Source organism: Streptomyces sp. NBC_00667 (genome assembly GCF_036226825.1).
Taxonomy (GTDB): Bacteria; Actinomycetota; Actinomycetes; order Streptomycetales; family Streptomycetaceae; genus Streptomyces.
In genome coordinates this window covers 6,540,064-6,597,388 of record NZ_CP109022.1, presented here as the reverse complement: position 1 = coordinate 6,597,388, position 57,325 = coordinate 6,540,064, and the positions used below count along the sequence as shown (strand labels likewise).

The 57,325-nt window shown below is 72.3% G+C and carries 47 protein-coding genes (1 of these 47 cut by a window edge); 16 read left to right on the top strand and 31 right to left on the bottom strand.

Translation table 11 applies throughout. The features are described from left to right. The 4 genes from OHA81_RS29905 to OHA81_RS29890 form a co-directional block, all read right to left on the bottom strand. Positions 1–1,540, bottom strand: partial view of an amino acid adenylation domain-containing protein gene (locus OHA81_RS29905; RefSeq protein WP_329201071.1) — the beginning only. The gene continues 2,600 nt to the left of window position 1, outside the view; only the first 1,540 of its 4,140 coding nucleotides appear in the window; the start codon lies at positions 1,538–1,540; the stop codon falls past the left edge of the window. 39 nt (positions 1,541–1,579) lie between these two features. Further along, positions 1,580–8,263 carry a non-ribosomal peptide synthetase gene (locus OHA81_RS29900; protein WP_329201069.1) on the bottom strand — a complete coding sequence of 2,228 codons (6,684 nt, stop codon included), beginning with the start codon at positions 8,261–8,263 and terminating at the stop codon, positions 1,580–1,582. Positions 8,264–8,329: 66 nt separating this feature from the next. Beyond that, entirely contained in the window at positions 8,330–11,740 is a 3,411-nt protein-coding gene (locus OHA81_RS29895) for a fatty acyl-AMP ligase (RefSeq protein ID WP_329201067.1), read from the bottom strand. Position 11,741: 1 nt separating this feature from the next. Then, positions 11,742–12,812 carry a GntG family PLP-dependent aldolase gene (locus tag OHA81_RS29890; RefSeq protein WP_329201065.1) on the bottom strand — a complete coding sequence of 357 codons (1,071 nt, stop codon included), beginning with the start codon at positions 12,810–12,812 and terminating at the stop codon, positions 11,742–11,744. Positions 12,813–14,082: 1,270 nt separating this feature from the next. Between OHA81_RS29890 and OHA81_RS29885 the strand changes: the two genes are divergently transcribed. After that, positions 14,083–14,430 carry a VOC family protein gene (locus OHA81_RS29885; RefSeq protein WP_329201063.1) on the top strand — a complete coding sequence of 116 codons (348 nt, stop codon included), beginning with the start codon at positions 14,083–14,085 and terminating at the stop codon, positions 14,428–14,430. 61 nt (positions 14,431–14,491) lie between these two features. Here OHA81_RS29885 and OHA81_RS29880 read toward each other — a convergent pair whose 3' ends face one another. Then, positions 14,492–15,517: a polysaccharide deacetylase family protein gene (locus tag OHA81_RS29880; protein WP_329201061.1), complete on the bottom strand. Its 1,026-nt coding sequence runs from the start codon at positions 15,515–15,517 to the stop codon at positions 14,492–14,494. Positions 15,518–15,706: 189 nt separating this feature from the next. Here OHA81_RS29880 and OHA81_RS29875 point away from each other — a divergent pair, with 189 nt between their 5' ends. Both OHA81_RS29875 and OHA81_RS29870 read left to right on the top strand, forming a co-directional pair. Next, positions 15,707–17,332, top strand: coding sequence for a putative glycoside hydrolase (locus tag OHA81_RS29875; protein ID WP_329201059.1), 1,626 nt, complete (start codon positions 15,707–15,709; stop codon positions 17,330–17,332). 127 nt (positions 17,333–17,459) lie between these two features. Further along, positions 17,460–17,855, top strand: a complete 396-nt coding sequence (locus OHA81_RS29870) for a hypothetical protein (RefSeq protein ID WP_329201058.1) — start codon at positions 17,460–17,462, stop codon at positions 17,853–17,855. Between the two features lie 110 nt (positions 17,856–17,965). Here OHA81_RS29870 and OHA81_RS29865 read toward each other — a convergent pair whose 3' ends face one another. From OHA81_RS29865 to OHA81_RS29850, 4 genes are all read right to left on the bottom strand, one after another. Then, positions 17,966–18,985 carry a M48 family metallopeptidase gene (locus tag OHA81_RS29865; protein ID WP_329201056.1) on the bottom strand — a complete coding sequence of 340 codons (1,020 nt, stop codon included), beginning with the start codon at positions 18,983–18,985 and terminating at the stop codon, positions 17,966–17,968. A gap of 121 nt (positions 18,986–19,106) precedes the next feature. Next, a complete protein-coding gene (locus OHA81_RS29860) occupies positions 19,107–19,982 on the bottom strand; it encodes an alpha/beta fold hydrolase (protein ID WP_329201054.1) in 876 nt (291 codons plus the stop codon). Then, positions 19,979–20,728 carry a TetR/AcrR family transcriptional regulator gene (locus tag OHA81_RS29855; protein ID WP_329201052.1) on the bottom strand — a complete coding sequence of 250 codons (750 nt, stop codon included), beginning with the start codon at positions 20,726–20,728 and terminating at the stop codon, positions 19,979–19,981. Before OHA81_RS29855 ends, OHA81_RS29860 begins: the two co-directional genes overlap by 4 nt. Before the next feature lie 17 nt (positions 20,729–20,745). Continuing rightward, positions 20,746–21,603 carry a class II aldolase/adducin family protein gene (locus OHA81_RS29850; RefSeq protein ID WP_329201051.1) on the bottom strand — a complete coding sequence of 286 codons (858 nt, stop codon included), beginning with the start codon at positions 21,601–21,603 and terminating at the stop codon, positions 20,746–20,748. 337 nt (positions 21,604–21,940) lie between these two features. On the opposite strand from OHA81_RS29850, the gene OHA81_RS29845 reads away from it, so the two are divergent. After that, the gene (locus tag OHA81_RS29845; RefSeq protein ID WP_329201049.1) at positions 21,941–22,504 is read left to right on the top strand and encodes a hypothetical protein; all 564 of its coding nucleotides are present in this window, start codon (positions 21,941–21,943) and stop codon (positions 22,502–22,504) included. Positions 22,505–22,620: 116 nt separating this feature from the next. Then, entirely contained in the window at positions 22,621–23,469 is an 849-nt protein-coding gene (locus tag OHA81_RS29840; RefSeq protein WP_329201048.1) for a polysaccharide deacetylase family protein, read from the top strand. 39 nt (positions 23,470–23,508) lie between these two features. On the opposite strand, the gene OHA81_RS29835 is transcribed toward OHA81_RS29840, so the two are convergent. Further along, positions 23,509–25,347 carry a serine/threonine-protein kinase gene (locus tag OHA81_RS29835; protein ID WP_329201047.1) on the bottom strand — a complete coding sequence of 613 codons (1,839 nt, stop codon included), beginning with the start codon at positions 25,345–25,347 and terminating at the stop codon, positions 23,509–23,511. A 160-nt stretch (positions 25,348–25,507) separates the two neighbouring features. Continuing rightward, a complete protein-coding gene (locus OHA81_RS29830; RefSeq protein WP_329201045.1) occupies positions 25,508–25,852 on the bottom strand; it encodes a hypothetical protein in 345 nt (114 codons plus the stop codon). 225 nt (positions 25,853–26,077) lie between these two features. Between OHA81_RS29830 and OHA81_RS29825 the strand changes: the two genes are divergently transcribed. Further along, positions 26,078–26,743 carry a DUF4142 domain-containing protein gene (locus tag OHA81_RS29825; protein WP_329201043.1) on the top strand — a complete coding sequence of 222 codons (666 nt, stop codon included), beginning with the start codon at positions 26,078–26,080 and terminating at the stop codon, positions 26,741–26,743. Between the two features lie 41 nt (positions 26,744–26,784). Here OHA81_RS29825 and OHA81_RS29820 read toward each other — a convergent pair whose 3' ends face one another. The 3 genes from OHA81_RS29820 to OHA81_RS29810 all read right to left on the bottom strand — a co-directional run bounded on the left by OHA81_RS29820 (position 26,785) and on the right by OHA81_RS29810 (position 31,341). Further along, entirely contained in the window at positions 26,785–28,956 is a 2,172-nt protein-coding gene (locus OHA81_RS29820; RefSeq protein ID WP_443056716.1) for a prolyl oligopeptidase family serine peptidase, read from the bottom strand. A 19-nt stretch (positions 28,957–28,975) separates the two neighbouring features. Continuing rightward, positions 28,976–30,757, bottom strand: coding sequence for an N-acetylglutaminylglutamine amidotransferase (locus OHA81_RS29815; protein WP_329201041.1), 1,782 nt, complete (start codon positions 30,755–30,757; stop codon positions 28,976–28,978). 197 nt (positions 30,758–30,954) lie between these two features. After that, complete coding sequence (locus OHA81_RS29810) at positions 30,955–31,341, bottom strand: VOC family protein (protein WP_329201040.1); 387 nt, start codon at positions 31,339–31,341, stop codon at positions 30,955–30,957. Between the two features lie 208 nt (positions 31,342–31,549). On the opposite strand from OHA81_RS29810, the gene OHA81_RS29805 reads away from it, so the two are divergent. Continuing rightward, positions 31,550–32,461: an SAM-dependent methyltransferase gene (locus OHA81_RS29805; protein WP_329201038.1), complete on the top strand. Its 912-nt coding sequence runs from the start codon at positions 31,550–31,552 to the stop codon at positions 32,459–32,461. Further along, the gene (locus OHA81_RS29800; protein ID WP_329201037.1) at positions 32,458–33,555 is read left to right on the top strand and encodes a terpene synthase family protein; all 1,098 of its coding nucleotides are present in this window, start codon (positions 32,458–32,460) and stop codon (positions 33,553–33,555) included. Before OHA81_RS29805 ends, OHA81_RS29800 begins: the two co-directional genes overlap by 4 nt. Positions 33,556–33,648: 93 nt before the next feature. On the opposite strand, the gene OHA81_RS29795 is transcribed toward OHA81_RS29800, so the two are convergent. The 10 genes from OHA81_RS29795 to OHA81_RS29750 form a co-directional block, all read right to left on the bottom strand. Then, positions 33,649–35,043, bottom strand: coding sequence for a cytochrome P450 (locus OHA81_RS29795; RefSeq protein WP_329201036.1), 1,395 nt, complete (start codon positions 35,041–35,043; stop codon positions 33,649–33,651). Further along, positions 35,040–35,660, bottom strand: coding sequence for a GTP-binding protein (locus OHA81_RS29790; RefSeq protein WP_329201034.1), 621 nt, complete (start codon positions 35,658–35,660; stop codon positions 35,040–35,042). The genes OHA81_RS29795 and OHA81_RS29790 overlap by 4 nt, the downstream gene beginning before the upstream one ends. Then, on the bottom strand, positions 35,641–36,000 hold the full coding sequence (locus OHA81_RS29785) for a DUF742 domain-containing protein (RefSeq protein WP_329201032.1): 360 nt from the start codon (positions 35,998–36,000) through the stop codon (positions 35,641–35,643). The genes OHA81_RS29790 and OHA81_RS29785 overlap by 20 nt, the downstream gene beginning before the upstream one ends. Further along, positions 35,997–36,401, bottom strand: a complete 405-nt coding sequence (locus OHA81_RS29780) for a roadblock/LC7 domain-containing protein (RefSeq protein WP_190184310.1) — start codon at positions 36,399–36,401, stop codon at positions 35,997–35,999. Before OHA81_RS29780 ends, OHA81_RS29785 begins: the two co-directional genes overlap by 4 nt. A gap of 6 nt (positions 36,402–36,407) precedes the next feature. Beyond that, complete coding sequence (locus tag OHA81_RS29775; RefSeq protein WP_443056715.1) at positions 36,408–37,949, bottom strand: sensor histidine kinase; 1,542 nt, start codon at positions 37,947–37,949, stop codon at positions 36,408–36,410. A gap of 331 nt (positions 37,950–38,280) precedes the next feature. Continuing rightward, positions 38,281–40,617 (bottom strand): Orn/Lys/Arg decarboxylase N-terminal domain-containing protein, encoded by a 2,337-nt coding sequence (locus OHA81_RS29770; RefSeq protein WP_329201027.1) that lies wholly within the window; start codon positions 40,615–40,617, stop codon positions 38,281–38,283. A 226-nt stretch (positions 40,618–40,843) separates the two neighbouring features. Next, on the bottom strand, positions 40,844–42,379 hold the full coding sequence (gene proP, locus OHA81_RS29765) for a glycine betaine/L-proline transporter ProP (protein WP_329201025.1): 1,536 nt from the start codon (positions 42,377–42,379) through the stop codon (positions 40,844–40,846). A 209-nt stretch (positions 42,380–42,588) separates the two neighbouring features. Beyond that, complete coding sequence (locus OHA81_RS29760) at positions 42,589–43,035, bottom strand: peptidase inhibitor family I36 protein (protein WP_329201023.1); 447 nt, start codon at positions 43,033–43,035, stop codon at positions 42,589–42,591. A gap of 112 nt (positions 43,036–43,147) precedes the next feature. Continuing rightward, positions 43,148–44,170 carry a winged helix-turn-helix domain-containing protein gene (locus tag OHA81_RS29755; protein ID WP_329201021.1) on the bottom strand — a complete coding sequence of 341 codons (1,023 nt, stop codon included), beginning with the start codon at positions 44,168–44,170 and terminating at the stop codon, positions 43,148–43,150. Positions 44,171–44,322: 152 nt separating this feature from the next. After that, positions 44,323–45,555 carry a serine hydrolase domain-containing protein gene (locus tag OHA81_RS29750; protein WP_329201019.1) on the bottom strand — a complete coding sequence of 411 codons (1,233 nt, stop codon included), beginning with the start codon at positions 45,553–45,555 and terminating at the stop codon, positions 44,323–44,325. 300 nt (positions 45,556–45,855) lie between these two features. Between OHA81_RS29750 and OHA81_RS29745 the strand changes: the two genes are divergently transcribed. Both OHA81_RS29745 and OHA81_RS29740 read left to right on the top strand, forming a co-directional pair. Next, on the top strand, positions 45,856–46,050 hold the full coding sequence (locus OHA81_RS29745; RefSeq protein ID WP_329201017.1) for an antitoxin: 195 nt from the start codon (positions 45,856–45,858) through the stop codon (positions 46,048–46,050). 94 nt (positions 46,051–46,144) lie between these two features. Next, positions 46,145–47,344 carry a glycosyltransferase 87 family protein gene (locus OHA81_RS29740; RefSeq protein WP_329201016.1) on the top strand — a complete coding sequence of 400 codons (1,200 nt, stop codon included), beginning with the start codon at positions 46,145–46,147 and terminating at the stop codon, positions 47,342–47,344. 24 nt (positions 47,345–47,368) lie between these two features. Here OHA81_RS29740 and OHA81_RS29735 read toward each other — a convergent pair whose 3' ends face one another. After that, positions 47,369–47,692, bottom strand: a complete 324-nt coding sequence (locus tag OHA81_RS29735; RefSeq protein ID WP_329201014.1) for a nuclear transport factor 2 family protein — start codon at positions 47,690–47,692, stop codon at positions 47,369–47,371. Between the two features lie 114 nt (positions 47,693–47,806). Here OHA81_RS29735 and OHA81_RS29730 point away from each other — a divergent pair, with 114 nt between their 5' ends. Continuing rightward, positions 47,807–48,787, top strand: a complete 981-nt coding sequence (locus OHA81_RS29730; RefSeq protein WP_329201011.1) for a TAXI family TRAP transporter solute-binding subunit — start codon at positions 47,807–47,809, stop codon at positions 48,785–48,787. A 6-nt stretch (positions 48,788–48,793) separates the two neighbouring features. On the opposite strand, the gene OHA81_RS29725 is transcribed toward OHA81_RS29730, so the two are convergent. From OHA81_RS29725 to OHA81_RS29715, 3 genes are all read right to left on the bottom strand, one after another. Then, positions 48,794–50,182, bottom strand: a complete 1,389-nt coding sequence (locus OHA81_RS29725) for a HAMP domain-containing sensor histidine kinase (RefSeq protein ID WP_329201009.1) — start codon at positions 50,180–50,182, stop codon at positions 48,794–48,796. After that, entirely contained in the window at positions 50,179–50,892 is a 714-nt protein-coding gene (locus OHA81_RS29720; RefSeq protein WP_329201007.1) for a response regulator transcription factor, read from the bottom strand. Before OHA81_RS29720 ends, OHA81_RS29725 begins: the two co-directional genes overlap by 4 nt. Positions 50,893–50,963: 71 nt before the next feature. After that, entirely contained in the window at positions 50,964–52,322 is a 1,359-nt protein-coding gene (locus tag OHA81_RS29715) for an MFS transporter (protein ID WP_329201005.1), read from the bottom strand. Positions 52,323–52,521: 199 nt separating this feature from the next. On the opposite strand from OHA81_RS29715, the gene OHA81_RS29710 reads away from it, so the two are divergent. Beyond that, entirely contained in the window at positions 52,522–52,746 is a 225-nt protein-coding gene (locus OHA81_RS29710) for a hypothetical protein (protein ID WP_329201003.1), read from the top strand. 4 nt (positions 52,747–52,750) lie between these two features. On the opposite strand, the gene OHA81_RS29705 is transcribed toward OHA81_RS29710, so the two are convergent. Then, positions 52,751–53,989 (bottom strand): MFS transporter, encoded by a 1,239-nt coding sequence (locus OHA81_RS29705; RefSeq protein ID WP_329201001.1) that lies wholly within the window; start codon positions 53,987–53,989, stop codon positions 52,751–52,753. A gap of 114 nt (positions 53,990–54,103) precedes the next feature. Beyond that, positions 54,104–54,622 (bottom strand): GNAT family N-acetyltransferase, encoded by a 519-nt coding sequence (locus tag OHA81_RS29700; protein ID WP_329200999.1) that lies wholly within the window; start codon positions 54,620–54,622, stop codon positions 54,104–54,106. 165 nt (positions 54,623–54,787) lie between these two features. On the opposite strand from OHA81_RS29700, the gene OHA81_RS29695 reads away from it, so the two are divergent. The 4 genes from OHA81_RS29695 (at position 54,788) to OHA81_RS29680 (ending at position 56,595) form a co-directional block, all read left to right on the top strand. Further along, the gene (locus tag OHA81_RS29695) at positions 54,788–55,201 is read left to right on the top strand and encodes a rodlin (protein WP_329200997.1); all 414 of its coding nucleotides are present in this window, start codon (positions 54,788–54,790) and stop codon (positions 55,199–55,201) included. A gap of 206 nt (positions 55,202–55,407) precedes the next feature. Next, complete coding sequence (locus tag OHA81_RS29690) at positions 55,408–56,013, top strand: GNAT family N-acetyltransferase (RefSeq protein WP_329200995.1); 606 nt, start codon at positions 55,408–55,410, stop codon at positions 56,011–56,013. A 17-nt stretch (positions 56,014–56,030) separates the two neighbouring features. Further along, entirely contained in the window at positions 56,031–56,321 is a 291-nt protein-coding gene (locus tag OHA81_RS29685) for a DUF6817 domain-containing protein (RefSeq protein ID WP_329200993.1), read from the top strand. Further along, a complete protein-coding gene (locus OHA81_RS29680) occupies positions 56,239–56,595 on the top strand; it encodes a DUF6817 domain-containing protein (RefSeq protein ID WP_443056804.1) in 357 nt (118 codons plus the stop codon). Before OHA81_RS29685 ends, OHA81_RS29680 begins: the two co-directional genes overlap by 83 nt. A gap of 13 nt (positions 56,596–56,608) precedes the next feature. Here OHA81_RS29680 and OHA81_RS29675 read toward each other — a convergent pair whose 3' ends face one another. Then, a complete protein-coding gene (locus OHA81_RS29675) occupies positions 56,609–57,100 on the bottom strand; it encodes a flavin reductase family protein (protein ID WP_329200989.1) in 492 nt (163 codons plus the stop codon). Positions 57,101–57,325 lie beyond the last annotated feature (225 nt).

Sequence of the window (57,325 nt, the reverse complement as noted above, 5' to 3'; positions counted from 1 at the left end):
TGGGCAGCGAGTCGAGCGGGATGAACACGCTGGGGAGCATGTACGGGGGCAGCGCTGCCGAGAGCTGCTCCCGCAGCGACACCGCGGTCACGCCGGGCGCGCGGGGGACCACGTAGGCGATCAGGCTCGTGCCCAGCCCGGGGAGGTCCCGCGTGGTGACGGCGGCCTCGCCGAGCGAGTCGAGCGCGCGCAGGGCGCCCTCCACCTCGCCCGGCTCCACCCGGTACCCGCGGATCTTGACTTGGTCGTCCTTGCGGCCGAGGTAGGCGTAGTCGCCCGCCCCGGCCGACTGGACGAGGTCACCCGTGCGGTACCCGCGCCCGGCTCCGCCGGGCAGCTCCACGAACCGTTCCCGGTTCAGCTCCGGACTCGCCAGGTAGCCCTGGGTGACGCCGGGCCCGGTCACCACGAGTTCGCCGGTCTCACCCGGCGGGACCTCACGCATCTCCTCGTCGACCAGCAGGAAGGCCAGGTCCGGAAGGGGGCCTCCGATCAGCGACCGGGACTGTGCGAGGTCCGCCTCGCGCACCCGGCGGTACGACGCGTACACCGTCGTCTCCGTGGGCCCGTACTGGTTGATCAGCTGGGGTTGGGCGTCGCCGTACTTGGCGACCCACGGCCGCAGGTCGGAGAAGTGCAGGGCCTCGCCGGCAAGCACGACCCGGCGCAGCGGCAGCCGCTCCGCGCGCCCGGCGTCCTCGGCGATCAGCTGGTTGAAGGCGGTGGGAGTCTGGCTCATCATCGTGACCCGCTCCCGCTTGAGCAGTTCCCACAGCGCCCGCGGGTCCTTGGCCACCTCTTGCTCCACCACGACGACGCAGCCGCCGTACAGCAGCGCCCCCCACATCTCCCAGACGGACACGTCGAAGGCGAAGGTGTGGAACAGCGACCAGACGTCGTCGGCGGTGAAGTCGTAGAGCGCTTCCGAGACGTGGAACAGCCGCAGGACGTTGCCGTGTGACACCTGGACGCCCTTGGGACGGCCGGTCGTACCCGAGGTGAAGATGATGTAGGCCCGGGTGTCGCGTCCGATGCCGGTGGTTTCCGGGAGGTGCCCGGGCGCGGGCAGCTCGCCGTCCGCGTACACGACGGGGATGCCGGCGGGTACGGACCGGGCCAGCTCCCGCGAGGTGATCACCACGGACGGAGCGGCGTCCTCCAGGATCAGCGCGAGACGCGCCGGTGGTGTCGCCGGGTCGAGCGGCACGTAGGAGGAGCCGGTGCGCAGCACCGCCACCGCGGCGGCCACCATGTCCGCCGAACGCTCGAGCAGCACACCCACGGGGCGGGAGGCGTCGCCGCCCCGCGCCAGCACCGCGGAGGCGAGCACGTTGACCCGGTCGTTCAGCTGCCGGTACGTCAGCGACCGGCCGCCGCACCGCACCGCGTCACGCTCGGGGAAGGCCGTCACCGTCTCGGCGAAGGCCTCTACCAGGCTCTTCGCACCGGCGAGGGAGCGCGCCGGCACCGGGTTCACCCGACCGGAGCTGCCGCGGAGAGCCACTCGGCGGCGGAGAAGGTCTGCACGATCTGAGGTCATGGTTGGTTTCCTTCTTGGACCAGCGGATTCGCTGCCATGTCAGAGGGCCAGGAGCAGGGCTGAGAGGAGGCCCTCCGCCTCCACCCGGGCGAGGAAGTCCGGCCATTGCGGGGACTCGACGGCACGCGCCGCCTGGTGCGCGAAGTCCACTTCCTCGCGGCTGACCGCCTGCCAGGCCGCCTGGAGGGCGGCGAGGTCTTCCGCACCGGTCAGGACGATGTCGCCGAGCTCGGTGTCCGGCTGCTCCAGCAGGGCTTCCAGGACCCTGTCGACGGCGTCGACGAGACGCTCGACGGTGGCGGGGGTGAACAGGGTCGCGTCGTACTGGACCGTGAGGTGCAGCCCGGAGGGGTCCTCGACGAACCGGAACAGCAGATCGAAGAGGGCCGTTGCGGGCGGAACCTGCTCCAGGGCGGCCGAGATCCCGGGAAGGGCGTCCAGGTCGAGGGGGAAGTTGTCCACGGTGACGAGCACCTGCACCAGGGGGGAGACCCCGGGCGTCCGTTCGCCGCCCGCTTCCCGGACGATCTCCTGGAAGGGCATCTGCTGGTGTTCCAGGGCGGACAGCGCGCTGGAGGCGACCGAGTCGAGCAGCCGCGCGCCCGTCGTCTGCGGTTCGACGTGGTAGCGGAACGGCAGGGTGTCGGCGAAGTAGCCGATCAGGTTCGCCGTTTCCGGGAGCCCGCGTCCGGCCACGGCGGACCCGATCACCAGGTCCGACTGCTGGGCGAAGCGCGACAGCACGGCCGCGGTGGCCGCGTGGAACACCATGAACGGGGTGACCCCGCGCGCTCGGGCGAGCTCGCCGACGCGCCGCGTCATCCGGGGCTCCCAGTCCTTGACCTGGTGGCCCGAGGTCCGGCTGCGGTCTTCGGTGCGCTCCTGGTCGGTCACCAGGGCGAGTTCGCCCTGGTAGCCGTCCAGGTAGGTGCGCCAGAAGGCGGCCTCCGCGGAGCCCGCGCCGGACGGCTGCTCCTGCTGCCACAGCGCGTAGTCCCCGTACTGGACGGGAAGTTCGGGCAGCCGTGGGGTGCGGCCCTCGCGGTGCGCCAGGTAGGCCTCGGTGATCTCGCGGATGGCGACGTCGGTCGACCAGCCGTCCGACACCACGTGGTGGCTGCTCCACTGCAGGACGTGCTGCGTGGGCGTGAACCGGTACAGACGCGCCACCACGAGTGGCCCGCGCTCGAGGTCGAAGCGGAGAGCGCCGGTCTGCCGGCGGACGTACTCCTTCATCGCTTCGGCGTCGGCCGCCTCTTCATGCGACGCGTCGACGACTTCGAGCCGGACGGCCGCCCCGGCCCGCGGGGTCTGGTACGGAACGCCTTCCCGGTTGCCGAAGCGCATCGAGAGGATCTCGTGGCGGCCCGCCAGGGTGTCGACAGCGCTGCGCAGCGCTTCGACGTCGAGGTCGCCCCGCAGGTGCAGCAGCGTGGTGTTCTCGTAGGAACGGTCCTGCGGGTCGACCTGGTTCAGGAACCACAGGCTGGCCTGGTTGCGGGCGAGCGGGAACTCCCGCGGCCGTCGTTCGAGGGGGGTGATGCGCGAGGGGGGCGTGGCGCCGGCCGCCGGGGACCCGACGAGTTCCTCGACCTGCTGGGCCAGTGCCCTCGGGGTCGGGTTCTCGAAGAGCAGGCGCAGCGGAAGGTCCACGCCGAACCGGTCCCTGAGGCGGGCCATGACCTGGGCGGCGTGCAGCGAGTGTCCGCCCAGGGCGAAGAAGTTGGACAGGGCCGCCGGCGGACGGGCGGTGCGGAGCACACCGGCCCAGACCTCGATGACCGCGGCTTCGGTCGGTGTGGGCGGAAGACTGTCGTCCTGCGTGGTGGTGTCCAGGTCCGTGAGGTCCCACGCCGCGAGAGCCTTGGTGTCGACCTTTCCGTGCGGGGTACGGGGCAGCTCGCCCAAGGCGATCAGGTAGTCGGGCACGGCGTAGCGCGGCAGGAGCGAGCCCAGCCGGTCACGCAGTTCGACGGGCGAGACCTCCAGCCTCAGCAGCGTGTCACCGGCGGCCGCGCCGGAGTTCTGCACGGCCTTGGGGACGTAGAAACCGACGAGCTGCTTGCCGTGTTCGCCGTCGGCCCGCACCGTGACGGCGCTCTCCTGCAACGTCTCCACGGTGGCCAGGGCCCGTTCCACCTCGCCCAGTTCGATGCGGTGGCCGCGTATCTTGAGCTGGGTGTCGATCCGGCCGAGGAACTCGAAGCCGCCGTCCGCCAGTTGCCGGCCCCGGTCGCCGGTGCGGTAGGCGAGGACCTCGGGTGATTCCCCGAACGGGTCCGGCACGAAGGCGGCGGCGGTGCGCTCCGGGTTGTTGACGTAGCCGCCGCCGACGCACAGGCCGCCGACGTAGAGCTCGCCGGGGGTGCCGACCGGCACCGGCTCGCGGTTGTCGTCCAGGACGTAGACCTTGGCGTTCCTGATCGGCCGGCCGACCTGCACGGAGGCGGCCCGCTCGTCGGCCACTGCGACCACTTCGTAATGCGTGCAGTCGTCGGAGACCTCGGTGGCGCCCCACATGTTGAGCAGCCGCACGTCGGGAAGCTGCGCACGGAAGGCGTTGGCGCACTTGGGGGTGAGGGTCTCCCCGCTGGAGACCACCCAGCGCAGGGCGAAGGCACCGAACGCGTCGTTGCCGTAGTGCGCCAGTTCCGCGGCGAACACGCTCAGCACGGTGGGGGAAACCTCCAGCACCGTGATGCCGTCCTCGGCGACGGCCCGCAGCAGCCGCGAGGGGTCCTGGCTGACGGCGTCCGGGTAGATCACCGCGGTCGCGCCGGCGGCGAGCGGTGCGAGCATCTGCCACACGGAGATGTCGAAGGTCGCCGCGGCGTCCTGCGACACCCGGTCCCCGGGACGGATCTCCAGCGCGTCCAGCTTCGCCTGGATGTGGTTGAGCATGCCGTCGTGGCGCAGCAGTGCTCCCTTGGGCTCGCCGGTGGAGCCCGAGGTGAAGATGATGTACGCGTCGTCCCTGCCGCCCGGCAGCCGGCCCCGGTACGGTGCGCTGCCCTCGGCGGAGGCCAGCAGGGGCCCCAGTTCCGCCACGCGCACCGAACCGCCGGTGGCCTCTTCGGCCGCGGTCCGCGTCTGCCCGTCGCACAGGACGAGGTCCGCGCCGCTGGTCCGCAGCATGGCGGCGACGCGTTGTACGGGTCCCGCGGGGAGGGGCAGGTAGATCGCGCCGGTCCGCATGACGGCCAGCGTCGCCACGAGGTAGTCGATGTTCCGCTCGGCGACCACGCCGACGACCGTCCCGGGTCCCGCACCGAGCTCGTGCAGCACGGTCGCGGCGGAGCCGGCCCGCTCGGCGAGCCGCTCGTAGGTGATGGTCTCGGTTCCGCACAGGGCCGCGATGCGGTCGGCGTGGGTGGCGGCCCTCTCCTCGAACACCGGGAAGAAGCCGTCCGCGCGGAGCGCCTCGGCCGGCTCGCCGTACCCGTCGAGCAGCCGGTGCCACCGCTCCTCGCCGAGCAGGGTGCGCTGGCTCGGCACCGAGCGGGGGTCGGCGGCCAGGTCGTCGAGTGCGTTGCGGTAGACCTCGCCGACGAGGCGCAGCTGGTCCTCGGTCATCCGCCGCATGTTGGCTTCGAGGTCGAGGGACAGCAGTTTGGTGAAGGGGTCCTTGTTGAACTCCGTGCGCAGCGTGAAGTGCGTCTGGATGTAGGCCTTGGCGTCGAGCACTTCGAGCGCGGTGGCCGAGGCGAGCTGCTCGTAGCTGTGGAAGTGGGTGTAGTTGAAGCTGATGTCGGTGAGTTCCCGCACGTCGATGAGCCGCTGCAGACGCGCGTAGGGGAACCGGCGGACGGGAAGGAGCTGCTGCTCCTTGGCGAAGGCTGCGGCGATCAGGTCGTTCCAGGCGCCCTGCCGGCTGTTGAGCTTGTACGGCACGACGTTCAGGTGGACCCCCATCACGTCGGCGCCGCCCTCCTCTTCGGAGCGGCCGTTGGACTCGACGCCGAGCACGACCTCGCTGCTGCCGGTGAGGCAGGACAACACCCTGGCGTGCACGGCGAGCAGCACGTGCTTGAGCGACACGTTGTGCTCGCGGGCGATGTCGTCCAGCGCGTGCGACAGTTGGGGGTCGATGTCGACGCTGAGGAAGCCCATCGTCCCCTCGTGCCGGTCTTCGGGCCCCTCCACGAGGCGCGGAAGCATCGTCGGAGTGGTGTCTTCGAGTTCCTGTCGCCAGAAGTCCTCGATGGCGGGGTCGGCAAGTGCTCCCTGCTCCAGGGCGATGTAGTCGGCGTAGCGCCGGACGGGACGGGCGGCCGCTTCCTTCTGCGCTCCGTCGCGCAGGGCCCAGTAGTCGGCCAGGATCTCGGTGATCAGGGACGACTCGCTCCAGCCGTCGAGCAGTGCGTCGTGGAAGCTCATGGAGAACATGAACTCGTCGTCGGCGAGCTCGTGGACCGTGAACCGCATGAGCGGCGGATTCGTCCAGTCGTAACCGACCCCGCGCTCCGCCAGCTGCCACGAGTCGAGTGCGGCCTCCTGCTCCGAGGGGGACAGGTGGCGCAGGTCCTCGGCCGTGACGTGGGTGGCGGCGTGGGCGTGGACCAGCTGGAGGGGCTCCGAGTAGCCGTTGAAGTCGAACGACGTGCGCAGGATCTCGTGCCGGTCCACGGCCCGTGCCACTGCGCGCTCCATGGCCTGGTGGTCGTAGGCGGCCTTGAGCCGGAACATGAAGATGTCGCAGTACATGTTGACGTCGGCTTCGTAGGCGCTGTGGAACAGCAGGCCCGCCTGGAGGGTGCCCACGGGGTAGGCGTCGACGACGTCCCCGTCGGGGATCAGGCCGCGGTCCTCGTCGCTGATCAGGCTGAACGGTGCCACGCTCGGCGACGCGGTCTCCGGGGCCTGTTCGCGCACCGCCACCTCGGCGAGGGCGAGCGGGGTCTGCAGGGCGTAGATGTCGCGCAGCTCCAGGGTGATGCCCTTCCCCAGGGCTTGGGCGCGCAGCTGCAGCGCCATGATCGAGTCACCGCCGATGCTGAAGAACGAGTCGGTCTCCGTCACGCCGGTGATGCCGATGACGTCCTCGAAGATCTCCACGATGGCCCGGGCGTCCTCGGAACCCCCCGCGGGTGCTCCCGATGCCTCACCGGCGGGCTCGCGCAGGCAGTTCGCGGCCGAGGCGGCCGGCAGCTCCTTGCGGTCGACCTTGCCGTTGTGGTTCATGGGGATGCTGTCCACGGGCACGACGAAGGCCGGGATCATGTAGTGCGGAAGCCGCTCGCGCAAGCGGGAGAAGAGCTCGGCCGGGTCGAAGCCCTCGCCGCGCACGACGTAGGCCACGATCCGCGGTCCGGACTCCGCCGAGCGGTGGTCGCCGCGCGATCCCCCGCGAATGAGGTCGCGGACGTCGGTGATCCTGGCCGAGACCGAGCGTTCCTTGACGACGGGGTTCGAGGGGGCTTCGGGTGTGGTGACGACCACGGCGGCCTGGGTGATACCGGTGACCGCGCTCAGCACCGCCTGGATCTCGCCGAGTTCGATCCGGAAGCCGCGGATCTTGACCTGGTCGTCCGCGCGGCCCTGGTACTCGTACTCGCCCGTCCCGGTGATCCTCGCCAGGTCTCCGGAGCGGTATCCCAACCCGCTGTGGCCGGGGAGTTCGACGAAGCGCTCGCGGGTGAGATCGGGGCGCCCCAGGTAGCCGAGGGTCACTCCGGGACCGGTGACCACGATCTCGCCCACCTCGCCGGCGGGCACCTCCCGCAGCTCGTCGTCGACGAGCACGAAGCCGAGGTCGGGCAGGGGCAGGCCGATCAGGGATCCGGCCTGGGACAGGTCCTGCTCCAGCACCCGGCGGAAGGAGGCGTGCACCGTCGTCTCGGTGATGCCGTACATGTTGATGAGCTGCGGGGTGTCGTCCCCGTACTTGGCGACCCAGCGCCGCAGGTTGCCGAAGTGCAGTGCCTCGCCGCCGAAGACCACCCAACGAAGCGGCAGCCGGGCCGCGTGCGCGGCGTCCTCGACGGTCAGCTGGTTGAACGCCGTGGGGGTCTGGCTGAGCATGGTCACGCGTTCCCGCTGGAGCAGTTCCCAGAAGGTACGCGGGTCCTTCGCCACTTCCTGTTCCACGACGACCACGCAGCCGCCGTACAGCAACGCGCCCCACATCTCCCAGACCGAGAAGTCGAAGGCGAAGGAGTGGAACAGCGACCAGACGTCCTCGCAGCCGAACCCGAAGAGTGCCTCCGTACCCGAGAAGAGCCGCAGCACGTTGCCGTGGGACACCTGCACGCCCTTGGGGCGGCCGGTCGTACCCGAGGTGAAGATGATGTACGCGCGGCTGTCGGCTGCGATGCCGGGGTGCGGCAGTTCCTGCGCCGGGACGGGCAGCTCGTCATCCACGCACACCACCTGGAGGCCGGAGGCGAGCGAGCCGGCCAGCTCCCGCGTGGTGACCACCACGGAGGGGTCGGCGTCGTCGAGGATCAGTTCGAGCCGCGCCGTGGGCGTCGCCGGGTCCAGGGGCACGTACGAAGATCCGGTGCGCAGCGCCGCGAGGGCCGCCGCGATCATGTCCACCGAGCGCTCCAGCAGGATGCCCACGGGGCGACTCGGGTCGTCCGAGGCCCTGATCAGTGCGGCCGCCAGGGCGTTCACCCGGTCGTCGAGTTCCCGGTACGTCACGGCCCGGGCGCCGCAGCGGACGGCGTCGCGCGTGGGGAAGGCACGCACCGAGTTCGCGAAGCCCTCCACCAGGTTTCCCACGCCCGCCAGGGTTCCGGTCGGAAAATCGTGTTCCTGCATCGTTCCAACTCCAGATCTTCTGCTTCTTCAGCGGGAATGGGCGTTGAGCTCGCGCAGAGCGGTCCGGAACCCCTCGGCGACGGCTTCGGCCACGGACGCGTCGACCACGTTCTTCTGGTGGACCAGCCGGAACACCAGCCGGTCGTCGTGCCGGGTGCCGTAGAGGCTCAGGGCGAAGGCCACGTCACGGGGCCGCACGTCGACCGCCCGGACCTCCACGTCGCCGAGCATCTGGCGGCAGCCGCTCGACGGGAGGGAGAAGCCCTCCGCCAGGCGCGTGTCGGCGGTCTGCTGGAACGTCAGCGTCGCCTGGAAGAGCGGGTTCTGTCCGTGCCGTTCCGGCTTCAGCTCCTTGACGAGCCGGGCGAAGGGCAGGTCGGCGAAGTCCAGTGCGTCCCGCAGCTCCTGCCAGGTGCGGTCCTCAAGGCTGTCGAGGCCCTCGCCGTCCCGGAAGTCCCCTTGCAGGGGCATCATGTTGACCAGGTAGCCCACGGTTTCCGCGAACCGCCAGTCGGTCCTGCCGTGGTGGGGGCTTCCGATGACGATCTGCTTCTCGCCGACGGTCAGGTACAGGGCGTGCAGGTAGGCGGAGGCGAGCGTGACGAACGGCGTACGTCCGTGGGCCTGGCTGCGGGTGTAGATCCGGCGGGTCGTCTCCGCGTCGATCTCGAAGTCCACGGTGCCGGCCGGATTGCGGTCGGCCGGGGCGGCCGCCCTCGGCTTGAACAGCAGCTGGTTGCGCAGGGGCCGCCACCGGTCGGCCCAGGTCTGCAGCCGCTCGTCGGCGGCGGCGTCCGGTGCACGACGGGCGCGGGCCCATTCCAAGGCCGTCGCCGGTGACCCGCCGGTGGGCGCGGGGGACTTCTCCAGCCGGATTCCGGGCAGCTCCTTGAGGATTTCGGTGAGGACCGTACGCAGCGACCAGTGGTCGACGACGGCGTGGTGGCAGACGAGCATGAGCACCGTCGCGTCCGAGGTGAGTGCGGCGGCGGCACGGACGAGCGGTCCCTCGGTCAGCGAGAAGGGCCGGTGGGCCACCTCGTCGAGGTAGGCGTCGACGGCCGGGTCATCGTCGTCCGCGAACCGCTGTTCCTGCCAGTCGACGTCGCGGCTGTCACGCACCAGCTGGGTACCCGTCCCCAGGGGGCCGAGGACGGTGCGCAGGGCCGGGTGGCGTTCGACGGCCCCGGCCACGGCGGACCGCAGGAGGTGCGGCTCGTAGGCCCTCGACAACCGCACCGCGATGGGCAGGTTGTTGGCGGTGTCCTCGGGGAGCAGCTCGGAGTAGAACTGCATCTGGATCTGGCCATCGGCCGCAGGGCCCTCGGCCGGCGACCGGTCCGGCGCCGGCTCCTGCGCCTCGGCGCGGGCCGGCGGTTCGGCGGTCAAGGCCGTGATGGCCTGCGCCACCTCGTCGAGCGAGCGGTCGCCGTAGAAGAGCCGGCTGTCGATACTCCGCTGGAAGAGCTGCTCCAGGGCGGCCTTGAACGCGGTGAGCTTCAGGGAGTCCAGGCCCAGTGAGGCGAGCGGCTGTGCGAGGTCTTCCCCGCTCGGCGCGCCTCCCCAGCGCCCGGCCAGCTGGGCCACGAGTGCGTCCCGCACGGCCTCGTGGCGCCGGACGTCGTCCAGCAGGTGCAGCGAGGAGGTGTCGGACGCAGGTACGTCGGCCGCCTGCCCGTGTTCGTCCCCCCGTGTCGCGCTCACCACCCGCAGGCCGCCGGCGAGGTACCGCGTCCGCGTCTCGGCCCTGCGGATCTTTCCGCTGGAGGTCTTGGGGATCGAGCCGGGGTAGACGAAGACGACCTCGGCCAGGTGGAGGTCGCACTCGGTGCCGACCGTACGGAGCACCTCCCTGCTGACGGCGGCGAGGGTGTCCGGGTCGTCGCGAAGGAGCGTCACGGAGGAGCGTTTCACCTCGGCCACCAGCACGACCTCAGGTGCGTCCGGGGCCGGCTGGAACGCCGCGGCGCACCCCTTGCGCAGGTGGGCGGAGGCGAGCGATCCCACGGTTTCGATGTCGTGCGGGTAGAAGTTGCGACCGGCCACGATGAGCAGGTCCTTCATGCGTCCTACGGGGTACAGTTCGCCCTCGTGGAAGGCTCCGAGGTCACCGGTGCGGAGGAAGAGGCCGGGGTGTCCCTCGATCCGCGCGCGGAACGTTTCCTCCGTGGGGCCTTCGGCGCCCCAGTAGCCCTGGGCCACTCCCCTGCTGCGCACGCAGATCTCGCCGACGCAGCCGTCCTGTACGGCGCGCCCGTTCGCGTCGCGGATCACGATCTCGGTGTGCAGGGCGGGGCGCCCCGCCGACACGATGCCGACTCCGTCCTCCGCCTGCGACCCCAGAGCCGGGGCGAGCCGGCCCTGCTCCACCGTGCGGCGGTCGAAGACGTGGGCACGGTACCCGGCCGTCGGCTCGGCGCCCGAGACGAACAGGGTGGCTTCCGCCAGGCCGTAGCAGGGGTAGACGGCGCCGGGGTCGAAGCCGTGTGCGCCGTAGACGGTGGAGAAGTCCCGCAGGGTCCTTTCCACCACGGGTTCGGCGCCGTTGAACGCGATGCGCCAGCCGCTGAGGTCGACTCCGGCGAGGCGGTCGGCGTCGTACCGGTCGACCAGGAGCTGGTACGCGAAGTTGGGGCCGCCGGAGCAGGTGGCGCCGAACCGGGCGATCGCCAGCGGCCAGATCATCGGATCGTAGACGAAGGCGAAGGTGTTGAGGAGGACCGACCTCAGCCCCATGTAGAGCGGCAGGAGCGCCGCCCCGATCAGACCCATGTCGTGGTAGAGCGGAAGCCAGCTGAGGATCACGTCGCCGGACCGGACGCCGAAGCCGTCGGCGATGGCCTCCTCGTTCTCCGCCAGGTTGCGGTGGCTGACCATCACCCCCTTCGGGGCGCCGGTGGAACCGGAGGTGTACTGCAGGAAGGCCAGTTCCTCACCGTCGGTGCCCACGGGCCGGTACGTTGCCCGGTCGGTGGCCGCCAGGGTCTCGATGAGGTGGGTCCGCAGGTCCTCCGAGCCCTCCGGCTTCGGCAGGTCGGCGAGGTGTTCGGCGAGTGCCGCGGTGGTCAGGGCGTGGGTGGGACGGCAGCTCTGGATGACGGCCTCGATGCGGTCGAGCTTCGCGCCGGGGCGCGGCAGGTAGAGCGGAACCGCCACGACCCCCGCGTACAGGCAGCCGAGGAAGGCGACCAGGTAGTCGAGACCCGGTGGGAAGAGCAGCAGGATCCGGTCTCCGCGTCGCGCGGTGGACTGCAGGGCCGCGGCTATCCTCAGGGACGAGTCCTCCAGCTCCCGGAAGGTGACGTGCTGCTCGACCTCCAGGCCGGTTCCCACGAAGGTGTAGGCCACGTCATCGGGGCGCTCGCCGGCCCAGTGGGAGAGTGCCGCGGGGATCGACGGGAACCTCGGTTCGGTGTGGACTCCGGTGCTTGCCCGCATGTCAGACCTCCGTGGTGTGGCCGGCGAGGGGGCGCGCGCCGTTCTTCATGACGCGCCCGATGATGGAAACCGCTTCGTTGACGTCGCTGTCGTCCAGTCCGCGGTGCAGCACCGCGCGGAGCCGCCCGTGACCCAGTTCGGCGATGGCCAGGCCCTCCTCGCGGGCCGCCGCAGCGACGGTCTGCCAGGTGTGCCGCTCGTCCGTGACACGGAACATCACGATGTTCGTCCGCACGTCCTGGGGGACCACCTCGATGCCGTCCAGTTCCGCCAGGCCCTCGGCGAGCAGGGCGGCTCGACGGTGGTCCTCGGCGAGCGCGGCCGCGTTCTCGATGGCGAGGATCCCGGCTGCGGCGACCGTTCCGACCTGCCGCATTCCGCCGCCGAGCATCTTGCGCAGGCGGCGTACCTTGCCGATGAACCGGGCGCTCCCCACGACCATGGAGCCGATGGGGGCGGAGAGTCCCTTGGAGAGGCAGAACTGGACGGAGTCCGCGAACTGCGCGATCTCGGCCACCGGAACCCCCGCACCTACGGCGGCGTTGAATATCCGGGCGCCGTCCATGTGTAGGGGGACCCCGCGCTCGGCGGCGAAACGGCGTACGTCGCGCAAGTAGTCCAGGGGGAGGATCGCGCCGCCGCAGCGGTTGTGCGTGTTCTCCAGGCAGATCAGTGCGGGGAGGGCGAACTGGGGGTCCTCCGGGTCGTCCGGAAACGCGGCCTCCAGGTCGCGCAGGAGCAGGCGGCCGTCAGGCTGGGTGGGGACCGGCTCGTAGACGATCCCGCCGCACACGGAGGCGCCGCCGGCCTCGTAGATGTAGATGTCGCTCTCGTCTCCGACCAGCACCTTGGAGCCCCGGGGCGCGTGCGCCATGAGGCTTGCCAGGTTCGCCATGGTGCCGCTCGGCATGAAGCAGGCGGCTTCCTTGCCGAGTGTGGCGGCGGCGAGCGCTTCGAGCCGGTTGGCCGTGGGGTCCTCGCCGTAGACGTCGTCACCGAGGGCGGCTTCGCTCATGGCGCGGATCATGTCCGGAGTGGGCAGCGTGAAGGTGTCGCTGCGTAGCTCGATCACTGATGGGGCCTTTCGGGAACTCGGGAACCGCGCCGGGGACGGCGTCGATCTGGTGGGGGCTCGGTGCGCGCTTTCGTGACCTGTGCGTGTGGGTGTGCCTGTGCTCGTGCGTGTGCCTGTGCTCGTGCGTGTGCCGGTGCCCGGGCGTGTGCCGGTGCCCGGGCGTGGGACTCGTGGGGCGATGACGAAGGGCGGTCGGTCGGGCGGGCGGGCGGCGCTGCCGTACGGCTCGTCCGGACCCGCGGCCCGTAACACCGTGCACACGCGGGACTTCGGGATTGCCGTGGGTGGGCTCCGTCCACACGGACGCCCGCCTCTCGTACCGGGCCCGGCAGGGGGGACGCCGGGGTATCGCGCACTGCCGGGGCGGGCGGCCTGGGCGGCGCCTCCCTGCGGGCGCAGGCGGCGGTCCGGGAGGCTGGTGCCGTGGGCCGCCGGACGTGGGCTCGTCACCGGCCGGCCGGGAGTCGATCCCGGTGCTCCCGGAGCCGGAACCGGTCAGCCGTAGTTCGGTCTGTGTACGGCCGAGCCGCAAGCCGACGGCCTCGGCCGTTCGGCGGGCCGCACTCTCGCAGGCAGTCTCCTCACGCCACGAGGGCTCCGCATGGAAGACGGGCGAGCCGATGAGGACAGCGGGCGTGCGCGCGCGTAGCGGGGCCGGGACCCGAGGGCCTCTTGGCCGGGCAGCCGGCCAGGGCCCTGTTCGACCCGCCCTCCGACCCCTGTACGCGCGACCTGTCGATCAGTCATCTTCCGTCTCCCCCCACAGGTGTCGCCAGGCCGTGGCGGGGTCGGTCTCGCGGTCCAGGCAGTGGAACGTCCCCTTGGCCCGACCGGGGCCGGCCGACTGAGTCCACGTGGTCCCTCTCCCCCTCGTTTCGGCACGTGCGCATCGGGCCGACCCACGGTGAGGCCGGCGCTCCCTCTCACGAAGAAATTACAAACCAGATAGGCGGTTTGTCAACGCCCCGGTAGGCTTCCCGCCAGGCCCCTCGGAGGGGTCACGTCGGCGCTACGACCGCCGAGCCCACGCGGCCTCCCGCCTGAAATGCCATGTCAACGGCCTGGTTTGCTGCGCAATCGCGCGGGTGGACCCTTACGGCAGACACCCGTACGCTGAATGAGCCGGGGCGGCGTCCCGTGGGAACGGGCTGCCCGATACGTGAGCGATGGCCCCCGTTAAGAAACGTGTTGGTCGGTTTTATCTGCAAAATCGAGAGTGCAGGAGCGCGTGCGGCAAGCGCACGTCCGTTCTCAAGGGGAGTCACCGATGGCCGTTCGCCGTGTCGTGCCCAACATCAAGTCGGCGTCCGCGGAGGAAAGCCGGGGGTTCTACGGCCTGCTCGGCTTCGAAGAGGTGATGAACCACGGCTGGATCATGACGCTCGCTTCCCCGTCCCGTCCGGCGGCACAAGTCAGCTTCATGGCGCACGACAAGACCGCGCCGGTCGTCCCCGATCTGAGTGTCGAAGTGGACGACGTGGACGCGGTCTATGCCGTCGTCAGGGACAGCGGCGCGGAGATCGTTCACCCCCTGCAGGACGAGGAGTGGGGCGTGCGGCGCTTCTTCGTCCGCGACCCCGACGGTCGGGTGGTCAACGTCCTGAGCCATCGCTGACGCCCACCTGGCCGCGGGGACGTGAACGGCGCCGGCCGGGGCAGGGGCGGGGGCCCGGCCCTCAGTACGGCCGGGCCAGCTTCGCGAAGGCCGGTGACAGCTCGTTCCGTGCGGCGCTCGGGAAGGCGACGCTGTTCGGGTCCCCGTCCGAGACGTACAGGTCCTTCCCGGCGGCGAGCTTGTCCAGCCAGCGCGACGACCCGAACTCCGCGTCCTCGTCCTTGGGCCCCGCCGAGCGGATCCGGGGAATCGCGCCGGGGGTGAACGCCTTGGCGAACGGCGAGAACGAGGGGTTGGCGCCCACGAGGTACACCCCGTCGTAGCGGTAGCCCGTTCCCCGCGAAGCGACCTCGGCCGGCTGGGGCATGGCACCGAAGGGCAGGGCGAGCGAGGTGACCCGCGTTCCGGGCGCCGCCTTCTCGATCGCCTGCTGTCCGGCGGTGATCGCCCGCCGGGCGCCCGTCTCGTCGAGGGAGCGTAGGTTCTCGTGGCGGTCGGTGTGGTTCGCGACCTCGTACCCGTGCTCCTTCAACCAGGTCAGGGCCTTGTTGGAACCCGTCGCCGAGAAGGCGTCCGCGTTGACGAAGAAGGTCGCCGCCGGCTTGAAGGAGGGGTACTTCCTCGCCGTCTCCGTCAAGATGGCGACGGCGGTGTCCCGCGCCGGGGTGCCGTCCGGGTTCAGGCGTACCTGGCTGTTGGTGGAGTCGTCGAACGTGAGGACCACCGGGTGCGTGCCGGCCGGGATGTCGATGCGGCCGGTCTGGAAGTCCCTGGCGGTCACCGGTACGTACTTCTCCCGCGCGAGGCGCTCCAGCTCCGACCGGAAATCGGCGGGGGTGCGGTCGTAGACGCTGGCCGGCTTCTCGGTGAGCTGGTGGTACATGAGCACCGGCACCCGGCCGAGTTCGTTGGCGCCGACATCCGCGGGGGCCTTCGCGGCGACGGGAGTGACGGCCGCCGGTGAGGCGGCCGCACGGCGTTCCCCGGCGGCCGGTGACGGCCCCTCGGAGCATCCGCAGACGAGCAGGGCGGCGCCCGCCAGGGCGGCGAGCGGGAGGAGTGGATGGCGCATGGGGGTGCCCTTCATGGCGAGTGTGTCGTGCCATACCTACCGACGACGGGGGGCCGCATACCGCACTGTCCCCTGCATGGCCCAGCCGCCACGCCGGGACACGATGCGGCCGTTCGCGTGAAATACGGTCAGAAGGAGGCGACCGGGGCACCGCGCGGCAATGAATGGAGGCAGCATCCGGCCCACGGCACGAAGGACGTCACGATGCCCCCCACACGCATATCCCGGTCCCTTCCCTCCCTCCGCCTCCGCCGTCCGGCCCGTCGGGGCGCCCTGATAGCGACGACCGGTGCGCTCGCGCTGGCCGGAGCGGGCGTCGGAGCCTGGACGTTCCTCGCACCGGCTCCGGCCCTCCAAGGCCTGAGCGACGGCGCCGTCCTCGACGGGCGCAAGGCCGCGCAGGTCGGCGCCTACCTCGCCGCGGATGAGGCCGGCGGCAGGGACGGGCTGCGCGCCACCCTCGACGGCACGGCAGTCCCCGTCAAAGCCGAGGGCACCCGCCTCAGGCTCGTCCTCCCCCACCTCACCGAGGGCCGGCACACCCTGGTGGTGGCGGGCGACAGCAGCCTTCCCTTCGCCTCGTACCGCAAGGTCGTGGGGTTCAGCGTGGACGCCACCGCTCCCGAGCTCAAGGTGGCCGACCCCGAGGTCAAGAACGTCGCCGCGCCGGTCACCATCACGGGCCACGCCTCGACCGATGCCGAGGTGACGGTCAACGGCAAGAAGGTCCCCGTCGACAAGACGGGGGCGTTCAAGATCACGGTGCCGAAGGGCACACCCGCAGTGAAGGTCAGCGCGGTGGACCGTGCCGGAAACACGACCACCAAGGACGTGTCCGCCCGGGGGCGCCGCCCCATGATCCGCGCCGCCCACATCACCGCCATCGGCTGGGGCGACAACACGCTGCGCACCAACATCCTCGCCCTCGTCCGCAGCGGCAAACTCAATGCCCTGGAGCTGGACGTCAAGGACGAGGACGGTGAAGTCGGGTACGCGTCCCAGGTACCGCTGGCCCGTCAGATCGGCGCGGCCAAGGGCTACTACGACGCCCGCAAGGCGATCGCCGAGATCCACGCCGCCGGCGCCCAGGTCATCGGCCGCATCGTGGCCTTCCGCGACCCGAAGCTCGCCTCGGCCTCCTGGAAGGCGGGCAAGAGCGACCAGCTCGTGCTGACCCCGGGCGGACAGCCCTACGACGGCGGCCACTACGGGGCCCTGTCCTTCACCAACTTCGCCAACCCCACGGTCCGCAAGTACAACCGGGACCTCGCCGTCGAAGCGGCTCGGCTCGGCTTCGACGACATCCTCTACGACTACGTGCGCCGCCCGGACGGCCCGCTCTCGCACATGCGCTTCCCGGGAATCGGGACCGCCACGCCCGAGCAGTCCATCACCTCGTTCGTCGCCGACACGCGGACCGCGCTGCGCCCGCACGCCAAGTACCTCGGTGTCTCGGTCTTCGGCATCGCGGCCACCCGGCCCACCGAGATCGCCCAGGACATCGGGGCCCTGGTCAAGGTCACCGACTACATCGCGCCGATGGTCTACCCGTCCCACTGGGGGCCGGGAGAGTACGGCGTCGCGCAGCCCGACACCGCCCCGTACGCGATCGTGCAGCGTTCGCTCGCCGACTTCGCCCGGCAGGCGAAGGGCACCCAGACCGAGATCATCCCGTGGCTCCAGGACTTCTCGATGGGCAGCACGTACGGACCGGCCGAGGTGGCCGAGCAGATCAAGGCCGCGGCCGACAACAAGATGAACTCCTTCATCCTGTGGAACGCCGGTGCCCGCTACCAGGGCGCGGCGCTGCAGCAGATCGCCGCGCACTGACGGGACGGCTCGTGCGGGTCCGAGTGGCCGGCGGGCGCCGTGGGAGGTGGGGATCCGTCCCCGCCTCCCACGGGGGTCGCCCCGGACGGCCCGGGGCGACCCACCCGAGCTGGGCAGGATGACGGTCATGGCCAGAACGACCGCGGAAAAGCTGGGTGTCAAGGAGGGCGCGACCCTCCTGGTGCTGCAGGCGCCGGCGGGCTGGTCGCCCGGGCCCCTCCCCTCCTCCGCCACCGTGACGCCGGTTTCGGCGCGTGCCGACCTCGTCCTGCTGTTCACCCCCGACGCGGCGAGCCTCGACGCCACGATCGGCAAGGCGCTCGATGCGGTTCCCTTCGACGGTCTGGTCTGGGTCGCCTACCGCAAGGGCGGTGTGAAGGCCGGCACCGACCTCAACCGCGACATCCTGCAAGAACGCCTCTTCGGTTACGGCCTCGTGGGCGTGACGCTGATCGCCCTCGACACCACGTGGTCCGCCGTGCGCGTACGCCCGCTGGACCGCCCGGGACGGCGCCTGCGCTGAACTGCCGCCCCGGCTCCGCGCACCCCGGCCACTCGCCGGGAGGCTCCGGTGCCGGCTCAGCCCGCGCCCCTCGGGCCGGGTGCTGCGGCGGGGATTCCCGCGGCACGGTGTCAGCCCGTGTGGTCGCGGATCACCTGGCGTGCCACCGTCGCCCGGTGCCGGGCGAGTTCGGCCGCCACGGCGGCGGCGCGCTCCTCGTCGTGGTCGACCAGGGCCGGCCGGGGCGCCCCCAGCGCCAGGCACTGGCGTCGCAGGTGCGTCGGCGGGTGGGTACTGTCCACGCTGTGCCCGCGCCGCGCGGCGATCCGGAGCAGCCGGTCGTGCTCGTGGCCGGGGATGGTCGAGGCGTGCGCCGCGATCCGCTCCCACAGTTCCCGCTCGGCGGCCTCCTGCGCGGCCCGCCCGGCCTTGCCGCCCGTCATCCGCGCGGCCACCGCCTCGCGGCGGAGCTGGTCCTGCACCGAGGGCGCGACGAGCAGTCGGTCCATGAGTCCCACGGCTCCGGCGGTCGAACCGGCCCGCGCCGCGTCGAGGTCGGCCTGGTACTCGGCGCGCTGCGCGGCACGCAGCGTCAGACGGTCGAGGAGGAGCAGCAGGCCGTACGCCGCGCAGCGCGGCAGGTACGTCACGACGTTGAACAGCGAGTCCCACACCGTGTGCGCCCGGCTCGGGGCCAGCGCGTGCACCCACAGCCACAGCGAACGCAGTGCCCCGTGGAGGACCGGCCCGTGCCGCAAGTCGCCGTTGGCGAAGTGTCCGAGTTCGTGGCCCAGGAGCGCGATGCGTTCGCGCGGCCCGAGGATCTCCCACAGGCCGAGACCCAGGACCAGCACGCGGCGCCGGCGCCGTCCGTAGATCGTCACTGCCGCGTTGACGTCGCCGGTCACGACCACGGCGTCTACGCCGACGGTGCCGGTGACGGCGGCGACCTCGTCGATGAGCGCGAACAGCCGGGGTGCGTCGGCCCGGTGGAGCACGGGCCCGCCGTGCGGCAGCCGGCCCGGCCGCGGCCGAAGGACGGCGGCCACCACCAGCAGGACGACGCCCTCGACCGGCTCGATCCCGGTCTCCCAGCCGAGCACGATCAACAGCAGCCCGGCCACGGCCAGCGCCAGGGTGACGCCGTGCACCAGAAGGGCGAGTCCCAGGGCGAGCAGCGCCGCCGCGTCACGGCGCGGTCCGCCGGCCAGGGGAGCGTAGTCGACCGGTACGGCGGGACGGGAGGCGGGGAGGGCCTGCCGGGCAGGACTGCTACGGCGTCAGGAACGAGGTGAGGGCGGCGGCCACCGCGGTGGGATCCTCGACCTGGGGGTAGTGGCCCACCGGGGGCGGCCCGGTGAGTTCGACCACGGCGGCCGCGGGGACGCGCGCGCGGACGCGGTCCAGTACGTGGGCGCCGCTGATCGGGTCGGCCGGGCCCCAGACGAAGAGGGTGGGGCCGGGGTGGTCCTCCAGGGCCCGCGTCCAGCGCTCGGCGTGCATACGGCGTTCGTCGATGTAGCGCAGCAGGCGGGGGGCCAGGCGGTGTCCGTCGGCGCGTGCGACCGCCGACCACATGTCGTCCAGGTCGGCCGCGGGCAGTGGCCGCCCCAGCACCCCGCGCAGGGCGGAGGCGAACCGCCCCCGGGTCGTCAGGGGCGCGAGCAGCGGTCCCAGCGGCCCGTGCAGCAGCCGCTGCATCAGCACCGGGCGGTGGAGATCGGCGTAGAGCCCGCCGTTCAGCCACGCCATGTGCGTGATGCGGGACGGATCACGGGCCAGCAGTTCCTGACCGACGCTCACTCCGTAGTCGTGCGCCACCAGGGCGGTGCGCCCGATCCCGTGGTGCCGCCAGACGGCCTCGACCAGTGAGGCCTGTTCGAGGAGGGAGTACGAGTGGTGGCGCGGCTTGTCGCTCTCCCCGAATCCGAGGAGGTCCAGGGTCGTGACGCGCAGGCCCGCCGCGGCCAGGGCGGGCACCACCGCCGCCCAGTCGTGGGAGGACGTGGGGAAGCCGTGGATCAGGGTGACGGGGGCGCCGTCGGCCGGCCCGTCCTGCCGGACGAACACCTCGTGCCCCTCGACCCGTACGGTCGCCCCGCCGGCGGTCCACTGGTGCAGCGGGGGCAGTATCCGCTCTGTCGTCATGTGCGCGCCTCCTCGGCGTACAGCAGGCTCAGGCCGTGGATCAGGGTGCGCAGCCCGAACTCGAACTCCTCGTCGCTGTCGAGCGAGTTGAGCAGTTCGGCGTTCCCGTGGACGACCGGGTGGGTGTGGGGCGGGAGGGAGGTGAAGAGGTCGGTCATCGCGGCGCGCTGGTCCGGCGTGCGCGCCGCGCCGCCGGCGTCGAGGGCCGCGGCGCCGATCACGAAGTGGGTGACGGTGAGGTAGACGTGGACGGCGGTCCGCGCTCGCCAGCCCTGGGCGAGGAGCCGGCCGAGGGCGTGCTCACGGGCGCGCAGGGCGTTGGGGCCGAGCAACTGGCCGGCGGTGAGCAGCGGCACGATCGCGGGGTGCCGGGCCAGGACGCGACGGAACTCGCGGGCGCCGTGCTCCACCGTGGTGCGCCAGTCGCCGTCCAGGGCGGGCAGCCGGATCTCACCCAGGACGTGGTCGACGGTCTCGATCAGCAACTCCTCCCTGCTGGCGACGTGGCGGTACAGGGAGGTGTGACGGACCTGGAGGTGGTCGCCGAGGTGGCGCATGGTGAGGGCGTCCGTTCCGTCGCGGTCGACGATCTCCAGGGCGGCGGCGGTGATGCGGGCCAGGGTCAGCCCTCCTTCGCGCGGCCTGCGCCGCGCGCGCTCCGCGTACCGCGCTTGCCACCAGGCGGGGGATCCGGGGGGTGTGGGCCCGCTGCCGTGCTGCTGCGCCGGGTCGGAGGTGGAGGTCATCGGTGGGTGTGGCCTGTCTACTCGAAGAGGTCGGGGTCCGTCCGCACGATCTCATCCCACAGGGGCTGGAAGGAGAACCACCCCGCGAGGGGGAAGCCGGTCTGGTCACGGGTGGCCCGGGCGGCTTCGGGGCTGATGAGGTGCGGCGTACCGGCGGCCTCGGCCAGCAGCTGGGCCTGGGCGCTGCGTTCCATGGAGAGGAACCACCAGGCCGCCTCGTCGACCGACTCGCCGACGGTGAAGATGCCGTGGTTCTGGTGGATGACCGCCTTGTGCGGGCCCAGGCCGGCGGCCAGCCGCCGGCCGGCTTCCTCCTCCACGACGACGGCTCCGGCGCCGTCGCTGTGCAGGGTGTGCTGTTCGTACAGGGCGCAGGCGTCCTGGGTGATCGGGGCGAGGAGCCGGCCCAGGCTGGAGAAGGCCTTGCCGTGGACGGCGTGGGCGTGGCAGGCCGCGACGACGTCGGGGCGGGCGGCGTGGATGGCGGAGTGGATGACGAATCCGGCCCGGTTCACCGGGTGCCTGCCGTGGCGGACGCGGCCCTCGTGGTCGACGAGGATCAGGTCGCGGACCCGGACGTGCCGGAAGGACATGCCGAAGGGGTTGACCCAGAACATGTCGGTGTACTCGGGGTCGCGCACGGTGATGTGGCCGGCGACCCCCTCGGAGAACCCGAGCCGCCCGAAGACGCGGCAGGCGCCGACGAGTCGCTGTTTGCGGTGCTCGCGCTCGGCGTCGGGGCCGTCGTGCACCGGGGGCAGCCGGAGCTCCAGGCCCTCTTGCCGCGGGACGAAGGCACTGCCGCGGGTGCCCGTGCCGTTGATGTCCGTGCCGTTGGTGTCCGTGCCCTTGGTGTCCGTGCCCTTGGTGTCCATGTCTCTCCGTCACCCTTGCCGCTCTGCGGACCGCCCGTACGCGTCCACTGGACGCATACAATGCAGCCAGTGGACGCATAAGGCAAGGGGTGGCGTGCCGGCCGGGGTGACGCCGGAGCAGAACGGAGGCCATCGGGGGGCCTGGATTTCGCCGGAACAGGTGTGTCCGAACCCCGGAGGGGCATCGTGGTACGGGACTTGTGGCCGGGGCCTGTCGCACGGATCGAACACGGAGGTCTCGGCGCCGTGGACGCGCGTTGACGATCCGCTGGATTTAGGTAACCCTAACCTTGCTTTGGCCGCCTCGGCGTCCGCCCGTGTCCCCCGGAGTCCTCTTATGCTGTCCGCAGCCCCCGCCGTCGTCCCGCCTTCCCGCCCCGTCCGCCTCTACGAGTCGTGGTGGACGGTGGCGGCCGCAGCGCTGGGGGCGCTGCTGGCACTGGCGCTCGGGCTGTGGATGTCGCTCCACGTGCGCACGGACGCCACCCTTCACACCGCTGCTCTCTTCGTCCACCTCGCCTCGCTCGTACTGGGCTTCGGTGCGGTGCTTTCCGCCGATTACCACGGCCTGCTGTGGGCCGTCGGCCGCTGCACGCTCGCCGATGTGCTCACAGCCACTTCCCGGCTGCACGTGCCGATCTGGGCCGGACTCGGCGGACTCGTGGCGAGCGGGATGATGCTCCACCCCGACCTCGGCTCCCCGCTGACGCTCACCAAACTCGCCCTGGTGTCCGTACTCACCGTCAACGGCCTCCAGGCCGGTCTGCTCGGCCACCGCCTGAGGACCGCCACCAAGGTCGGCCGCCGTCTGCTGGTCTGGGGCGGCGCCACCGCCCTGCTCTCCCAGGTCTGCTGGTGGGGCGCCGTCGCGATCGGCTTCCTCAACACCAACGGGTCTTGACCCCGGTGCCGTCCGGGCAGCGGCCGCGCGGTACGCGGGGCCGCCGCTGAGGCAGTCGGTGGACGCCCGCGCGTCTTCGGCGGCGGCGCCCTCCGGGGCGGTTAGGTTCCCGGGGCATGAGCCCTCCTCGACGTTCCGGCCCGGGCCGGAGTGCCCGTACGGTGCTCCTGCCCGTCCTGGCTGCGGGTCTCCTCGCGGTCGCGACGACCGCTGCCTCCCCCGCCACCCTCACCGCCGTCACCGGCGCCGGACACGCGCCTCACGTTCCGCCGGCCGGTCCGCAGCCGGTGGAGCGGCTGTACGGGGCGCCGCTCCGTACGGTTCCCACCACCGGGAAGGTGGTCGCCCTGACGTTCAACGCCGCCTGGGGCACGGACGGTCTGGACACGGTGTTGAAGGTACTGCGGCAGCAGAGGGCTCCGGCCACCTTCTTCGTGACCGGCCACTTCGCCGAGCGGCATCCGCAGGGGGTACGGGCGATCGCGGCGGCGGGTCACGGAATCGGCAACCACTCCCACACCCATGCGCCCTTCGGCGCACTCACCGTCGCCGAACGGGCCGAGGAGATCACCCTGGCCCAGGCGGCGATCCGGCGGGCGGGAAACGGAACCCCGAGCGGCGCCTTCGAACCCCTGCCCTTCTTCCGCTTTCCCTACGGGGACGCACCCGCGCCGCACGTCGCCGAGGTCAATGCCCTGGGGTACGCCGACATCGAGTGGACCACCGACACCAACGGCTACAAGGGAACCACAGGCCAGATGACCGTACAGAAGGCCGTCGCGCGAGCACTTGGGGCCCTGACACCCGGCGAGATCATCCAGATGCACGTCGGCTCCCTCGACGGGCAGGGCGAGGTCCTGGACGCCCGGGCCCTGCCGCAGATCATCGACGCCGTCCGCACACGCGGCTACCGGATCACCGACCTGCGCGGCCTCCTGACGGAGCCCGGCCGGCGCCGGCCGTAGCCGGGGTGCCGTGCGCCCGCCGGGGATGACGGGAAGCCCTCAGCCCTGCACCGTCCAGCGCTGCGATGCCTCGCCGGCGCAGGAGGACGTCACCAGGCCGCTGCTCATGGCCAGGTCGAGGCAACCGCCGCCGTAGTCGCTGCGGAGGCTGCCGCCGGGACCGGTGCGCCACAGCCGGGTGGTGTCCTGGGCGCAGTCGCCCACGAAGACGGCCTGGCCGAGCCCGTTCGAGTAGAGGCACCCGCCGGTCTGCTGGTTGACGAGCTTGAAGCTGCCGTCCGACCTGCTCTTCACGGTCCAGCGGGCCGTCGGGTCGGAGCAGTCGCCGCTGTCCGAGGAACCGTAGACCTGGGTGATGCACCGGCCGTTGTCGCCGTTGCGGTAGCGGTGGGTGCCGGAGGCCGGGGCGGGCTGCGGGGCTGCCGGGGACGTCGTGCCGCTGGAGCCGCCCGGGGTGCCGGAGCCGCCGCCCGGGGTGCCCGAGCCGTTCTGCCGGCCGGTGCCGGTGCCCGGTCCGGGGCCGGACCCGGGTACGGGGCCTGAGCCGGCGCCCGGGGCGGTGCCCCCTGCTACACCGGTCTGAATTCCGCCCGCCCCGCCCTGCCCGTTGGCCTGCCCGTTGCCCTGGGCGGGGGGCGGCGCTGGTGACGCCTGCCCCGACGGACCGCCGGCCGGCGCCGCCGGGGGCGGCTGCGAGGCGGCCGGCCCTGATGCCGACGCCGGGTTCGAGGTGGCCGGATCCGCCTTCGCCTCGGCTTGGGGCGAGGTGGTGTACGGCAGGTGCTGGATGGCGAGCGTCGTACCGCCCGCCACCACGATGACCGGGACCACGGCGAGGAGGACGCGGGTACGGCGGCGCCGCTCGGGCCGCTCGGGCCCGGACGCGGGGGTCGGTTCGGGGTCCTTCGCCGGTTCCGGCTCCGAGGCACCCGCGAGCGGAACCGTCGGTACGTCGATCTTCTGCACGTCCGCGGCGAACGCGGCCCGCTCCGACAGGCGCTCGGTGATGGCGGCGGGCCACAGCGGGGCTGCGAACGGCCTGCGACTCGCGGCCTGTTCGAGGAGTTCCGCGGCGGTGGGGCGGCCCTCCGGGTCCTTGTCGAGACAGGCCGCGACCACCTCGGCGAGGTCCGGCTCCAGTTCCCGCAATGACTCCAGGTCGGGTTCTTCGTGGACGATGCGGTACAGCACGCCGTGCCCCGACTCGTCGCCGAAGGGAGGGCGGCCGCACGCCGCGTAGGCCAGTACCGAGCCGAGTGCGAACACGTCGGTGGCGCCGCTCAAGCCCTTCTTGCCCGAGGCCTGTTCGGGAGCCATGTAGGCGGGCGTGCCCACGACCATGCCCGTCCTGGTCAGCTGGCTCTGTTCGGCGGCCCGGGCGACGCCGAAGTCGATGAGGGTGAGGCCGTCGAGGGTCAGCATCACGTTGGACGGCTTGATGTCGCGGTGCACCATGTCCAGCGCGTGCACCGACGCCAGGCCGGACGCCGCCTCCCGCAGCAGCAGCCACAGGGCGTGCGCGGGCAGGGGGCCGCCGTGCAGTTCGAGGGCCTCCCTCAGGGTGAGGCCGGGGATGTAGGCGGTGGCGAACCACGGGGGCCGCGCGGTGCGGTCGCTGGCGATCAGCGGCGCGGTGGCCTCGGCGGGCAGCCGGGAGAGGTTGTCGAGCTCGTGCCCGAACCGGCGTACGAAGTCCTCGTCCTCGCCGACGACCGACGACAGCAGTTGTTTGACGGCGACGTAGCGGCCCTCCTGGACCCCTAGGTACACCCGCCCCATACCGCCGGCTCCGAGCCGTCCCGCCAGCACGATCGCCCCTATCCGCCGCGGATCCTCCGCCTCCAGCGGCTCGGCCCCGCTCCCCCTCAGCTCCAACACGTCGTCAGCCCCACCCGAATTGGAATCATTTTCCAGAAATCTACCCGATGGGACTGACTGTGAGGCCACCCGGCGAGGTTCCGTCGGGGAGCGGGACACCGCTCAACACCCTAGCTGCAGAGCGGTGAGTTGAGTAGCGGGGACCGGTGACGCGAGGGCGTCAGATACCTGGTCCGTAACCGGGGTCCGGGTGCTGTCGAGGGGTCCACCACTCCAGGAGTCCCCAGAGTCCGAGCGCGAACGCGGCCACCGCCGCGAGTACCGCGATCCAGGGCCGGCCGGTCCAGCGCCCGGTCAGCGACCAGGTCAGGAACGGCACCAGTGCGCCGCCGAGCACGATGAGCGGAAGGTCGACGAAGAGCACGCTCAGGTCACGGGCATGGGCCTCGAACCCACCGTCGATGCTGAACGCGGCCCGAGGCGCCCACACGAGCGCCGCGAGCACCGCGCCGATGCCGGCGAGGAGGCGTCCGGCGCGGCCGGTGGTGTCCGAAGTGGTGTTCATGCCAGCGACAGACGCTCGTCGCCGGTCCGCGGTTCCGCCGGGGCGGTCACCCGAGGCGGACCGGCGCGGCGACGGGTCCGGCGCACCGGCCGTTGCGGTGAACTTGCGGGCGTCGGCGTGCCGACGGCGTGTCCCTACGGAAGGAATGACTCCGGGGTGCTAAGAGGCGCCCGTTCCATGCCTGCCGGCGCGTCCGTGCGGGAGCGCGCAGAGGGAGTTGCACCCATGTCGAACCGGCTCGTGGCCACGGCCACCCTCATAGCCGCCGCGAGTGTCCTGTGGGCGCCCGGCGTCGCCTCCGCAGCCGAAGGGGACACCGCCTTCGTGCAGAGGGTGCACCAGGACAACGTGGCGGCGATCGCCGCCGGAGACGACGCGCAGCGGCACGCGGCCACGGCGTGCGTGAAGGACGTCGGCGCCCTGCTGGTCCGCGACCACGGCGCACTCGAGGCGGACCTCAGGATGCGGGCGGACGATCCGGACGTCGACCTCGCGTCCTCCCCCACCGCCGAGCAGCACAGGGGCCTCGCCGCCGTGCAGTCCGCGGCCGGCACGTCCGCCTATGACGCCCGATGGCTCGCCGACCAGGACGCGGCGCACACCAGGACGCTGGCGCTGATCGACAAGGTCCTCTCCTCCGGCGGCGACGCTGACGTGACGGCCGCCGCCCGGGCGGCCCGTCGCGTCGTGGCGGCGGACCTGGAACTGGTGCGCGGGGGCACTTGCCACCTCGGCAGCGAGGCCGGCATGGCCGGCGCCGGCAGCCGCGGGCTCGCCTCCCGCCGCAACGGCCTCAACGCGGTCGGCGCAGCCGGCCTCACCGGCGGGATCCTGGCGACGGCCGTCGTCACCCTGTGGCTGGCGCGCCGCCGCCCCACCGGTTTCCGCTGAATCCGTCGCACACCCGAGTCCGCGGGCCGGGGAGCCCCTCGTCATGACCGGGGCAGGGCGGCGCTGCCGAGGTGCTGCTCCAGCCAGTCCGCCGCCGCGCGCCGGTAGAGGCGGCGGTTGTCCGCCCGCAGGAACTCGTGCCCCTCGTTGCGCAGGGTCAGCAGCTCGGCCGGCACCCCGCGCTCGCGCGCCGCGCGGACGAACTGCTCCGACTCCGTCGGGGGCACGTTCGTGTCGTGCTCGCCGTGGACGGCCAGCACGGGTGCGCGCAGCTGGTCGATGCGGCTCATCGGGGACAGGTCGCGCAGGAGGTCCCGGTCCCGCTCGGGATGGCCGTACTTCGCCGCGGCCGACTGGGCGATCCACGGCTCGGTGCCGGCGAAGAACGTGGCGAGGTCCGACATCCCGCAGACGGCGACGCCGGTGCGGAAGAGGTCGGGGTGCCAGACCAGCGAGGCCATGGTGAGGTAGCCGCCGTAGGAACGGCCCATCACCGCCAGCCGCAGCGGGTCGGCGTAGCCGTGGGTGACCACGTGGGCGGCGCAGTCCGCGACGTCGTCGATGGCCGCGAACCGGCCGGTGCCGAGGTCCGCGTCGACGAAGGACCGCCCCCAGCCCGAGGAGCCGCGCACGTCGGGGGCGAACACGTCCATCCCCCGGGTGAGGAGCTCGTGGTAGAGCGGGTTGAACACGGGCCGCTCCTGCTCTTCGGGGCCGCCGTGGAGGTGGATCACGCACGGCGCCGGGCGCCCCGGATCGCGTTCCGGCGCCCGGTAGTACCAGCCGCCGAGCATCAGCCCGTCCCGGGCCCGGCACCGCAGGGGCACGGGGCTGACCGGGGGCCGCCCGGGCGGCGCCGCGTCCTCGTCACGGGCCGACCAGCCGGTCCGGACGGGTGCGAAGTCGCTGGTCAGGTCCCAGATGCCGGGCCTGCGCCGGGAGCCGGACAGGGCGGCGAACAGTCCGCCGCGCCCTACTGGTGCCATGCGGGTCACCACCTCGTGCGGCAGGACCGACCGGTGGTGCGGTCCGAGGCCGTCGTCCGGGTCGGCGGTGGGGAGCCCCACGGTCTCCAGCTCGCTCGCCCCGTGCACGTTCCAGGCGAGCAGGGCCCACCCGCCGTGCTCGGGAAGGCTCAGCAGGTCCAGGGCCGTCTCGTGCCGCTCGGCGGCCACCGACAGGTCCTGGAGCGCTCCGGCCCCGTCCAGCCGGGCCCGCAGCAGGGCGGCGAACTCGCGGTCGGCGTCGCTGCGCAGCCACAGGGTGCGCGAGTCGGCCGAGAGCCTGCCGATCCACGGGTCGCCGTCGGCGACCGGCAGCCGGAAGGTGGTGCGTCCCGAGGCCGCGTCCAGCAGGAGGGCTTCGCGGCGCCCGCGCGGCCCGCGGCGGAGCAGCACGAAGCGGCCTTCCGCGCCGACATCGCAGACGCGCAGCGAGGCGGCTCCGGCCTCGCTGAACAGCAGGACGGGTGCCCGGGTGCCGTCGGGGTCGAGCAGGTAGGCGGCCAGGCCCCCGCTCGCCGCCCCGTCGGCGGTGGCGGCCGGCGGCGCCGGTACCAGGTGCGGCAGGCCGTTTGCGTACGGGCCCGGTTCCGCCCGGTGCGGCGGGCCGAGCAGGGTGGCGTGGCCGTCGCGTTCCGTCCACGCCGCCCCGGTGGTCCCGTCGGCGGGGCCCGCGGACGCGTCCTCGGGGAGGTGGCCGGCTCCGCTGTGGGCGCCGGCGTCGGCGGAGGGCTGGGCGACGGTGACCGCCAGCGCCGCCCCGTCGCGGGTCCAGCAGCCCAAGTGGGCGGCGGCCCCGGGCTCGGCGCCGGCGAGTACGCGGCGGCCGGTCCCGTCCGGGCGCACCACCAGCACGCGCGTGTGTTCGCCGCCTCCGGGGGCGGAGGTGTACGCGATCCAGCGGCCGTCGGGCGACCAGGACACCTCGGTCACCGGGTCGGGGTCGGCGTCGAGGACGTGGGCCTCGCCGCCGCGGGCGGAGCCGCTCCACAGCTGGGGCACGCCGGCCCGGTCGCAGATGTACGCCACCTGGTCGCCGCCGGGGTCGACCGAGGGGTACCAGCACCCGTGGGCGGTGAGCAGTGTCGGCGGGTCCGCCGCGAAGACGGGAGCCAGGTGTACCGGGACGGGGGCCTGCGCGGGGGCGGGCAGGGAACGGCGGCGGAGGGAGGAGCGGTCCAGGGGCATGAGGGCCTCTTCGAGGGCTGCCAAGGGCTGTCACCGTTCAGTGTCAGTTGATGCCGTGGGTCTGCAACCAGATCTCCAGCGAAGCCACCTGCCACAGGGTGCTGGCTCCGCGTTTCGTGCGGTGGCGGCCGGGTTCCGCGAGCAGCTCGGCCACCCGTCGCTGGTCGAAGAGGGCGCGCCGCCGCGCTTCCGGGGCGGTCAGCGCCTCGCGCACGCGGCTGAGCACCGGCTCGGCCATGTGCCGCACCGCGGGAACGGGGAAGTACCCCTTGGGGCGGTCCACCACCTCTCGGGGCAGGATCTGCCGGCCGAGGTCCTTGAGCACGCCCTTGCCGTCCTGCGCCAGCTTGAGTTCGGGAGGGCAGGCCGCGGCGAGTTCGACCAGCTCGTGGTCGAGGAAGGGCACGCGCGCCTCCAGGCCCCAGGCCATCGTCATGTTGTCGACCCGTTTGACCGGATCGTCGGGCATCAGCGCGTGGACGTCCAGGCGCAAGGTGGCGTCCAGCGTGCTCTGGGCGCCGGGGGCCGCCATGTGGGCGTGGACGAATTCGCGCGAGGCGTCGTGTCCGGCGGTCACGTCCGGGTGCAGGACGGCGGCGACGTCGTCGTGCGGGCGGTCGAAGTAGACGTCGGCGTACGCGTCCGGCGCGTCGGGGCGGGCGGCCCCGGCGATCGGCGGGTACCAGTGGTAGCCCGCGAACACCTCGTCGGCGCCCTGCCCGCACAGGACCACCTTCACCTCCTTGGCGACCTGCTCCGACAGCAGGTGGAAGGCCACGGCGTCATGGCTGACCATGGGCTCGCTCATGGCTGCGATCGCGGTTTCCAGCGCGGCCGGGAGCCGGTCGGAGGGGATCATGTACTGGTGGTGGTCCGTGGAGAACCGCCGTGCGACCAGGTCCGAGTACCGGAACTCGTCGCCCTCCTGTCCGCGCTCGGACTCGAAGCCCATCGCGAAGGTCGCCAGGTCGCTGTGGCCCTCCTCTGCCAGCAGGGCCACGATGAGGCTGGAGTCCAGCCCGCCGGAGAGCAGGACGCCCACCGGCACGTCGGCCACCATGCGGCGGCGCACCGCCGTGCGCAGGGCGTCGTGGACGGCCTCCTGCCAGCGTGCCGGGTCGTTGCCGAGGTCCGCGCGGCGGGTGTAGGACGGCTGCCAGTAGAGGTGGTCGCGGTGGGTGCCGTCCGGCTCGACCACGCGGACGGTCGCGGGCGGCAGTTTGCGCACGCCGGCCAGCACGGTGCGCGGTGCGGGGACCGTGCCGTGCCAGGTCAGGTACTGGTGGAGCGCCACCGGGTCGAACGAGGTGTCCACGCCGCCGCCCGCGAGGAGGGCGGGCAGGGACGAGGCGAAGCGGAGCCGGTCCGCGTCCTGGGTGAGGTAGAGCGGCTTGATCCCGAGCCGGTCACGGCCCAGTACCACGCGGCCGGTGTGGTGCTCGGCCACGGCGAAGGCGAACATGCCGACCAGGTGCTCGACGCATTCGTGCCGCCACTGGGCGTAGGCCTTGAGGAGCACTTCCGTGTCGGAGTCGGAGAAGAAGCGGTGGCCCAGGCCTTCGAGCCGTCCGCGCAGCTCACGGTAGTTGTAGAGGCACCCGTTGAAGACGGCCGTGATCCCCAGGTGGGGGTCGGTCATCGGCTGGGCGCCGCTCTCCGAGAGGTCGATGATCTTCAACCGGCGGTGGCCCAGGGCTACGGAGCCCTGTGACCAGGCGCCTCTGCCGTCCGGTCCGCGGTCCTCCATCTCGTCGGTCATGCGTTCGACCGCGGCGAGGTCCGGTCGCCTGCCGTCGAAGCGCACTTCCCCGCTCAGGCCACACATGTGACACCCCCCGCTCGACTCGCGCCTCGGGGCCGCCGCGTCGCCGCGCCCGCCCTTCCGCCCGGGGTCCAGGCCACCTCCACCATGAACATTCACTCCCGTTGCCCACACGGCCCGTGCCACGCGACTCGGGCCGAACAGGCGATCGACATATCGGGCGCATGCCCACCTGAGCGGCACTTATGCCCGGGTTTCGATCAGGCGCGGGTGAGGCAGAAGGGATGCCCGGCCGGGTCCAGCAGGACCCGCCACCCCTCCCCGCCCGGTTGGTGCGCCGGCTTGACCGCGCCCCACTCCAGCAGCAGCGCCTCGGCTTCGTCGAGGTCTTCCACCTCGAAGTCGAGGTGGACCTGCTGAGGCACGGCCTGGCCGGGCCAGCGCGGAGCCACGTAGCCGTCGACCCGCTGGAAACCGAGGAAGAGCCCGTCCTCGCGGGTGAGGCCGGCGAAGTCCGCGTCGGACTCCTCGTGGAGTCCGAGGCCGGTGGCCCGCTGGTAGAACGCCGCCAGCGCCTCGGGATCCGCGCAGTCCAAGGTGATCGCGGTCAGCTTCATCCGCGGGGTCGCTCCGGCAGGCTTGATCATCCCGGCAGCATAGGCGGCCGCCGGCGGCTCCGGGCGGCCGGGACGGCGGGCTACGCACATCAGATGATGTGTGTGCCCAGTGGGCTGACGTGCGGCCCCTGAAGTGCCACGATGATCCATGCTTCAACAGTGTGGCGGTCGGGGCGCGGGAGGAGCGGCGGCAGCGTGCCCTGGAGACCGGCCCTACCCACGAAAGGGCGGACGTCCCATGCGCGTTACCCCCCTCATAGCGTCCTTAGGCACCGGCCGCGGCGCGTCCGCGGACGAGCAGGTGCGGCTCTACTACAGCGGCAAGACCCACGACATCCTCCAGAAGTACGGACCCGGCCCGCGCGTCCACTTCCATGTGGGCCTTTTCCCCGACGGGTCGCCACCCACCACCGTCCCCCAGGGCGCGCTCAAGCAGCACCTCCTCGACGCGCAGGAGCGGATAGTCGAGTACGCGGCCCGCTCCTGGGGCGCGTACGAGGCTCCGCCGTCGCGGGTCCTCGACATCGGCTGCGGCCTCGGCGGCACCTCCCTCTACTGGGCGCAGGAGCACGGCGCTTCGGTCACCGGCCTCACCGTCGCGGCGGAACACGTGCCGCTCATCCGGCACTTCGCCCGTCAGGCGGGCGTCGGGGGCCGGGTGGAACCCCGGGTGGCCGATGTGCACGACCTGCACGACACCCGCGCGTACGACGCCGCATACGCCAACGAAAGCAGCGGGTACACCGACCGCAAGCGCCTCTTCGAGGTCGTCGCCAAAGCGCTCAGACCCGGAGGGTGGTTCGGCATCCAGGAGCACTTCGTACGCCGCTCCGAGTGGCTCGGATTCATCGACGGCTACTACCGGACCCGGCTGGGAACCCACTCCGAATACCTGGTGGCGGCCGAGGCGGCCGGCTTCGAGGTGGTGCAGGACGAGGACGTGACCGACTCGGTGGTGGAGTTCTGGGTGCAGTCGATGGCGTGGAACACCGCCGAACTCGACCGGATCCGTGCGGGCGGTGAGCCCGCCGCATGGAGCGGCGTACGGCTGGAGCAGTCGACGATCGCGCACAGCAAGCTCTTCCGGCTCTGGCGTGACCATGCGATGGAGACGCGGTTGCTGCGCTTCCGGATCGGCGGCGGCCGATGACCGCCTCGCCCCGTCCCTCTCGTCTCGGTGACCGGCTACCGCCGTTCTACTGCCCGCTGGAGCGCGACCTCGTCCACCCCGAGGCCAAAGAGGTGGAGGCCCGTGCGGTCGAGTGGGTGGACGCCTTCGGCCTCTACCCCGACGCGGTCGAGCGTGCGTGGGGACTGGCCACGCACAGCGCCGACTTCACCTGCCGCATCATCCCCGAGGGGGACGTGGAGGCCCTGCTGCTGTTCGCCGAGTGGAACTACTGGGCCAATGCCGTCGACGACTGGCAGGACTCGGGCTCCGAGGAGGTGGGGACGGGCGCCGTCGTCGAACACGGTGTGCGGCTGCTGCGGACCATCGAGAACCCGGGCGCGTCCGTGCTGCCCGACGGCCCCATGACGCGCGCGCTGGTGGACCTGGTCAGACGCACCCACGCCATGCTCAGCCCGTTCGAGCTGCGCAGGTTCGTCGAGGGCACCCGGGACTGGCTGCTCGGGGCGGCCTGGCGGGCCGCGCAGGCCGAGGCGGGCAGTGTGCCGGGGCTGAACGACTTCGCCGCGATGGGACCGCTGGCGAACGGTACGCGGTTCTCGCTGACCTGGTCCGACGTCGCCCGCAGGGACCGGCTGCCGGCAGAGGTGCTGTGCTCCCCCGCCGTCACGGCGCTCACCGACGCGGCGGGTTTCATCGTCAGTGCCGACAACGACCTGTTCTCCTACGACAAGGACGACCACCTGGAGCCGCGGGAGGTGAACCTCGTCAACGTCCTCGCCGCCCAGGAGCACTGCTCCCCCGCCGAGGCGGTCCCGCTCGCGGTGGCCCTGCGTGACCGGGTGATGGTCCTGTTCACCACGCTGAGGGCGCAACTCTCGGAGGGGGCCGACCGGGAACTGCGCCGCCACCTGGCGGCGTTGGGCCACTACGTGGCCGGCTGCATCGCCTGGCAGAGCCGGGCGCCGCGGTACGCGAGTCCGCGCAACCGGTACGAACTGCCCCTCGCGGAGGCGGGTTTCGCGATCCGCTACGCCGATGCGCCCAGCGCTGCCGGGACCGAGCCGCCGGATCTGCCGGCGCTCGCCTCCTGGTGGCAGTGGGTGCGCGACTGAGCGGCACCGAGGGCCCCCGCCGGTGCGGCGGGGGCCCTCGGTACGGAGCGCCGGTACCGGACGCCGGTACGGAACGCGGGGACGGAACGCGGCTCAGCGGCGGCCGAACAGCCGGCGCCACCAGCTGACACCGCGCCGGTGCCCGGCGGCGGTGGGCGCCGCCGTCGGCTGCGGCGGGATCACGGCGACGTGCGGCGGGTGCTCGGAGGGCCGCTCGGTGTGCGGACCGGCGTTCTCGACGGAACGCGGGGTGAACCGCACGGGCAGTGACAGCAGGTGGCGCGACATGAGGGTGCCGCGCCACTGGAGCTCGCTCGCGTCGACCGCCAGCTGCAGGTCGGGCAACCGGTCCAACAGCACTTCGATGCCGGTGTCCGCGATGGCGCGGCCGATGTCCTGGCCGGGGCACTCGTGCGGCCCGCTGCTGAACGCCAGGTGGGAGCGGTTGCCGTGGACGGAGACGCTCGGATCGGGACGGATCTGCGGGTCGGCGTTCCCCGCGGCCAGACCCAGCAGCAGCATGTCTCCGGCCTTCACCTGCCGGCCGCCGAGCAGGGTGTCCCCGGTGGCCCAGCGCCCGATGATCGTGTTGATCGGCGGGTCGTCCCAGAGGACCTGCTCCAGGGCGTCGGGCAGCGTCATGTGCCCTCCGGACAGGCTGGCCCGGAAGCGCGGGTCGGTCAGTACGGTCCGCAGCGTGTTCGCGATCAGGTTGGCGGTGGTCTCGTACGCCGCGATCAGCACGACGCGCAGGTGCATCAGCACCTCGGTCTCGCTGAGGTCCGCGGGGTGCTCCAGCAGCCAGGAGGCGAGGTCGTGACCGGGCTCGGCCTTGCGGTCCATGACCAGCTGTTCCAGCGTCAGGGTGACGTAGCGGTCGCTCTGCAGGGCCGTCTCGGTCCCCTGGAGCATGTCGCGTGCCGCCTTGACCAGCCGGGGCCCGTGTTCGTCGGGGGCCCCCACGAGCTGGGTCATGACCAGCATGGGGAGCTGGTCGGAGAAGGAGGCCACGAGGTCGGCGTGGCCGTCGGCGGCGATCCGGTCGACGAGCTGGTTGGCGAAGCGGGTCACGTACCGGCGGATGCCGCGCTTGTCGAAGCGCTCCAGGGAATCCACCACGGCCCCGCGCAGCCGATCGTGGACGGGCCCGTCGGTGAAGTTGCACACCGGCACCCAGGTGACCATGGGGCCGAGCGGGGTGTCGGCCGGTACCCGGCCCTCTCTCATGTCGCGCCAGCCCCGGGGGTCGCGGGCGAACCGCGAAGGGGTGCGCGCCACGTCGAGGTTCTCCCGGTGGCCGAGGACGAGCCAGGCCGGGAGGTCGCCGCTGACCAGTACGGGCGCCACCGGGCCGTACTCGGCCCGCAGCTTCTCGTACAGCCCCAGGGGGTCGGCCTGCGCCTCCGGTCCGTGGAGCCGGTACAGGGCGCCCCCGGCTCCCGCCACGTGGGCGGGGCACTCGGGCGGCGGGGTGGGGTGGGTACTCACATTGCCTCCTGGGTCGCCGCCTGCGAGTGCAGGTAGCGCATGAGGGTCAGCAGGACGTCGCGGGACGAGTCCCGCCGTCTGGCGTCGCAGACGAGGATCGGTACGGCGCGGGGCAGGTCGAGGGCTTGGCGCAGCTCTTCCAATGGATGCTCGGGGGCGTCGGGGAAGGAGTTGACGGCCACGACGAAGGGGACGCCCCGTTCCTCCAGCCGGCCGATGACGTCGAAGCTGGTCTCCAGGCGCCGGGTGTCGAGGAGTACGACCGCGCCGAGGGCGCCCTCGAAGAGGCCGCGCCACAGGAACCAGAACCGCTCCTGGCCGGGAGTGCCGAACAGGTAGAGCACGAGTTCGTCGTTGATGCTGATGCGGCCGAAGTCCATGGCCACGGTCGTGGTGGTCTTGCGCGCCACGCCCCGGGTGTCGTCGACACCGATGCCCGCCTTGGTCATGGTCTCTTCGGTGGTCAGCGGTCTGATCTCGCTGACCGCGCCGACCATCGTCGTCTTGCCGACGCCGAAACCGCCGACGATGACGATCTTGACGGCAGCCGCCGCCGTCTGGGGGAGTATGTCCCCGGGGCGCGGCCCGCGCGGCGCGTCAGAGCTTTTGAAGTCCATTGATCACTGCCTCGATCAGAGCAAGGTCGGGTAGCTGGGCGGCGGGAACGGGCGGGCGTACGTGTACGCGCCGAGCGGTCATCAGGTCCCCGACCAGCACGATGACGGCGCTCACGGGCAGACCGGCGTACGCGGCGATCTCGGCCACCGACAGCGGCGACTGGCACATCCGCAGGATCGCCGCGTGCTCGGGCTGCATCTCGGGCCGGGCCGGCACCTTGGCGACGACCAGGGTCACGAGGTCGAGCTGGACGGCGGTGGATGGTCCGCTGCGGCCGCCGGTGATGACGTAGAGCCGTTCGGGAGTGTTGTCCTCCCAGCTTGAGGGTGGCTCACTCACGCGGGCTGCCCGTCATGTCGGGGCGGGCTGCTCAGGTGCTCCCCCATCCGGGTCACCAGGTTGCGCATCTGGGCACCCATCAGGCCCGCGTCGACGCCCTCGTCGGCCAGGACCGCCAGGTAGGAGCCGTCGCCCGCGGCCATCAGGTAGAAGAACCCGCCGTCCATCTCGATCACGACCAGCCGCATTCTGCCTTCGGAGCGGGGCAGTTCGGAGGCCACCGCCCCCGCGAGGCTCTGCAGGCCGGCACAGGCCGCCGCCAGGCGGTCGGCCGTGTCGGTCTCGGCCCCGTACTGCGCCACGCACAGCCCGTCCGCGGACAGTACGATCACGTGCCGCGTCTGCGGCACTCCGGCGGCCAGGTCCTTGAGCATCCAGTCCATACTGCTTCGCTGAGTCATCACTGTTCATGCCCCTTTGGTCGCTGAGCCCGACGTGTCCCCTGTGTCCCGGGCGGCCTGGGCGTCCTGGCCGGACCCGCCGGACAGGCCGCTGTGGAACGCCTCCAGCCACATGCCGGGGCCGGGGTCGTGCGCCGACTGCGGCTCCGCTGCGGGCGGGGCGTCGTAGAAGTTGGCACGGTCCTTGCGGCGCCGCTGCGGCAGGCCGGTCGCCGTGCGTTCGGTGGCGGGTCCGCCGGCCGCGGGCGTCGGCCGGGGTACGGAGGCCGGCGCCGGCCGGGGCGCGGCCACGGCGGCGGACGAGCGCTCGACGGGGTGCTCGCGCGGTGCGGGGGGCACTGCCCTGGGGCCCGAGGAGGAACCGATGCCGTGGGCGGTGCCGGTCGCCGCGGCCGTGGTGGTGATCAGGTGCTGCGGGACGATGACGACGGCGCGCACGCCGCCGTACGCGGAGGAGCGCAGGGACACCTGGAACCCGTACGCCTGCGCCAGCCGGCCGACCACCGCGAGACCGAGCCGCGGCGTCTCGCCCAGGTCGTTGAGGTCGATGCCGGACTGGGCCTGCGCGAGCATCCGCTCGGCGCGCCTGCGGGCCTCCTCGCTCATGCTGAGGCCGCCGTCCTCGATCTCCACGGCGATGCCCGACTGCACCTCGGCGGCCGTGAGGTGGACCCGGGTGTGGGGCGGCGAGTAGCGGGTGGCGTTGTCCAGCAGCTCCGCGAGGGTGTGGATCAGCGGCTCCACGATCGGTCCGACGACGGCGACCTCGGAGACCGAGTGGAGCTCCACCCGCTGGTAGTCGATGATCCGCGACATCGCGCCGCGCAGCACGCTGTACAGGGTGACGGCCCTGCTCCACTGGCGGCCGGGGCGCGCCCCGCCGAGGACGGAGATGGAGTCGGCGAGCCGGCCGATGAGGGCGGTGCCGTGGTCCAGGCGCAGGAGGTCGCCGAACACGTCCGGGTCGCGGCCGTGGCGGTCCTCCATCTCGCGCATCTCCTGGGCCTGCTGGTGGACGATCGCCTGCACGCGGCGGGCGATGTTCACGAAGGCCCGCTGCGCCGAGTGGCGGAGGTTCTCCTCGTTGTCGACGGTGTCGATGACGAGGGCGAGCACGGTCTGCAGGGCGGCTCTGTACCGCGGCGTCAGGGCCGTGTCGTTGCCCCAGCGGTTGCCCTGCCCGCCGCGGCCGCCGAGGGCGGTCAGCACCTCCTCGGGCAACTCGCCCTTGCGCAGTCGCTCGATGGCCTCGGTCAGCACCACCTGGGACAGGCGCACCGCTTCGGTCTCCTGCCGGGACAGGGCGTGGTGGAGGGCCGCGACCTCGGCGCGGCCGGCGGCGAGCGCGCGGCCGCGCCGGAGCGCTTCGGCGAGTGCCGCGGCGGTGCACACGGCGCCCAAGGCCACGCAGGCGGTGCGGACCGGTTCCGAGGAGGAGATCAGCGCGCCGATGAGGCACACGGCGGCCACGGCGGTGATCGCGGGCATCATCCAGCTCGTTCCCGCATCGGGGCGAGCGGCTTCGGGTGGAATGTCTTTTTGCGCCATCGGCGTCCTCGAACCATCGAAAGTGGGGATCTTCTGACCGGTGGGCGGGAGCATAACTACGCCCAACTCCACGCATGGGTGGTTTCGTTGGAGTTCATCGGACCGGAGGACCCATTACGCGCCATCCCCGGGGCCGGATTTCGGCTCGGGGGATGGCGCGTTCACGGTGCGGGGCACCATAAGAGGAGGTCGAAGGCATTCCGTCGCACATGCGGGCGACGGAATTCGAACTCATATTCCGCTTGATATCGGCCGCATTCCGTTGTCGGGATGTGGTACCCCGCACCGAAGTGCGCTATGGGCGCACCGGGACGGAGGTCCGGTCGTCCTCTCAGGTGCCGAGCGGGCTGTCCTCGCGTACGCATTCGATGAGGTAGTCGCCGTTGTCGGGGTCGATGGTGACGCCGTGCGCTTCGCTGTGGAAGCCCGGGAAGGCCCTGTCGAAGGCCTCCAGGGCGCCGAGGTAGCGCAGGACGGGCCCGTCGGGGGCGCCGAGCGCTTCACCGGGCATCAGGACCGGGATGCCCGGCGGGGTCACGGTGACCATCGCGGCGGCAACCCGGCCCGCGGCGTGCGCGAGGGGCAGGCGTTCGGTGCCGCCCCGGATCAGCTGCCGGTAGCAGTGCCGGGGCGGGACGACCGGTTCGGGCAGCTGCCGGAAGGCGGTGTCCAGGGCGTCGATCAGCTCGGCGCCGGTGAGGTGTTCGTGCATCTCCTGGCACAGGCCGCGCAGCGTGGCACTGCCGTAACGGCGGGGGTGGCGCTCGACCAGGTGGGGCAGGACCTGCCGCAGGGGGGTGTCGGCGTCGTGGAGGGCCTTGAAGTCCATGAGGGCGTCCATCAGGGTGCCCCACTTGCCCTTGGTGATGCCCATGGAGAACAGCACGAGGGTGGTGTAGGTGTCGGTCTTCTCCACCACGATGCCCCGGCCGGCCAGGTAGGCGGTGAGGATCCGGGCCGGGATGCCCCACGGTGCCGTCTCCCCCGTGGCGGTTACTCCGGGGCAGGTCAGCGTGACCTTGATGGGGTCCAGCAGGCACTGGCCCCGGCTCAGGCCGGCGAACCCGTGCCAGTCGGCGTCGGGGTCGAGCTCCCAGCAGCGCGGGTCGGTGGCCAGGAGCGCCGGGGAGGCGTCGGCGAAGGGAACGGGGCTCCCGCCGTCCGGGTCGGTGACTGTGTCGGGCTGCCAGACGCCGAAGAACCACGGGAGCCTGTCGCCGGCGTCCGCGATGCGGCGTCCGGTGCGCACGACGGCCTGCCGGAACCTGATCGCTTCGGTGACCGCCTCGTTGACCAGCCACTCGCCCTGAGCGCCGTCCATCATCGCCGCGGCCACGTCGAGCGAGGCGATGGCCGGGTACAGCGCCGAGGTGGTGCCGTGCATCATGAACGCCTCGTTGAACCGGTGGTGCTCCACGGGAGCCCGGGGCGAGGACTTCACGTGCACCATGGCGGCCTGTGAGAGGGCGGCCAGCAGCTTGTGCGTGGACTGGGTGGAGAAGACGGTGGGCCGGTCCGCGCCTTCGAAGGTGTCCGGGCCGACCGCCATGCCGTAGCGGCCGGCGTACAGGGGGTGGAACCGGGCGTAGGCGAACCAGGCCTCGTCGAAGTGGAGGCGGGGGGTACTGGGTGCCAGGGCGCGGGCGGTCTGCACCGTGTCGTAACACAGTCCGTCGTAGGTGGAGTTGGTGATCACCGCGTACTGGGCCTCGGGCGAGACGGCGCCGGGTGTCAGGGGATGGGCGGCGATCCGGCCGGCCACCGCTGCGGGCGCCGTCTCGCGGGCGGGGAGCGGTCCGGCCAGCCCGTAGCCGTTGCGGGTGGGGACGAGGTAGACCGGGCGGGCACCGGAGATCACCAGGCCGTGCAGGACCGACTTGTGGCAGTTGCGGTCCACCAGGGCGATCTCGTCGGAGGTGACGCAGTAATGGCCGACCATGCGGTCCGCGGTGGAATCGCCGTGCAGTACGAAGTACGTGCGGTCGGCGCCGAAGATGCGGGCGGCGTTGCGTTCGGCGTCCCCGATGGGTCCGCTGTGCTCGAAGAGGGACCCGAGTTCCTCGACGGAGATCGACAGGTCGGTGCGGAAGAGGCGTTCACCGTAGTAGTCGAAGAACGCCCGCCCGACCGGCGATTTCAAGAACGCCACCCCGCCCGAATGGGCCGGGGTGTGCCAGGAGTATTCGTGGGCGTCGTCGAAACGCCGTAGCGCTTTGAAGAACGGCGGCAGGACGGAGTCGCCGTAGGCGCGCGCCGCGTTGGAGACACGGCCGGCGATGAAGGAGGGCGTGTCCTCCAGGGGCCAGATGTAGCCGACCGCGGTCTCTGCCACCCACAGGGGCAGCCGGTCCAGACCGTGGTCGGACTCCTCGGTCATCACCACGAAGACGGGCAGGTCCTTGAACCGGCGGGAGACCTGCCGAAGGACCGCCGCACCCCCGCCGTCGGCGTCGTCGCCGGTCCCGGACGGCAGGTCCCAGGCCACGACGGCAGCCGTCAGGCCCGCCTCGGTGCGCAGGACCGCGCGTGCCGCCTCGGCGGTGCGGGCCCACCGCACCTCCAGTCCCCGGTTCTCCAGTTCCTTCCCGATCCGGCGCAGTTGGTCGCCTCCGACCCCACCGCCCAGGGGGTCCTCGCGCAGGGCCAGCAGGACACTACCGTTCGCCATGACACTCTCCATGAGCGCGTTGCCGATCCGCTTGACCTGCCAAGTCTCAAGCGGTACGGGCCTGCGCAGCGCGGGAAGCGGGCGGCACTCACCCGTACGGGTAGCCCCGTCGCGTCCGAGGGCGCCCGCCACCCGGACGCGTTCCCCCGGGACCCGTGGCTCGGCTACCGACCCGTGGCGGCCCGGTGGTCCGCGCCCGGCGCGCGGCCTGTGCCCACCGTGCGGTTCAACGGTCGCGGTCGTGGGGTCCGCGGTGGGCCCACGGGTGGCGCAACCGGATCCAGACGTCCCTGGCGTGACGGCCGGCCGCCGAGCGGCTGCCGGCCACCAGGCGGTCCGCCTCGCCCGGCGTCTCGACCATGGGGCCCGAGCCGCGCAGCGGTTTGCCCGCGGTCTCGTGCAGGAAGAGCGTCGAGACGAAGCCGACGGCGCCGGCGACCATGAGGTAGTACGCCGGGACCATCTCGTCGCCGGTCGCCTCCACCAGCGCCGAGGCCACCAGCGGCGTGGTCCCGCCGAACAGCGAGACGGAGATGTTGAAGGCGAGGGACAGCGCGCCGTACCGCAGTCGGGTGGGGAACAGCGCGGGCAGCGTGGACGCGGCCGTTCCGGCGAAGCAGACCAGCAGCAGGCCGAGTACGGCGCAGCCGAGGGCGGGCCACAGGATCCCGCCCTGGCGGATCAGCAGGAAGGCAGGTACCGAGAGCGCCACCAGGGCGACGCTGCCGGCGAGGAACACCGGCCGGCGGCCCCAGCGGTCCGAGGTGTGGCCCACGGTGGTGATGGTCAGGACCACCAGCAGCATGGTCGCGAGGACGAGCACCTGCGCGGTGGTGGCGCTCTGGCCGAGGGTCACGGTCATGTAGGTCGGCAGGTACGAGGTCACCATGTAGTTGGTGACGTTGTACAGCAGGACCAGCCCCATGCAGATGAGGACGGCCTGCCAGTGCCGGGTGAAGATCTCCTTGAGGCGTCCCTTGCCGGACTCGCGGGCGGCCTCGACGGGGTCGACGTCCTCCTCGTCTTCCGGGCCCTGCGGCCCTTCCGAGGCCGCGTAGGCGGCCTCCTTCTTGAAGGCGGGGGTCTCCTCCAGTTTCATGCGCATGTAGAGGCCGATCAGGCCGAGGGGCCCCGCCAGGTAGAAGGGGATGCGCCAGCCCCAGTCCTCCAGGCCGCCGGTGCCGAGGACGAGGGTCAGTACGGTGACCAGGCCGGAGCCCAGGGCGTAACCGACGAAGGTGCCGAAGTCGAGCCAGCTGCCGAGGAACCCGCGGCGGCGGTCGGGGGCGTACTCGGCGATGTAGGTGGTGGCGCCCGCGTACTCGCCGCCCGTGGAGAAGCCCTGGACGAGACGGCAGACGAGGAGCAGGACCGGGGCGGCGACGCCGATGGAGTCGTACGAGGGCAGGAAGCCGACGGCGAAGGTGCTGGCCGCCATCATGATCATGGTGGCGGCCAGCACCTTCTGCCGGCCGATGCGGTCGCCGAGCGGACCGAAGACCAGACCGCCCAGGGGGCGGACCAGGAACGCCGCGGCGAAGGTGGCGAAGGCGGAGACGACCTGCACGCCGGGAGAGCTGGCGGGGAAGAAGACCTTGCCCATCGTTCCCGCGAGGTAGGCGTACACGCCGAAGTCGAACCACTCCATCGTGTTGCCCAGGGCCGCGGCCGTCACCGCGCGCCGTACCTGCGGGCGGTCGGAGACGGTCACGTCCTCGCTGCGGATCGTCGTCTTGCGGCGCCGCAGGAGGGTGCGGAGCATCCGGTCGGTGGCCGGGTGGCCGCCGCGTGCCGGCCTCTCCCCCGGCCCAGGACCAGAGCTCCGCCACGGTCCTGCCATGTCATCGGCCTCCTGGTGGGTTGCCGCTACCTCGCCGGCTTCCGATTCTGTCGCCACGGCCCGGTCGGGGCGTGCCGGCGCGTCCAGGAGGGTGAACGGTCGCGCGTGGTGGGACGGCGCGACGACGGGTTCTAGGAGCCCTTGTAGGAGCCGATCGGGGTGGCCGTCCCGCAGGACGAGCTGCCCAGCTTCTGTACGGACGAGATCTGGTCGTGGAGGCCGAACCAGTCGCCGAGTTTCGACACCGCATAGCCGGGCCGTACGCAGTACTTGGCGCCCCTGTTGTAGGCGTCGACGTAGACGTACCAAGACACGCTGTTGCGGTTCCACAGGGAGTCGAACCGGTCGTTGTCGCCGCCGAGGGCGGGTGCGGAGGCCGTGTAGGCGGTGAAGATGCCGCCGTAGTCCGCGTCGGACCAGGCGCACAGGCGGTTGTCGGCGCACTGGCCGGAACTCGCCGACGCGGGCGCCTGGGCGGTGGCCAAGGCGATCAGCGCAGCGCCCAGGAGCAGCGCGGCGCGCTCCCCTGCGCGGCGCGGGCGGGACTTCGTGGCGGGTGAACTCGTTGAGGCTGTCATGTGCGTGCTCCCACGTGTGTGGTGGTTGTGGTGACGGGCCGGGCGTGCGGGCGGTGCCGGTACGCATCCTGCTGACGACCGGGCCGCGGTGGCCACGGGCTTAAGCCACCGCTTAAAGGGGGGCGCCGTCTCCCGCGCCCTGCCACGTCCCGCCGAGCAGTTCACGTCCCAGGGCGGTCGTCACGTGCAGCGCGCGCCCGCCCCGACGGCTCGTGGCGATGAGGCCGGCGCCCCGCAGGGCCGTGGCGTGCTGGCTCGCCGCGGCCGGGGTGACTCCGAGCCGCCGGGCGAGCTCGGTGGTGCCGCAGCCGTCCGCGACCACGCGTAGCGCGGTGGCCCGGGTGCGCCCGAGCAGGGTGCCCAGGGCCTCGTCGGCGGTCGTGCCGTTGCCGCCGTGCCACAGGGCGGAGCCGTCCGCCGGGTCGGTCACCGCCGGTACGGTCAGCCGGGGCACCGCTTCGTCGTCGTACGGGTCGTACAGGAGGCTGAGCTCGCGCCAGGAGAACACCGTCGGCGCGAGGACGAGCCCGCGTCCGCCCAGGTGGACGTCGACCGGGCGGGGGTGGCGGACCTCCAGCACGGGCGGGATCCAGCGCACCAGCGGCGGGCACAGCGAGGTCAGCAGGCCTTCGACGCCGCGCTCGAGGAAGGTGCGGGCGTACTGGGCGCGTACCGCGTCGAGGCGTGAGCGGGCGGCCGCCCAGTACGGCCCCACCGTCACGCCGTGGCAGGCCGCGAGGGCCGTCGCCAGTTGGCCGCGCGCTTCGGGGTCCCCGTCGGCGACGAGCCGCGCCCAGGAGGTGTGGAGGGGGGCGAAGGCGACCGGCTCCAGCTCCCGTCGTACGCGTGCGCGCGGAGCGCGCAGCAGGGCGTCGACGGCCTGGTCCACGTCGGGCGAGTCCCCCGCCAGCGCCAGCAGGTCGAGGCCGGGGCCCCGGTCCGGCAGGAGCACGGTGAGCGGCCTGGCGGCCTGCGGCAATCGCCCGGCCACCCTCGCGCGCCAGTGGTGGAAGGGCGCCGGGAGGGAGCGCCTGTTCAGCATCTCCAGGCTGTAGTACGTCTCCGCCGCGGCCCCGATCGTGGTGGCCACTCGGGTGCGGACGAGATCGTCCGCGGTGAAATGGATACGCAGCACCACTGGCCCCGCTGACCCCGAGACGTACGGCGACGCGACGCTGTTGCGGTGTCACGCGCGGCCGGCCGCTCGCGTGGCGGCGGGGCGATTGTCCTGCGCGCGCCGACGTCGCTTCAACGGCGTTTCCGGACCTTCCGCGCCGCTGCGGCCGGTCAGCTGCCCTTGGGCGCGGAGGGTTCGTGGCCGGGGTAGACGTGCTCGGGAGTCACGATCCGGGTGACCGCCTCGCCGAACAGCGTGCTCGGCTCCTGGCCGTCGTGCAGGACGTCGGTGTTGAGGACGATGACCATCGTCGCCCGCGCCGGGGGCAGGTAGACGGCCAGGACTTCGTAACCGGGCAGCGAGCCGTTGTGGCCGATCCAGCCCTGGACGTTGAAGATGCCCAGCCCGTAGGAGGCGCCCGGCACGCCTATCGGTTTGGTCTTGAGACGCTGGGCCTGCGTCTCGGGCGTCAGCAGTGCGCCGGTGGCCAGGGTGTGGGCCCAACTGCGCAGGTCCTGGAGGTCGGAGATCATCGCTCCGGCGGCCCAGGCCCAGGAGGGGTCCCAGTCGGTCGCGTTCTCGATCTTGCCGGAGGCCGTCTGGTCGGTGTAGCCCTGCGCGTGGGGCTCCGGGAACTGCGCGCCCGTGGGGAAGAGCGTGTGCTGCAGCCCCGCCGGCCCGACGACGTCCCGCGTGATGACGTCGTTCAGAGGCCGCCCGGTGACCTTCTCGATCACCAGGCCGAGGAGGATCAGGTTGGTGTTGGAGTAGTCGAACTGTGCGTCCGGCGCGAACTGCACACCGTGCTTGAAGCTGTAGTCGAGCAACTGCTGTGGTGTGAAGGGCTTGTCCGGGTCGGTGGTGAGCGCCTTGTCGAAGTCCGCGTCCTCGCTGTAGTTGAACAGCCCGCTGCGCATGCCGGCGAGTTCGCGCAGCGTGATGCGGTTCCCGTTCGGAACGCCCGCGACGTACTTGCCGATCGGGTCGTCCAGGCCGACCTCGTGCCGGCCGACGAGTTGGAGGAGGGCGGTGACCGTGAACGTCTTGGTCTCGCTGCCGATGCGTACGCGCAGGCCGCTCGTCATCGGTGCGCCGGTGGCCTTGTCCGCCACGCCGAAGGACTTCACGTAGCTGCCCTTGCCGGGCGCCCACAGTCCCACGGTCACTCCCGGCACTCGTGCCTCGCGCAGCACCTGGCGTATGGCGGCGTCGAGCTTCGCCGCGACGGCCGGGGTGAGCCGTGCGAAGTCCCCGTCCGGGGAGGGGGAAGGGGCGGCGGGGGCGGATGGCGCCGCGTCGGTCGCCCCGTGCGCGGAACCCGCCGCGGCGGCCGGGGCGATGAGCAGACCTGCTGCGGCGGCGGCCACACAGGCCCGGCGCAACCGAATGCGGTAGGGCTTCACGGCCTGGCCTCCAGTCGTACGAGGACCCGAGCAAGCACAAGGGTAGGTCCGCCCCGTTCCGCCCGCGCGGTGACCCGGTGATCGAGGACGGTCCCGCACCCGGAAGCCGAGCCGCCCGGGGCCGGATACCCGAAGTCGCGCGAAGCAGAGGCTCCCGATGCGTTCCGGGTGGAGAACGGGCAGGTCAACCGGCCGGGGCAGGCGCTTCTGCGGCGGCGCTCGCCACGCGGTCCCGGATGCGGATCGCGGGGCGCGGGATCACTCTGGGAGCGCTGGACCACGAAGCGAAGGAGATCAGCCATGTCCATGATGGACAAGCTCAAGCAGATGCTCAAGGGACACGAGAAGCAAGCCGGCCAGGGCATCGACAAGGCCGGGGACTACGTGGACGGGAGGACCCAGGGCAAGTACCGCACGCAGACCGACATGGCGCAGGAACAGCTCAAGCGGCGCCTCGGTCCGGACGACACTCCTCCGCCGCCGCCCGCCCGGTAGCCGAAAAGCCCGCGTGCGGTAGTCGGGCGGCCACCCGCGCCGGTGTGGTTCACGGTGCGGGTGTGCCGGCGGGGGACGCGGGATGATGGCCGGCATGACGAGTTGGCTGACGCGCCACGCCACGCTGATCGTGGCGTGCTCAGCGGTCGCGCACCTGACGGTCGCCTTCTTCGCGGCCGACATGTTCGACCTCAGGGTCTACCGGGAGGGGGCGCCCGGCGTACTGACCGGCCACCTCTACGATTTCCGGCTGGCCCGCTCCGACCCGGGGGCCCTGCCGCTCCCCTTCACCTATCCGCCCTTCGCGGCCCTGGTGTTCCTGCCCCTGGCCCACGTGCCGTGGTGGCTGACGCAGGTGCTGTGGCAGTTGCTGTCCCTCGCCGCGACGACGTACCTCGTCCGTGGCTCGTTCGCACTGCTGCGTCCGGACCGGGCGGCCGAGCCCGCCCGCGTCTTCCTGTGGTCGGCAGCCGTGCTGTGGCTGGAACCCGTACTCCACGGGCTCGCGCTCGGCCAGGTCAGTCTGCCGCTCGCCGCCCTGTCGCTGGCCGCCGCGCTCCGGCCGGCCCCGCTCGCTGCCGGTACGGGCATCGGCCTCGCGGCCGGCATCAAACTGACCCCGGCAGGCGGCGTCCTGTACCTGCTGGCGGCGGGCCGGCGCCGGGCCGCCGGGTGGGCGGCCGGCACTTTCGCGGCGACGGTCGTACTGGCCGCTCTCGTGGCCCCGGCGGAATCCTGGCGGTACTGGTGGCATCTGCTCGGGGACAGCGGACGCATCGGGCCGCTCGCCTCGGTGGAGAACCAGTCGCTGCGCGGCTGCCTGGCCCGGCTCCTCGGGCACGACGGCGGTGCCGGCGGCCTGTGGTGGCCGGCGCTCGTGCTCCTCGCGGCCGCCGCGACGGCCTGCGCGCTCCGCGCCGCGGTACTGCGCGGGGATCGGTTGGCCATGCTGCTGGCCGCGCAGTTCTTCGTCCTGCTGGCGAGCCCGGTCTCCTGGAGCCACCACTGGGTGTGGGTGGTTCCCGCGCTCGTGTGGCTGCGGCACGGCCCCCTTCGCGGACGACGTCTGAGCAGAGCGGCCGCCGTGGCATGGGCGCTGGCCGCGGGGACCTGGCTGGTCCCGGTGCTGCACGCGGTGGCCCCGGCGGGCCGTCCCGTGCCCTGGCCCGCGGCGCTCGCCGCCTGCGCGTACCCGTTGGCCGCCGCCCTCACCCTGGCGGCCGTCGCCTCTTCGCCACGGGCCGACCCGGTGCCGGTTGCGGTGGCGGCCGGCCTCGCCTCCGGAAGCCGCTGATCGTGCGCAGTTCCAGGGGAGCCGTCAGGCCTGCCCGGTCTCGAAGCGGGCCACTTTGCCGCCCTCCACGGTGAAGCGCCACGCCGTGCGCATGGTGCCCCAGGTGTCGTTGCGGAACTCCGCCACCAGGCCGAGGCCGTCATGGGTCTGCGTCTCGACGTCCATGTGGCCTCCGGAGGAGAAGATCTCCCGCTCCGTCCAGTCGGCGAGTTCGCGGTCGTTGCCGTCGTCCGACATCGTGGCGCCCGGGGTCAGGGTCTCGGCGAACGCCTGCCGGTCCCCGGCGTTCAGCGCGGTGACGAAGGCCCGCACCGCCGGTTCGGTCAACTGGTCGGGATAGAGGGACATTGCTCGCTCCGTGGCTGTCGGGGAAGACTCCGCTTCCGATACTGGACCCCTGGAAGCCGTGTTTCGAGGTCCTCGGCGCGTGTCGGCCTTCCGCCCGCTGGCTACGCTCTTGACGTGAGCAGCGCACAGTTGAAGCGTCGACAGGTGTGGGGAGCCGGGCTCGGCGCCCTCGCCTCCGCCGTGGCGGGCGCCTGCGCGGGATGCTCCCGGGACTCCGGTCCGGCGCGGCGGCTGCTGCTCGCGACGGGGCCCGAGGGGGGTCCGTACAACGCGTTCGGCGAAGCCCTCGCGCAGGCCGTCGGTGCGAGCGGCAGCCGCCTGCGGATCGTTCCCGTGAGCACCTCGGCGAGCGTGGACAACCTGCACGAGCTCGACGCCGGCTCCGTCGATCTGGCGCTGGCCATGGCGGACGTGGCCGAGGACGCGGCGCTGGGGCGCGAGCCGTTCACCCGCCCGGCCTCGGTGACGGCGCTGGCGCGTGTCTACGTGAACTACACCCACCTGCTCGCCCGGGCGGACGGGCCGGTCCGGTCGGTGCGGGACCTGGCGGGACGTCCGGTCGCGGCGGGCGCCCCCGGTTCGGGCGTGCAGGTCGTGGCGGGCCGGGTCCTGCGCGAAGCGGGGCTGGGCGACGACCCCTCCCCCGCACGCGAGCGGCAGCTGGGCCTCGCCGATTCGGCGCGGGCACTGCGCGAGGGCGGGGTCGACGCGCTGTTCTGGTCGGGGGGCGTGCCCACCCCGGCACTGACGGCGCTGTCGCGCGAGCTCGGCCTGCGGTTCGTACCGCTGGACGGGTACGTGGCCCCGCTCCGGGAGCGCTACGGCCCCGTGTACACGGCGGTGACCATCCCGGCCGGGGCGTACGGTCTCGCCGAGCCCGTGGGTACCCTCGGGGTCGCCAACTACCTCCTGGCCCGTGCCGACGTACCGGAGCCGGCCGCCCTCGAACTGCTGACGGTGGTGTTCGACCGGTGGGGTGACCTGCTGCGGGAGGTGACGGCGGGGGCCCGGCTCGAGCCCCGGTTCGCCATCTCGACCGGCCGCGTACCGCTGCACGGGGGTGCGGTCGCGTACTACCGGTCCGTGTACGGCTGAGCGGGGTCAGGACGGGGCCTGCGCGGGCGGGAGCCGCAGCTCGAAGGCCAGGCCGCGGGGCGTGTGCGCGGTGACGGCGAGGCGGCCGCCGCTGATGCGGGCGATCTCGTCGGCGATGGCCAGCCCCAGACCGGTGCCGGGGACGTTCTGGTGCTCGGGCGCGCGGCCGAAGCGCCGCAGCAGCACGTCGAGTTGGTCGGGCGGGACTCCCGGGCCGTCGTCCGTGACCCGGACGACGACCTGCCCGTCGTCCGCGTCGCGCGCGGCGCACACGGCCACGCGGCCGTCGGGAGGGACGAACTTGACCGCGTTGTCGAGGAGGGCATCCAGGATGCGGCCCGTAGCGTCGGGCAGGGCCGTGGCCCGCAGGTTCCCGGCAATGCCGGACGCGGTCAGCTCCAGGCCGGCGGCGCGGAACACGGGGGTCCAGGCCGTGACCCGCTCCCGCACGGCCTGGGACACGTCCTGGTCGCGCAGCTCGGCGGTGCCCGACTCCACCCGCGCCATGGCGAGCAGACCGTCGAGCAGTTCCTCCAGCCGTTCCGCCTCGTCCAGCGCGCGGGCGTGTTCGGCGCGGCCCGGGCCGGGGGCGATGTGCGGCTCGACGTTCTCCAGTTGGAGCACCAGCGTGGCGAGCGGGTTGCGCAGCTGGTGGGAGGCGTCGGCGACGAAGTCCCGCTGACGGCCGATGGCGTCGGCCATGGCCTGCGCCATGGTGTTGAAGTGCTGTCGCAGGCGGCGCAGTTCGGGCGGTCCGGTGTAGGAGACGGCCCGCGCCTGGAGGCGTCCGGCGGTGAGCCCTTCCACCGCCCGGTCCAGGTCGAGGACGGGGCGCATCAGCCAGCGCGCGGTTCCCGCCGCGACGAGGGCGGCCGCCGCGAAGGCGGCGAGCGCCCCGGCGGCGATCAGCGACCAGCGGACCGTCACGTCCCGGCGGGCCGCCGCGGTGGGTACGGACAGCAGGACCGCCCCGCTGACCCGCTCGTCGCGGCCCACCGGCTCGGCGACGACGACGCGCACCGGGCCCCACGGGCGAAGGGTGGGCAGCCGGTCGGTGGAACGGCCGGTGAGGGCCCGGCGGCGGGCGTCCGCCGTCTCGGTGGACGCCGGGGAAGCGGGTCCCGACCGTGCGAGCGTCCCTCCCGCCGTGTCCACGACGACCACCCCGGCGCCGTACAGCTGCGCGTAGCGGCTGATCTCGGCGGACAGCTCCGACCGGTCGGCGCCGGTGCGCATCCGGTCGGCGAGGTCGGCGAACCGCACCGCCTCCGAGCGCCGTTGCAGGAGCAGGTGCTCGGTCCGTCCTCGCGCGTACGCGTCGGCCAGCGGGACGCAGAGCAGCAGCGCGGCGGCGCCCATGAGCACCATCAGCACGGCGAGGAGCCGGCGTCTCATCGCCCGCCATCCCCTCCGTCACCGGCGGCGGGGGAACCGAGTTGGTAGCCGAAGCCTCGGACGGTGCGCACGAGCGCGGAGCGGCCCGTCTTGGCGCGGATTCCGGCGACGTGGACGTCCAGCGAGCGTGAGGCGCCGAGGAAGGCGTCCCCCCAGATCCGGTCGAGGATCTCCTCGCGGGAGTGCACTTCGGCCGGGCGGGCGGCCAGGAAGGCCAAAACGTCGAACTCCCGGCGGGTGAGCCTGATGTGGCGGCCTGCCACCGTGACCGTGCGCCCCGCCAGGTCGACCTCGACGTCTCCGGTGCGCACCGGCCGGCCGCCTGCGCCGGAAGGAGCCGCAGAACGGCCCGAGGGGGAACCCGTCCTGCGGCGCACGGTGTCTATGCGGGCGATCAACTCGGCCATCCGGAACGGCTTGACGACGTAGTCGTCGGCGCCGGCCCGCAGCCCTTGCACGATGTCGCGCTCGTCGCAGCGCGCGGTCACGACGATCAACGGCGCGTCGCAGACGGTTCGCAGGCGCCGCAGGAGCTCCAGGCCGTCCAGGTCGGGCAGGCCGAGGTCGAGCAGGACGAAGTCGGCTTCGTGTACGTACCGCAGCGCGTCCAGGGCCCGGGCCGCCCGGCGGACCGTGTGCCCCCGCTGGGCGAGTGCGGTGCCGAGGGCCTGGGCCATGCGGTCGTCGTCCTCGACGAGAAGGGCGTGCACCGGCAGTCCTCCTCGTCGCGCACGGACCGGGGGTCGAGCCCGCGCCCGACCGGTTGAACCGGTGCAGCAGCTTACGTGAGCTGCCGCACCCGGCCGTCGGCCTCCACCTCCGCGCGGCTGAGCGCGGCGTTGCGGGTGTCGGGCATCAGGACGTAGGTGACGAGGGAGACGAGCGCACAGCCGGAGACGTACCAGAAGAACATCTTCTCGTGGCCACTGTCCTTGAACCACAGCGCCACGTACTCGGCCGTGCCGCCGAAGAGGGCGTTGGCGATCGCGTAGGGCAGTGCCACGCCCAGGGCGCGCACCCGGGTCGGGAACAGCTCCGCCTTCACGGCCGCGTTGATGGAGGTGTAGCCGGTGACGATGACCAGGGCCAGCAGGGACAGCCCGAGCGCGGACCAGTACGAGGACGCGGACCCGAGGGCGGTCATGATCGGGTACGTGCCGACGGTGCAGCCCACGGCGAACGTGATCAGCAGCGGGCGGCGGCCGATCCGGTCGGACAGCATCCCGGCGAAGGGCTGGAGCACGGCGAAGAGGGCCAGGGCGGTGAAGCTGACCAGGGTGGCGGTCGTCTTCTCCATGCCGGCGCTGCCGACCAGGTACTTGGTCAGGTAGGTGGTGTACGTGTAGTAGGCCACGGTTCCGCCGAGCGTGAGCGCCATGACCAGGCCGGCCTGCCGTTTGTACTGCCACAGGGCCTTGAGCGTGCCGCGTGCGCTGTCGTCGTGTCCGTCCGCGCCCGCCGACTCCTCCCGGAAGGCGTCGGTTTCCTGGAGCCTCCGGCGCAGCCAGAAGACGACCACCGCGAACAGGGCTCCGAAGACGAACGGGACGCGCCAGCCCCAGTCGTGGAGCTGGGCGGTGGTGAGCGTGTGCTGGAGGGTGATGAGGATGCCGAGGCCCAGGAGCTGGCCGCAGGTCATCGACACGTACTGGAAGGAGGAGCCGAGGCCCCGCCGGTCGCGCGCCGACGCCTCGGTGAGGTACGTGGCGCTGGCCGCGTACTCCCCGCCGATGCTCATCCCCTGCAACAGGCGGGCGAGGAGCAGGACGAGGGCGCCCGCGTAGCCGGCCTGCCCGTACGTCGGGGCGACGGCGATGAGCAGGGCGGCCCCGGACATCATGGCGACGGTGAGGGTGAGCGCGCTCTTGCGACCGTGCCGGTCGGCGGCACGGCCGAGGATCCAGCCGCCGACGGGGCGCATCAGGAAGCCGACCGCGAAGATCCCCGCCGTGTTCATCAGCTGGGTGGTCGGGTTGTCGCCGGGGAAGAACGAGTCGGCGAAGTAGATGGCGAAGCTGGCGTAGACGAACCAGTCGTACCACTCCACGAGGTTGCCGAGGGACCCGCCGACGAGAGCGAGGCGGCGCTTCTTGCGGACGTCCCCGGGCGGCGCCGGGGGCAGGACGGCGGACGAAGACATGGCGGCTCCAGACGGAAGTCCCCGAGGGGAGAAGGCGAAGGAGAACGACCCCGACGGTGGGGAAGTGACCAGAGCATGCGTCGGCCGGTGCACGGGGACAAGCGACGGCGCGCAGATCTAACGTCCCGCTAAGAAAGGCCCCGCGGCGGGCGGTCCGCCCGGCGGCCGGGGCCGGCAACGCTGTCCGTACACTCGCCTGATGACTCAGATGCGGTGCACTTTCTGCGGTGCCGACGACCTCGAACCGGGGTTCGCCGAGGACGCCGGGCAGTCCGCTCCCGGGTACACCCGGTGGATCGCGGGGCCACTGGAACGGGGGCTGTTCGGCGGGGCGAAGCTGATGGGCCGCCCTCGCCGCCAGATCGACGCCTGGCGTTGCCGCAAGTGCGGCCACCTGGAGCTGTTCGCGACGAACCCCTGCTGAGCCGTCACGCCGCCACGGGGTCGGGCACCTGCGGGGCCCGCCGCCGTACCGCCCATATGCTCGGGGCGAGGAGGAGGACGACGGTGGCCAGCGTCATCACGGCGGCGCTGGCGAGGAGGACGGACGTCGGCCCGAGGGAGGTGGCCGTGGCGCCCACGGCGAGGTAGCCGAGCGGTACGGCCATGAGTTCACCGGTCGAGCTGAGCGCACTCACCCGGCCCAGCACCTGCGGGGGCAACTGCTCCTGCAGGGCGGTGTGCCAGCAGACGACGGCGACGTCGAGGGCGGCGCCGGCCAGCGCCGCGCCGGCCGCGAGGACGACGAGCGGGGCATCGGCGGCGAGGGCGAGCAGCGGGAGTGCCAGCGGCAGGTTCGCGCAGACGCACGCGACCATGATCCGGGAGGGTTTCCACTTGAGGGATATGAACCCTCCGCCGAACAGGCCGACGGCGAAGGCTCCCTGGACGGTCCCCCACGTGGCCGCGCCCAGATCCCGGTCATGGGTCACCACGGGCCCCAGGAGCTGGTAGCCGCCGAGCCACAGTGCGACGACGACGGTTCCGGAGAGGACGTACGACCAGAGCCAGGGCCGGCCCGAGAATTCGCTCCATCCTTGCCTGAAATCCCGTAGAACCGAGGTTTGCCGCTTTTCCGGTGCGGAAATGGCGAGGCGGCTCACCAGAGCCGCCGCGATGGCGAAACTGGCGGCGTCCCAGGCCAATGTCCATTCCGGTCCCACCAGGGCGACGAGCAGGCCGCCGAGCGCCGGCGCGACGATTTTCACCGCATTGACCGGAAGCCGCATGAGGGCGTTCGCTTCCTGGACCTCACCCGCTCCGACGAGGTCGGGGAGAAGACTGTTCATCGCGGGCTGCGTGAGCGCCGAGGCGCCGCCGGCGAGGGCGGCGAACACGGCGACCCGTGTCACATCGGCCGTTCCCGAAGCCACGAGCAGGGCAATTCCCGCCTGCGTGAGGGCCGGCAGGAGGTTTCCGAACACGATGACGCGCCGCTTCGACAACCGGTCGGCGATCACGCCTCCCAGGAGCAGCATGATCAGCTGTGGAACGGTATTGCCGGCCAGCACGATCGCGAGCGAAGCCGGCCGGCCGTCGAACCCGAGCACCGCGAAAGCCAATGCGACGGGCGCCATGGCCGAGCCGCTCACCGAGATGATCCGCGCCAGGACGAATAAACGGAACGGCTTGTGCCGCAGTACGGAGAAGGAAGATCGGAAAGCCACCCGGCGCACAGTACAACCCGCGGTGCACGCCGCCGCACGGGGGTGGACGGCACAGAACAGGGCGGATTACCACACCGTGTGCCACCTCGGACGACGCCGGACGTCCTCGGAAGGTCACCGGTCCAGCGGACGTCGGTAGCGGAGCTCGGTGAGCGCGACGTCGCCGTAGTCGTCCTCCTGGGTCGCGCCGTCGGGCCGGTAGCCGGCACGTTCGTAGAAACCCCTGGCCTGACGGTTGTCATCGAGGACCCACAGGGCCAGGGCCTCGAACCGCTGCGCCGCCATACGCGCGTGGACCACACCGAGCAGGGCGCGGCCGACTCCCCTGCCGATGCGGTCGGGCCGGACGTAGAGGGCGTAGACCTCCCCGGTCCGGGCCTCGGCGGACCCCCGGTACGGACCGGAGCTGATCCAGCCCACGAGCGCGCCGTCGGCGTCGAGGGCGACGAGTTCCGTCGACTTCCGCAGCGGATCGGCGAACCACGCCCGGCGCCGTCGCGCATCGCCCTCGACCGTCATCGCGTCCAGGTACCCCTGGGGGACGATCCCGGCGTACGCGGACTGCCAGCCCCTCACGCGGACCGCCGAGACGGCGTCGACGTCGGCTTCCCGCATCTCCCGAACCTCAACCATCACATCACCCTAAGCCGGTGCGCGTGCCGGGCCGAACTCCTTTTGCGGAGCCGGTGCACGCGCGATCGGGTGACATGCCGCCACATCGGCGGGCACTCCCGCGTTAGGCAGGGCGACTTCCCCGTCAGGGGGCACTTTTCCGCTCAAGCTAAGGAACGCGCGAGAATGCTGAAGAACATGATGATCACCGCAGCAGCCACCGCCGCCGCGATCGGCGCGGGCGCTGCCGTCGCCGCCCCGGCCATGGCCATCGGCAACGACAACGGGGTCAACACCGTCAACGGCAACGGCGCCGCGCAGATCTACGGCAACCAGAAGACCGAGGGCGCCATGAGCCCGCAGCTGAGCCTGGTCCAGGGCACGCTGAACAAGCCCTGCATCGGCCTGCCGGCCAAGCTCAACGCCCAGTCCCTGGTGGCGATCATCGCCAACATCGGTGTCCAGGACATCAACGTCCTGTCCAACCCGCAGAACCAGCAGTGCACCGAGAACTCCACCCAGGCCAAGGGCGACGAGTCGCTGTCGCACATCCTGGACAACATCCCCGTCCTGTCCGGGAACCTGTCCGCCAACAGCTGACCTGCCCCTGGCACCGGCGAGCGGGCCGGCCGTGGGCGTCCGCACGAACACCACGACCGGCCCGGCCAGCCAACTGCTGCGCCCACCGGCCCGGCGCGCAGTCGGCACGCGCGGCGAACCGCCCCGGCCTCCGCGAGGAGGCCGGGGCTTCTGCCTGGCCGCACGGCGGGGTGGTGGCCGTCGCCGCACTTCGGCATGATGCTCTGATGATCGCTCCGATAGCCCCCGTGGTCCCGGCCGGCCGGATGAGTGGCGGCGGGCAGCCCTCCTTCCGCCTCGCGAGTGGCTTCGTGTTGCGTCCGTGGCGGCCCGCCGACGCCGACGTCCTCGTGGCCTCCTGCCGCGACCCCGAGGTCCGGCAGTGGAACCGGCCCGTGGACCTCACGCCGGACGCGGCGGTCGGGAAGATCGCGCGCTGGCGACAGGGCTGGCAGGCCGAAGAAGCCGCGATCTCGGCGGTCTGCCGCTCCGAGGAGGGCCGGCCCGTGGGGCTGATCGGGCTGGCCGACATGGATCTGCGGGCAGGTGGCGCCGAGTTCCTGTACTGGCTGCTGCCGGACGGGCGGGGACACGGGGTCATGGTCGACGCGACGGTCCGGATCAGCCGCTGGGCCGTGGACGAACTGGGCCTGCACCGCCTGCGGATCACGCATTCCGTTGCCAACCCGGCGTCGTGCAGGGTCGCGACGAGGGCGGGTTTCCCGTTGGAGGGCGTGATGCGCAGCGCCCTGCTCCACGCGGACGGGTGGCACGACGAGCACCTTCACGCACGCGTCCAGGGCGATCCCTGGCCGTCCGACGACACCCGATGACCTGAGGTGTGGTGCAGATGCCGCTTCCCGCCGCCCTCGTCTGCGCCGTCCTGCGCCTCCTGGACGACCTCGGGGTCTCGGCCGCCCCTCATCCCGGCGGCACCCTCGGCGCGCACCTGCAACGGGTCCAGCAGCAGCTGGAACACTGGCGGGCCCGGCCCGCGCTGCAACTCGCCGGGCTGTGCCACGCGTTCTACGGCACGGACGGCGTTCGCCACCGCTGCGCTGCCCCTCGCGGAGCGCTCCCGGCTCACGGCACTGATCGGCGCCGAGGCCGAGTCCGTCGTGTACCTCTACGCGAGCTGTGACCGCGGCTTCTCCTACCCGGCGCTCGCCGACGCCGACGCGGCGTTCCGGGACCGGTTCACCGGCCGCACCTTCGTCCCCACGCTCCGCCTGCGCCGGGACTTCGCGGAGCTCTCGGCCGCCAACGAGCTGGACATCGCCCGTGTCGACGCGGGCTTCCGCGAGAGGTCGGGCGCCGACCTCCTGGCCTTCTTCACCCGGCTCCGTCCGCTGCTCGGCCCGCAGGCGTGGCAGGACTGCACGGCCGTACTCGGTCCGCCGCAGGACCGCCGCTGAGAGGAACCTGCGATCAGGCCGGATGGCCCGGCTCGAAGTCCTTCACGTCGCTGAACCGCAGCAGCGCGGGCGCTCCCTGGACCGGCGGGGACTGCTCGGTCGGGGCCAGGAGGAAACCGACGTGGTCACCGCCCGGGACGCGCTCCTCGATCCGCCCGACGAACCACGCGCAGGCTTCCGCGAGCACCGGGGTGCCGGCCTCGCTCGGGCGCCAGGAGACCCGCTCGAATTTGTCCACGCGGTCGCCGGTCTCACTGCCGAACCACCTGGCCAGCTCGCGCTGCTCGCGCCGCAGGACGTGCACGGTGAGGTGGGTGGCCCGGCGGGCGACACCGAAGGTGTGGTTGGCCTTGGACAGCCACACCATGTAGCGCGCGGGGTCGATCGAGCACTGCGAGGCGAAGCCGACGAGGCAGCCCGCCTGCTCTTCGTCCGCCGCGGTCGTGACCACGTACATGGGGCCGTCGATCACGTCGGTGAACGGATCCAGGTCCAGCTCCGCCATTCGCAGCTCCTCAGGTCGTCGCGCCCGGCTCGGCCCGAGCCCGGCATGCGGCGGCTACCCAGCGCGCGGGCGTCCAACCGCCGGGCGCTCCCTCCAACAGGTGGAGCGGCTCGCCCGTCGGTGACATTGGGCCGAACGGCGGCATGTCGCCCTTCCCGCTGCCGCGGTCGCGGGGCCCCGTGCGGCCACGGACACCCGTGGCCCGGGACTTCGGCAGCCGGGTCC

Bases quoted from the DNA above. Each gene is read 5' to 3' on its own strand.
- OHA81_RS29875 (WP_329201059.1), top strand. From the start codon at position 15,707: ATGCCCCCCACACGCATATCCCGGTCCCTTCCCTCCCTCCGCCTCCGC.
- OHA81_RS29810 (WP_329201040.1), bottom strand. From the start codon at position 31,341: ATGATCAAGCCTGCCGGAGCGACCCCGCGGATGAAGCTGACCGCGATC.
- OHA81_RS29885 (WP_329201063.1), top strand. From the start codon at position 14,083: ATGGCCGTTCGCCGTGTCGTGCCCAACATCAAGTCGGCGTCCGCGGAG.
- OHA81_RS29800 (WP_329201037.1), top strand. From the start codon at position 32,458: ATGACCGCCTCGCCCCGTCCCTCTCGTCTCGGTGACCGGCTACCGCCG.
- OHA81_RS29775 (WP_443056715.1), bottom strand. From the start codon at position 37,949: ATGGCGCAAAAAGACATTCCACCCGAAGCCGCTCGCCCCGATGCGGGA.
- OHA81_RS29850 (WP_329201051.1), bottom strand. From the start codon at position 21,603: ATGGACACCAAGGGCACGGACACCAAGGGCACGGACACCAACGGCACG.
- OHA81_RS29825 (WP_329201043.1), top strand. From the start codon at position 26,078: ATGTCGAACCGGCTCGTGGCCACGGCCACCCTCATAGCCGCCGCGAGT.
- OHA81_RS29740 (WP_329201016.1), top strand. From the start codon at position 46,145: ATGACGAGTTGGCTGACGCGCCACGCCACGCTGATCGTGGCGTGCTCA.
- OHA81_RS29830 (WP_329201045.1), bottom strand. From the start codon at position 25,852: ATGAACACCACTTCGGACACCACCGGCCGCGCCGGACGCCTCCTCGCC.
- OHA81_RS29675 (WP_329200989.1), bottom strand. From the start codon at position 57,100: ATGGCGGAGCTGGACCTGGATCCGTTCACCGACGTGATCGACGGCCCC.
- OHA81_RS29815 (WP_329201041.1), bottom strand. From the start codon at position 30,757: ATGTGTGGCCTGAGCGGGGAAGTGCGCTTCGACGGCAGGCGACCGGAC.
- proP (WP_329201025.1), bottom strand. From the start codon at position 42,379: ATGCTCCGCACCCTCCTGCGGCGCCGCAAGACGACGATCCGCAGCGAG.
- OHA81_RS29855 (WP_329201052.1), bottom strand. From the start codon at position 20,728: ATGACCTCCACCTCCGACCCGGCGCAGCAGCACGGCAGCGGGCCCACA.
- OHA81_RS29805 (WP_329201038.1), top strand. From the start codon at position 31,550: ATGCGCGTTACCCCCCTCATAGCGTCCTTAGGCACCGGCCGCGGCGCG.
- OHA81_RS29690 (WP_329200995.1), top strand. From the start codon at position 55,408: ATGATCGCTCCGATAGCCCCCGTGGTCCCGGCCGGCCGGATGAGTGGC.
- OHA81_RS29745 (WP_329201017.1), top strand. From the start codon at position 45,856: ATGTCCATGATGGACAAGCTCAAGCAGATGCTCAAGGGACACGAGAAG.
- OHA81_RS29695 (WP_329200997.1), top strand. From the start codon at position 54,788: ATGCTGAAGAACATGATGATCACCGCAGCAGCCACCGCCGCCGCGATC.
- OHA81_RS29790 (WP_329201034.1), bottom strand. From the start codon at position 35,660: ATGGACTTCAAAAGCTCTGACGCGCCGCGCGGGCCGCGCCCCGGGGAC.
- OHA81_RS29700 (WP_329200999.1), bottom strand. From the start codon at position 54,622: ATGGTTGAGGTTCGGGAGATGCGGGAAGCCGACGTCGACGCCGTCTCG.
- OHA81_RS29780 (WP_190184310.1), bottom strand. From the start codon at position 36,401: ATGACTCAGCGAAGCAGTATGGACTGGATGCTCAAGGACCTGGCCGCC.
- OHA81_RS29880 (WP_329201061.1), bottom strand. From the start codon at position 15,517: ATGAAGGGCACCCCCATGCGCCATCCACTCCTCCCGCTCGCCGCCCTG.
- OHA81_RS29845 (WP_329201049.1), top strand. From the start codon at position 21,941: ATGCTGTCCGCAGCCCCCGCCGTCGTCCCGCCTTCCCGCCCCGTCCGC.
- OHA81_RS29895 (WP_329201067.1), bottom strand. From the start codon at position 11,740: ATGCGGGCAAGCACCGGAGTCCACACCGAACCGAGGTTCCCGTCGATC.
- OHA81_RS29870 (WP_329201058.1), top strand. From the start codon at position 17,460: ATGGCCAGAACGACCGCGGAAAAGCTGGGTGTCAAGGAGGGCGCGACC.
- OHA81_RS29725 (WP_329201009.1), bottom strand. From the start codon at position 50,182: ATGAGACGCCGGCTCCTCGCCGTGCTGATGGTGCTCATGGGCGCCGCC.
- OHA81_RS29760 (WP_329201023.1), bottom strand. From the start codon at position 43,035: ATGACAGCCTCAACGAGTTCACCCGCCACGAAGTCCCGCCCGCGCCGC.
- OHA81_RS29710 (WP_329201003.1), top strand. From the start codon at position 52,522: ATGACTCAGATGCGGTGCACTTTCTGCGGTGCCGACGACCTCGAACCG.
- OHA81_RS29735 (WP_329201014.1), bottom strand. From the start codon at position 47,692: ATGTCCCTCTATCCCGACCAGTTGACCGAACCGGCGGTGCGGGCCTTC.
- OHA81_RS29840 (WP_329201048.1), top strand. From the start codon at position 22,621: ATGAGCCCTCCTCGACGTTCCGGCCCGGGCCGGAGTGCCCGTACGGTG.
- OHA81_RS29770 (WP_329201027.1), bottom strand. From the start codon at position 40,617: ATGGCGAACGGTAGTGTCCTGCTGGCCCTGCGCGAGGACCCCCTGGGC.
- OHA81_RS29715 (WP_329201005.1), bottom strand. From the start codon at position 52,322: ATGTCTTCGTCCGCCGTCCTGCCCCCGGCGCCGCCCGGGGACGTCCGC.
- OHA81_RS29685 (WP_329200993.1), top strand. From the start codon at position 56,031: ATGCCGCTTCCCGCCGCCCTCGTCTGCGCCGTCCTGCGCCTCCTGGAC.
- OHA81_RS29860 (WP_329201054.1), bottom strand. From the start codon at position 19,982: ATGACGACAGAGCGGATACTGCCCCCGCTGCACCAGTGGACCGCCGGC.